This is a genomic window from Paraplanobispora siamensis (assembly GCF_016863175.1).
Taxonomy (GTDB): domain Bacteria; phylum Actinomycetota; class Actinomycetes; order Streptosporangiales; family Streptosporangiaceae; genus Planobispora; species Planobispora siamensis.
The window spans coordinates 1-54,907 of sequence record NZ_BOOJ01000079.1 but is presented as its reverse complement, the minus strand read 5'-3'; the positions used below and the strand labels follow the sequence as shown (position 1 = coordinate 54,907).

The following is a 54,907-nucleotide window of genomic DNA, read 5'->3' as shown; positions in this document are numbered from 1 at the left end:
GGGACGGCTGGGCGGTCAGGCCGACGTCAAGGGCGTCTCGGGCACCTGGAAGGCGCTGACCGAGTCGGTGAACGTCATGGCCGACAACCTGACGGCGCAGGTGCGTTCCATAGCCGAGGTGACGACCGCGGTCGCCAAGGGCGACCTGTCGCAGAAGATCCGGGTGGACGCCCGCGGCGAGATCATGGAGCTGAAGGAGACCATCAACACGATGGTCGACCAGCTGTCGGCCTTCGCCGACGAGGTCACCCGGGTGGCCCGCGAGGTGGGCACGGAGGGCAACCTGGGCGGTCAGGCCACGGTGCGCGGGGTCTCGGGCACCTGGAAGGACCTGACCGACAACGTCAACGTCATGGCCTCGAACCTGACCAGCCAGGTGCGCTCCATCGCCCAGGTGGCCACCGCGGTGGCCAGGGGCGACCTGTCGCAGAAGATCACGGTCGAGGCCAAGGGCGAGGTGGCCGCGCTCGCGCAGACCATCAACACGATGGTCGACACGCTGAGCGCGTTCGCCGACGAGGTCACCCGCGTGGCCCGCGAGGTGGGTACCGAGGGCCAGCTGGGCGGCCAGGCCCGCGTGCCCAACGTGGCCGGCACGTGGAAGGACCTCACCGACAACGTCAACTCGATGGCCGACAACCTGACCAGCCAGGTGCGCTCCATCGCGCAGGTCACCACCGCGGTGGCCCAGGGAGACCTGACCAGGAAGATCGACGTCGACGCCCGGGGCGAGATCCTGGAGCTGAAGACCACCATCAACACCATGGTCGACCAGCTGTCGTCGTTCGCCGCCGAGGTCACCCGCGTGGCCCGCGAGGTGGGCAGCGAGGGACGGCTGGGCGGTCAGGCCGAGGTGGAGGGCGTCTCCGGGACCTGGAAGCGGCTGACGGAGAACGTCAACGAGCTGGCGGGCAACCTGACCCGCCAGGTCCGCGCGATCGCCGAGGTGACCAGCGCCGTGACCTCGGGCGATTTGACCCGCTCGATCACCGTCGACGCCTCCGGCGAGGTGGCCGAGCTCAAGGACAACATCAACTCGATGGTGAAGTCGCTGCGCGAGACCACCCTGGCCAACCAGGAGCAGGACTGGCTCAAGTCCAACCTGGCCCGCATCTCCAGCCTCATGCAGGGCCACCGCGACCTCTCCGTCGTGGCCGAGCTGGTGATGAACGAGCTGGCCCCGCTGGTGCGCGCGCAGTACGGGACGTTCCTGCTGGCCGAGGAGGGCGCCGGCGGGCCGGAGCTGCGGGTGGTCGGCTGCTACGGCCACCAGGAGAACGACCGCCGCCACCGCTTCGGCGACTCCCTGGTCGGGCAGGCCGCCGTGGCCAAGCAGCTCATCCTGGTCGAGGACATCCCCGCCGGGTACATCACCGTCGCCTCCAGCCTGGGGGCCGCCGCCCCGGTCAGCCTGATCGTGCTGCCGATCATCGTCGAGGACCAGGTGCTCGGCGTGATCGAGCTGGCCAGCCTCAACCGGTTCACCGCGGTGCACCGGGCCTTCCTGGAGCAGCTGGTGGAGACCATCGGCGTCAACGTCAACACCATCGTCGCCAACGCCCGCACCGACGCCCTGCTGGTGGAGTCGCAGCGGCTGGCGACCGAGCTCCAGATGGGCCAGGAGGAGCTGCAGCGCTCCAACGCCGAACTGGAGGAGAAGGCGGAGCTGCTCGCCCGGCAGAACCGCGACATCGAGACGAAGAACCGCGAGATCGAGCAGGCGCGTCAGGAGCTCGAGGACCGCGCCCAGCAGCTCTCGCTGGCCTCGAAGTACAAGAGCGAGTTCCTGGCCAACATGAGCCACGAGCTGCGCACCCCGCTCAACTCCCTGCTCATCCTCGCCCAGTTGCTCGCCCAGAACCCGGCCCGCAACCTGACCGCCAAGCAGGTCGAGTACGCCAACGTCATCCACTCGGCGGGCACCGACCTGCTCCAGCTCATCAACGACATCCTCGACCTGTCCAAGATCGAGGCGGGCAAGATGAACCTCAGCCTGGAGCCGCTGCCGCTGCGCCAGCTCCTGGACTACGTCGAGGCGACCTTCCGCCCGCTGACCACGGAGAAGGGCCTGCGCTTCGACATCACCGTCGACTCCGACGTCCCCGCGCAGCTGCTGGTGGACGAGCAGCGGCTGCGGCAGGTGTTGCGCAACCTGCTGTCCAACTCGGTGAAGTTCACCGAGAAGGGCTCGGTGGGACTGCGCGTCGAGCGGATCGCGAACACCGACCTGCCCGGGGCGCGGGGGCAGGAGGCCATCGCCTTCCACGTCGTGGACACCGGCATCGGCATCGCGCCGGAGAACCTGTCGCAGATCTTCGACGCCTTCCAGCAGGCCGACGGCACCACCAGCCGCAAGTACGGCGGGACCGGCCTGGGCCTGTCGATCAGCCGGGAGATCGCCGCCCTGTTCGACGGTGAGATCCGGGCGGTCAGCGCGGTGGGCAAGGGCAGCACGTTCAGCCTCTACCTGCCGATCATCGACGCCGGCTCCGGCCCGTCCAGGACGATGGGCGACGAGGTGGCCGAGAAGGACGGCCGGAAACCCGCGGCGGTCGTGGCGCAGCCCGCCGCGCCGGAAACGGACGCCTCCTCCGACGGGGAGGGCCGCCGCCTGCTGGTGCTGGAGTCCCGTCCCAACGGGCTGCTCTCGCAGCTGGCCGAGAGCGTGGTCGCCGACCTGAGCGAGACCCACGGGCCGGTGCGGGTGGCCACCGCCAACGACCCGGCCACCGCGATGAAGGCGCTGACCCTCGACGACTACCACTGCATCGTCCTGGACCTGGGCATGCGGCAGGACGCGGCGGCCGAGTTCCTGCGCATGCTCGACGAGAACCCGGCGCTGCGGACCCTGCCGGTGCTGGCCCACCACACCCGCACGCTCACCCGCCCGCAGGAGAACCTCCTGCAGGGCCGTTCCACCACCCAGCCGCTGGAGCGCCTGCCCAGCCTCGACGAGCTGCGCGAGCGCATCACCCTGCACCTGTCGGCGCAGCAGCCCGGCGACGTGCTCCCGCTGGTCCAGGCCAGCCCCGACGAGCGCCCGCGGGTGGAGGAGGCGCCGGACACCGGCCTGACGGGGCGCAAGGTGCTGGTCGTCGACGACGACGTGCGCAACGTCTTCGCGCTGACCAACATCCTGGAGCTGCACGGCATGCAGGTGCTGTACGCCGAGAACGGCCGCAAGGGCATCGAGGCGCTGTCGCACAACGACGACATCGATCTCGTGCTGATGGACATCATGATGCCGGAGATGGACGGCTACGCGGCCACCGCGGCCATCCGCAAGATGCCGCGCTTCGCCGACCTGCCGATCATCGCGGTGACGGCCAAGGCCATGCGGGGCGACCGGGAGAAGGCCCTGTCGGCCGGGGCGAGCGACTACGTCACCAAGCCGGTCGACGCCGAGGAGCTGATCTCGCGCATGCAGCGGTGGCTGGACCTGTGAGAGGTCATCCGGCGTTCCCGTGGCGTGCACCGTACGTCCACCGGGACGCCGGATGATTCCGAGCCGGAGGCCCGCGCGCGAAGGAGATGGATGAACGGCTCGGACGGCGTTCCGGACGGAGGTGACAGGCTCCCCGGAGACGGCGGGCCCGGCCGGGGCGTGCGGCGGGGCCGGGCGCTGGGCGAGGTGGCCGCGGTCTTCCTGAAGCTGGGCGTGATCGGGTTCGGCGGTCCGGCCGCGCACATCGCGATGATGCGCGAGGAGCTGGTACGGCGGCGCGGCTGGGTCAGCGACGAGCGCTTCCTCGACCTGATGGGCGCGACCAACCTCATCCCGGGGCCGAACTCCACCGAGCTGGCCATCCACCTCGGCCACGAGCGGGCCCGGTGGAAGGGGCTCGTCCTGGCCGGGGTGTGCTTCATCCTGCCGGCCTTCGCCATCGTGCTCGCCCTGGCCTGGGCCTACGTGCGCTACGGGCAGCTGCCCGCGGCCGAGGGGCTGCTGTACGGGATCAAGCCCGTGGTGGTGGCGATCGTGGTGTGGGCGCTGGCCGGGCTGCTGAAGACCGCGGTGAAGGACCGGACGACGGCCGTGCTCGCCGTGGCCGCGCTGGCGGCCTACCTGCTCGGGGTCAACGAGCTGGCCGTGCTGGCGGCCGGCGGGCTGGGGCTCATGGCCGTGCGCACCTGGGCGGGCCGGTCGGGGGAGGGCGGGATGCACGCCCTGACGGCACCGCTGCTGGGGGCGCTGCCGGGATGGCTGCCGGGAACGGCGTACGGGCCGCGCTTCCCCGACCCCACGGGCGGCCAGCTGGCCCAGCTCTTCCTGATCTTCCTGAAGATCGGTTCGGTGCTGTACGGCAGCGGCTACGTCCTGCTCGCCTTCCTGGAGGGCGACCTGACCGAGCGGCTGGGGTGGGTCACCCGCACGCAGCTGCTGGACGCGGTCTCCATCGGGCAGGTCACCCCGGGACCGGTGTTCACCACCGCCACCTTCCTCGGCTACGTGATCGCCGGACTGCCCGGCGCGGTCCTGGCGACGATCGGGATCTTCGCCCCCTCCTTCGCCTTCGTCGCCCTGCTGACCCGGATCGTCGACCGGATCCGCGGCAGGGTGTGGTCGGCGGCGTTCCTGGACGGCGTCAACGCCACCGCGCTCGCGCTGATGGCCGGGGTCACGATCGAGCTGGCGGGCGAGGCCTTCGTGGACCCGCTCACCGTCGCCCTGGCCGTGGCGGCCCTGCTGCTGCAGTGGCGCACCCGGCTCAACACCGCCTGGTTCATCGCGGCCGCCGCGCTGATCGGCCTGGGGCGGGTGCTGCTGTTCTCCTGACACGGCGTCCCCGGACCGGGAGACCCTGACACGGGGCCCGGACCCGGAGACGGGGTGGTGTGTCCGGCAGGTGATCTCCCCATCCCCGCCGAGTCTGTATACGATCTTCATCCGGGCGCCGTCGGAGGAGATCCCTCCGTGACCGAGCTGCCGCGCGTCCCCACCGGGGTCGACCCCACAGCGCCCAGCAACGAGGTGATGTTCGCCGGTGAGGAGGGCGTGGCCAGCGTGCGGGGGGACGTCCGCGACCCGCAGGCCGTACTGGCGCACCCGCTGATCACCGGCCTCCTCGGCTTCTCCCGTCCGGCTGGTCCGTCCGGCCCGCTCTCAGTCCTTTCCGACCGGCCGCGGGTCCGGCATGGCCGCGGCGATCCGCTGCCGCATCGGACGCCGGCGCAGGGCCCGCAGGGTCTCGTCCACGATCAGGCTCAGCGGGGCCGACAGCTCCGCCTCCAGTTCGGCGGCCGCGGCGGCGGTGGCCTCCCACTCCACCTCCAGCGCCGGCAGGAGCCGCTCGGCCCGCGGCGTCAGCCGGACGATCCGCCGGCGCGCGTCCTCACCCGGGACGACGGTGACCAGTCCGTGCTTGGCCATCTGGGCCACCGTCTGGCTCGCGGCCGAGTGGGTCACCCCGGTCGCGGTCGCCAGGTCGCGGATGGAGCGGGGCCCGTGGGCCGCCAGCACCCTGACCACCGGGGTGAACCGCGGGCGGTACCCCTGCAGGCCGAGGTCGTCGTAGATCGAGGCGACGCCCGCCTCCAGCAGGTCGAGCAGGTGGCGGAGCCGGGTTCCGAGCAGTTCGGGCCCGGGCGCGGGGGAATCCATGCCCATAATGTAACAGCACTGTTGCACTTACGGCAGGCAGCTTCAGGCGGGTGACTTCAGGCAGGCGGGCTCACGGGCCGGGCCACAGGCGGCTCTCCCCGGCCAGCGGGTCGTGGGTGAGGTGCCCGGGCGTGTCGAATATCCAGGTGGGGCGGCTCCGCAGGTCGTACGGCGGCCAGCCGGGATCGCCGGTGGCGACGAAGCGCACCCAGGCGGCGTGCATGTCGTCGGCCAAGGCCTGCGGAGGGGTCGGGCCGCACATCCGGCCCACCCCGCCGGCGTCCAGGTTGTCGAACACGAACGGCAGGTCCACGCAGTGCCCCGCGCCGACCGCCCCGCCGCGCGCGGGCGAGCGCCAGCGGAACTCGTAGGCGTGCACCGTACGGCCCGCCTCGGCGCCCGCCTCGGTGAGACGCAGGGTCGGCATCCGGAAGATCTTGTCGGTCAGGATCTGGCCCAGGACCTCGAGCCCGGCGGGCAGCCGTTCCTCGTAGAAGCACCGGGCCTCCGGAGCGGCCCCGAGGCCGCGCAGGGCGCCCAGGTAGGCCTCCTCCTCCACGGGACCGGGCTGCGAGCGGACACTCTCGTTGAACTCCTCCAGGGTGGCCCCCATGAGCAGCCCGGCCGGGTGCGCCGAGCCGTCCCGGATCATGTCGTACGGGCTGCGGGCCACCACCTCGCCGTCGTTGACCGGGTTGAACCCCTTGGGGCCCGGCCGGAAGATCTCGCCGAGCGGGCCGGGACCCGGCTCGTCCGAACCCAGCGAGGCGTAGGCCGCGACCAGTTCCTGCGGCGCGAAGGCCGAGAACGCCTCGCGCGTGGGCGGCACCCCCAGGCGCCCGGCGAGCGCGCGGGCGGCCTGGCAGGCGGGCTCGACCGGTTCCCAGGCCACCGCCCCGCCGCTCATGTCGATCACGCGGTGCAGCAGTCCCGCGGCCCCGGGCACCGCGAGCAGGGTCAGGCTCGCCTGCCCGCCCGCGGACTGCCCGCCGACGGTCACCGCTCCGGGGTCCCCGCCGAAGGCGGCGATGTTGTCGTGGACCCAGGTCAGCGCCCGGACCCAGTCCAGGACGCCGAGGTTGACCGGTGCCCCGTCGAGCGGGAGGAACCCCTCCACGCCCAGGCGGTAGTTGACGGCGACGAACACCACGCCGTCGCGGGCGAAGGTGGTCCCCCGGTACCACGGGCTGGCGTTGCTGCCCCCGTTGAAGGCGCCGCCGTGGATCCACACCAGCACCGGCAGCCCGGCCGCCCCCGGGTCGGGGGTGAAGACGTTGAGGTTGAGGTAGTCGTCGCCCGCGATGAGCGGCTCGGGCACGCCCTCGGTGTAGTCGCTCGGCGGCTGGGGGGCGGTCGGGCCGTAGGCGTGGCAGTAGCGGACCCCCTCCCATGACGGCGCGGGGACCGGGGCGGCGAAGCGCCGCTCCCCGACGGGAGCCGCGGCGTAGGGGATGCCGAGGAACTCGGCCACCCCTCCGGCCCAGTGTCCGCGCACCCGTCCGCCGGTGGTCCTGACATGGGGGTCCATGCCCTGTCTGTACCCGGGGCCGGGCCTTCTCGATCCACATCCCGGCGGGAGCGCCGGTCTCAGGCCGCGCACCCGGCGTACTCGTGGCGGCGCCGGAGCATGGCGGCCAGCATGAGCGGGAACATCGCCACGTGCGCCAGGGTCATCAGGCCGCTGCCGTCGATGACGCCCAGCCACAGCAGCGGGAAGAGCGGCACGACGGGCACGAACATGGCCGCGCACATCTCCAGCGTGCTCGCCCAGCCGTGGCCGCGATAGCGCATCCAGACGGCCATGCCGACGGACATGTTGAACGCCATCACCAGGTAGGCGAACTCGGGGTCCTCCGTGTGGGACAGGCCGAGCCCGACGGCGCTCAGGAGGAATCCGAGCGCGGCCATGCCGACGAACATCGCGATGACCATCTCGACGTAGTGCCAGGCGAACCGGCCCCACCGCATCCGGCCGCCGGTCGCCGCCGGAGCCGTCTCCCGCGCCGTCACGGCCGCCCCTCCCGCCGTCACGGCCGCCTCTCCCGTCGTCACGGCCGCCTCTCCCGTCGTCATGGCCGCCTCCCGCGCCGTCGTCCGAGGTGCTGTGTGAGTCATGGCCCAACTGTCGCCGCCCCGCTTGCGGGGCGGCGAGGCCGGAAGACCCTCAGGTCCGAAAACTTGGGTTCCCTGTCTTTCTGACGTAGGGTTCGGGACATGGCAGAACCCCGCCGCGTCACCGTCGTCGGCTACGACGCCGCGGAGCTGCTCGACATCGCCTGCGTGACCTCCGCCCTGGAGAGCGCCAACTGGCAGGGCGCCTCACCCCCCTACGAGGTGCGCCTGGCCACCCCGGGCGGCAACCCCATCACCTGCGGCACCGGCCTGACCCTGCAGGCCCAGACGACCCTGGAGCGGGTCACCGGCCCGCTCGACACGCTGGTCGTGGCGGGCGGGATCGGGCACGAGGACGCGGCGCGCAACCCGGTGATCGTGGCGCACGTCCGCCGGCTGGCGCGCGAGAGCCGCCGCATCTCGTCGGTGTGCACGGGAGCGAGCATCCTGGCCGCCGCGGGCCTGCTCGACGGGCGCCGCGCCACCACGCACTGGCAGTGGGCGCGCAGGCTCGCCGCCCGCCATCCGGAGGTCGTCGTCGACCCCAGCCCGATCTTCATCCGCGACGGGAACACCTCGACCGCGGCCGGCGTCACCAGCGCCCTGGACCTCACCCTGGCCTTCATCGAGGAGGACAACGGCGCCGACGTGGCGCGGCGGGTGGCCCGGCAGCTGGTGACCTACCTGCAGCGGCCCGGCAACCAGGCGCAGATGAGCATGTTCACCGCCACGAGGCCGTCGGAGAACACTCTGGTCAAGCAGGTCGTCGACCGCATCACGGGCGACCTGTCCGGCGACCTGGGCACGGCCGCGCTGGCGGCCGGGGCGGGCGTGAGCGAGCGGCACCTGACCCGGCTGTTCCTCAAGCACCTCGGTCAGACCCCGGGCCGCTTCGTACGGCGCGCCCGCACCGAGGCCGCAGCCCACCTGCTGCTGTCCACCTCCCTGCCCATGGCCGGAGTGGCGGCCCGCTGCGGGTTCGGCACGGCGGAGACCCTGCGCCAGGCGTTCGTGGACCGGTACGGGGTCTCCCCTTCGCACTACCGGTCGACCCAGGCCTCCGCGTAGCCGATCCCGGAAAAGTCGTGATCGCCCCACTCCGGCGCTCCTCCGCCGCCGGACGGGTGAGCCCTAAGGCTGAGAGTCGGTACGGCCGATGCCGGCCGGACGTCCGCGGACCGACCGGTGGCGGTCCAATCTGGCCAGCCCGTGCAGCATGGCGGCCTCTCCCGCGCTGTTGGCCGCGTGGCGGCAGGCCGCCAGGGCGGCCCGGTGGGTCTGTTCCAGGACGCTCCAGTCCTCTCGCAGCATGGCGAAGGCCCTGATCGAGCGGGCCAGTTCCCAGGCCAGCTCGTCGAGACCGGCGGCGGACGCCTGCAGCACCGCGGCGACCAGACCGGCCCGCTCGCTCTCGAACCAGGACAGGGGGTCGGCGAGAAGTCTCTCGCGGACCCGCGCCGGAGGCGGCCAGCGTGGCGCCCTGCCGCGGACCGGCCCGTCCCCGTAGGACGGCAGACGGTCGCCGGCCTCCTCCGCCAGGGCGAGCAGCGCGGCGAGGGTCCTGGTGAGCACGGCGCCGACGGTGGCGGCGTGCTCCTCCGCGACGGCGCGCTCGCGGGCGTGCAGCCGTACGAGCCGGTGGAACCGGTAGCGGTTGTGACCCGTCGCGTCCGGGCCCGCGGCCTCCAGAAGACGCGCGTCGGCGAGGACGTCGAGGAGTTCCTCCGCCGATTCCACGGCCGTCTCCAGTGCCGCGGCGGCCGTCCACGCCGCGAACGACGGAACCTCCAGCAGCCCGAGCAGGCGGAAGGCCCGCTGCGCCGCCCCGTCGATCCGCCGATACCCGGCAGCCACACCGGCCCGCACGTCCAGGTCGTCGAGGACGAGCTCGTCCAGGCCGCCGGAGCCGAGCCGTTCGGCGAAACGGCCGAGTGTCCAGTGCGGGCGGGAGACGATCCGGGCCGCGGCGACGCGCAGCGCCAGCGGCAGCCGGTCGCACAGCCGGACGAGTTCGGCGGCGGCTTCGGGTTCCGCTTCGAGGCGCCCGGGGCCGAGGATCGCCGCCAGCAGGCTCCGCGCCTCCCCGGGCTCCATCAGGCCGACGTCGACGGAGCAGGTCCTCGCGAAGCCGGACAGCCGCGATCGGCTGGTCACGATGACCGCGCAGGTCGGCGAGCCCGGCAGCAGCGGTTCCACCTGTGACCGGCCGCCGGCGTCGTCGAGCACCACCAGCACTCTGCGCCCGGTGAGCCGGGTGCGATACAGATCCACCTGCTCCTGCGGATCCTGCGGGATCGCCGGAGGGGGGACGCCGAGGGCGCGCAGGAAGCGGGTGAGCACCCATCCGGGGTCGGCCGGCCGCGTTCCGGTGCCGAGCAGGTCGGCGTAGAGCCGGCCGTCCGGGAAGTCGTCGCTCAGCCGGTGTGCCACGTGGACGGCCAGGGTCGTCTTGCCGGCACCGCCCTGCCCGGTGATGAGCGCCACCGGGACGGGCCCCGGCCCGTGACCGGCCAGCGTGCCGCACAGACGGTCGACCAGTTCCCCGCGCCCGGTGAAGTCGGCGATGCCGGCCGGCAGGAGAGAAGGCCACGGGGCGGTCTCCGCGGGAGGCGGCGGCTCGTAGAGGGGCGCGGGCGCCGTCTCCTGTCTCAGGACCTGCAGATGCGCCGCGCGGAGCTGCGGACCGGGGTCGATGCCGAGCTCGTCCAGCAGCCTGCCGCGTATCGAATCGTACTCGGCCAGCGCCTCGACCTGGGATCCGGACGCGGCCAGGGCGAGCACGAGCCAGGAGCGCACGACCTCGTTCAGCGGTTCGGCCGCGGCGACGGCGTACAGATGCGGTGTGACCTCATCCGCCCGCCCGAGCTGGAGTGCGATCTTCGTGGCCTCCAGCAGGCTGCCGATGCGCTCGTGGTCGACCGCGCGGACCCACGGATGCCCCTTCAGGAGATGGTCGAGGTCGGACAGGCACGGCCCCTGCCACAACCGCAGCGCCCGCAGCAGCAGCTCAAGGGTCTCCCCGGCGGACATCGCCCGCCGGGCCTCGGCCGTCGTCGCCCGGAAGCGGATCAGGTCCACCTCGCACCGGTCGAGCCGGACCTCGTATGCGGATCCCAGCCCGGCCAGCCAGGAGGAGCCGGAGCGGGCGACGTGGTCCGGGTCGATGCCGCGCCGCAGCCGCCCGACGTACGTCTGGACCAGATTGATCACGGAGTCCGGCTCGTCACCGCCCCAGACCGCGTCGATGATCTCCTGGCGCCGGACGGGCGTGCCCGCTTTGAGGAGCAACATCCCGAGTACGGCGCGCTGCTTTTCCGAACCGAGTTTTATTTCGGTTTCTCCGCGCCATATCCGCAACGGTCCCAGCAGGTGAAACCGCATCTCCGCCATATCTCTCCTGGAAGAGCCGCATAAATATAGAAACTCTAGTAATCATGACTTTGACATGATGTAAGAAATTAATGTCAAACACCAGGACGTCCCATGGCCGATAGTGGCCATCTCCACCTCCCCGTCGACGCGCCGCCCGGCCCATCTGGCTCATGCGGCGCCGCATCGTCATTCGGCTGAACGCCCCGTCCGGACGTTCCCGGTCGGCGTCCAGTACGGCGCCGGCCCCGCTCCAGCGCCGCTCCAGCACCGGCCGTCACCGTGAACGAATGCCCCGTACGACTGGAAGGAGGTGCGAGATGAAGAAGATCAAGATCCGTAAGGCCGGCCCGGTCCGTCTGACCGCCGCGGCGTGCTCCATCTACAAGAAGCCGAGCTGACCCGGCCGCCGGTGGATGCGCCGGGGCGGGACACGCCCGCGCCCGGCGCATCCGCCGGCTCCATCTCCGTCCGCACGCTCCCCATCCACACGACCACGCCGCGGGAGGGCTGTTCCTTGACCGACACGGAGGCCGTGAACGACGGCCCGGAGACCCGCCACGACCCGGACCGGCCGCTCCCGCTGCACCCGCTGGTCTATCTGGCGGACGGCGAGGAGGTGACGGTGGGCAGGCGGGACACGGACTCCTACGGCATCTTCCCGCCCGACGGCGCCGAGCTGGTGCGCAGGCTGGAGCAGGGTGTCCCGCCGCGCGAGGCGGCCGTCTGGTACGCCGGGACGTACCACGAGAGCGTCGACATCGACGACCTGATCGCGGCCCTGGACGAGCTCGGCTTCATCCGCTCGCCCGACGAGGCGCGTGCGGCCGGCGCCCCCGTCCGCTGGCGGCGGCTCGGCTCGGCGGTCTTCTCCCTGCCCGCCTGGGTCTGCTACGCGACTCTCGTCGGATGGGCCCTGATCGCGATGGCGCGACGGCCCGACCTCGTGCCGGACTACCACAACGTCTTCTTCACCGACTACTACACCGTCATCCAGGCGACCCTGTTCGTGGTGGCCATCCCCCAGCTGCTCCTGCACGAGGGCTTCCACGCCCTCGCCGGCCGGCGGCTGGGCCTGCGGTCCCGCCTGCGGGTGGGGCGCCGGTTCTACTTCATCGTGCTGGAGACGTCGCTGGACGGCCTGGTCGCCGTGGACCGGCGCAAGAGGTATCTGCCGATCATGGCCGGCATGCTGGCGGACGTGGTCGTCATGGCCGTGCTCACGATCGCGGCCGACCTCAGCCGTGGGCCCGGCGGCGCGCTCTCCTTCGCGGGCCGGTTCTGCCTCGCCTTCGCCTTCGCCGTCCTGCTCCGGATCGTCTGGCAGTTCTCCTTCTATCTCCGCACCGATCTCTACGTCCTCATCTCCACCGCCCTCGGCTGCGTCGACCTTCACACCACGGCCGCCCGCCTGCTGCGCAACCGCCTGAACCGGCTGCTCGGCCGCTCCGGGCGGCTGATCGACGAGTCGGACTGGCACCCCGTCGACCGGCGGGTGGCGCGTTGGTACTCCTGGCTGATCGTCATCGGCTACGCGGTGAGTCTCGCCGCGTTCCTCCTCGCGGTCGTCCCGATCCTCTACCGGATGGCCACCGGGGTGCTCAGCCGGTTCACGCAGGACGGGGCCGCCTGGCCGCAGGTGCTGGACTCCGCCGTCTTCTGCGGATTCGTTCTGCTGCAACTCGCCGTTCTCGCCTGGTTGGCGGCCCGGGACCGATACCGCGACCGGGAGCGGCGGTTCGACCACGTCATCACCTGAAGGGACGCACCATGGGTAACCACCGCTGGATCCGGGCCGCCCGGCGCCGTGACCGCGACCTCCTGAGGGACCGGCTCGACCTGCCGCCGGTCCTGGCCGTGCTCGACGCCCACCGGCGGTTGCGCGGGCCGTACACCGCCGCGGGCACGCTGATGCGGCTGATCACGGAGGACGCCCTGAAGCTCCGCCCGGAGCTGGGGCCCCAGCACAACATCGAGATCCTGACCAGCACCCCGGAGCTCGCCCACCTCGTTCCCCCCGCCTGGACGACGCTCGAATGGGCCGCGGGCAAGGGGGAGCGGACCCGTTTCTACTCCCGGCTGCACACGCTGAACATCGCCAACGGGCTGGCCGAGTTCCTCCGCGACTACCTGCGGGCGCTCGGCGGCGGACAGTGGACGCTCGTCGTGGAGAACCTGCACGAAGCCGATCCGACCGACCAGGAGTTCGCCGCCGTCCTGCTCCGCCGTCGGGACCTCGGCGGGCTGACCGTCGTGGCGTGCACCGGGACGGCCCCGATCGCCGACCCTCCGGGCGAGCTCTCGATCTCCCTGGCCCGGGTCCTGGAGACCTGCGCCGAGCGGGTGGACGCCCCGGCGGCCCAGGTCCCGGACGGGCCCGCGCCGGACGCGCGCGCCTACGTGGACAGCGACGGGACCGGCGACGACCCCCGGCTGCTGGAAGCCTACGAGCGGCTCGCTCCCGGGGAACGCGCGCGACTGCACGACGAGCGGGCGGCGGCGCTGGCCGGGCGGGGACAGTTCTCCCTGTTGCTGGGCGCGATCCCCTACCACGCCGAGCGCGGCGGCGACCCCTCCGGCGCCGGCCTCGCCGCCCTCCGGACGGCGATGGACCACTGCCAGGGCATCGGTCTCTACCAGGCGGCGGCCGACCTCGGGCTGCGGGGCAGGGCGATCGTGGACCGCTCCTCCCAGGAGGAGCTCTGGTGGCACTTCACCAACGCGACGAGCACCGTCCTGGCCTCCCTCGGGCGGGCCGACGAGGCGCTGGCCGTCTACGACGAGGCGCGCGCCGCCACCGACGACCCCGGCATCCAGATGGAGCTGGCCTACGGCACCGCGATGCTGTACGCCCGCCACTACCCCGAACCGCGCCGGGACTACCAGCGGGCACGGGCCTGGATGAACATGTCCATCGCCATCGGGTCCCTGCTGCCCGACCCCAAGAAACGCGCCTTCCACTCGGTCTTCGGGCACAACGGGCTCGCGCTGGTGGAGGTACGGCAGAAGCGCGCGGAGGAGGCGCTGCGGCTCCTGGAGGACGGCATCGCCCGGCTGAACCGGGAACTCGCCCCGCACGAGCACGTCCTGCACCGTGCCGTGCTGCGTTACAACCGGGCCCAGGTCCTGGGCGCGATGGGCAGGCTGGAGGAGTCCCTCGACGACTACACCGCGGTCGTCGCCCTCGATCCCGACTTCCCCGAGCACCACTTCAACGTCGGCAACATCCTGCGCCGGCTGCACCGCGAGGAGGAGGCGATCGCCGCCTACGAGCGCGCGCTGCGCCTGTCGCCGCCCTTCCCCGAGGCGTACTACAACCTCGGTGACGCCCGGCTCGAACTCGGCGACGTACGGGGGGCGCTGGCGGACTTCGGCTACACCATCGAGCTGGATCCCGCTCACGTGGACGCCCGGGTGAACCGGGCCGGGCTCCTGTACGAGCTGGGCGAGACCGACGCCGCCTGGCAGGACGTCACGGCGGGGCTCGACCTCGCCCCGGCCAATGTCCACCTGCTGTGCCTGAAGGGACAGCTGCTCGCCGAGCGGGGCGAGGTCGGGGAGGCGCTCCGGGCCCTGTCGGCCGCGCTCCGCCACGACGGGCGCCTCGCCGAGGCCTGGGCGTTGCGAGGCGTCCTCGCCTACCGGAGCGGCGACCTGGCCGGAGCCCTGCGGGACCTGGATCGGGCGGCCGAACTGAGCGACGCGCCCGAGATCCGGTTCAACCGCGCCGTCGTCCACCAGGATTGCGGCCGCTACGCCGAAGCCGCCGCGGACTACGAAACCGTGCTGGCCGCGACCGGCGACGAGGAGAGCCGGGAGCGGCTGGGCGCCTGCCTGGCCGCCCTCCGGCAGGGACCCGCCGATCTACCGGCCTGAGATCCACTGAGGAATCCGTGATGCCCGATCTGTTCGAACCCGTCCGCCTGGGACGCCTGCGGCTCCCCAACCGGCTGGTGATGTCACCGATGACCCGCAGCCGCGCCGACCGCCGGGGAGTCCCCCCGGCGGAGGCGGCCCTCTACTACGCGCAGCGGGCGACCGCGGGCCTGATCATCACCGAGGGCGTCCAGCCGAGCCTGGCCGGTCAGGGCTATCCCGGCACCCCGGGCCTGCACACGGACGAGCAGGTCGACGGCTGGCGGGCGGTGACGGAGGCGGTGCACGCGGCGGGCGGGAGGATCTTCACCCAGCTCATGCACACCGGCCGCATCGGCCATCCGAGCCTCCACGGCCTGCGGCCGGTGGCGCCGTCGCCGGTCAGGGCCGCCGGGCAGATCTTCACCTCCGCCGGGCGGCGGGACCTGCCCGTCCCGCGGCAGCTCACCGCCGCCGAGGTCCTGGCGACCGTGGACGACTTCGCGCACGCCGCCCGGCGGGCGCTCGACGCCGGTTTCGACGGCGTCGAACTGCACGGCGGCAACGGCTATCTCATCCACCAGTTCCTCGCCTCCCGGACCAATCTCAGGGACGACGGTTACGGGCGTGACCGCATCCGCTTCGCCGTCGAGGTCGCCTCGGCCGTGGCCGGGGCGATCGGCGGCGACCGGGTGGGCCTGCGGATCACTCCGGGCAACCCGTACAACGACATGGCCGAGGACGGCATCGACGAGGTCTACCCGGCGCTGATCGACGCCCTCGCCCCGCTCGGCCTCGTCTACCTCCACCTGGCCGGCAGCGCGGCGGGCACGCCGCTCGGCGGGAAGATCCGCGCGAGCTGGCCCGGCTGTCTCGTGGCGGCTCCCGGATCGGGAGGCGAGCCGTCCCCCGACGGCGGCAGGGCCGAGGGTGAGCGGTGGCTGGCGCACGGCGCCGATCTCATCGCGTTCGGCCGGGCGTTCCTGGCCAACCCCGACTTCGTCGAGCGGCTGCGGACCGGCGCGCCGCTGAACCACCCCGATCCCGCGACCTACTACGGAGGAGGCGCGCGCGGCTACACCGACTACTCCCCCGCCTCCGCCGGATGAGCCGGCTCAGGTGGAGGCCGCCAGGGGTTCCTCTCCCGCGGAGGTCACCATGATCTCCTCGATCTCCTCCTCCATCTCCTCTTCGGAGGCGGCGCCCTGGAGCGCCAGCGGGACGTTCTCGGCGACCTTGCGCTCGATCAGGTCCAGGAGGGGTACGCGCAGGTCGACGTGGTCGAACCCGCCGAACGCGGGGAAGGAGTTGGTCTCCAGGATGACCGGGCCGTCCTCGCCGCGCAGCAGGTCGGCGCTCATCAGGTCGAGGTCCGACGCGCGGGCCGCGCGCTCGACGACGGAGATCTCCTCCTCGGTGAGGGTGACCGGGCGGCAGACGTCGCCGGGCCCGTTGGAGCGGAAGTCCCCGGGCCGGCCCGTCTGCTCGACCGCCGCGACGAACTTCCCGCCGATGACGACCACGCGGTGGTTGCGCCCGGCCGCCTCGGCCACGAAGCGCTGCACCAGCAGCGGCGTGCCGCGGCCCCGGATCGAGGCCGCCTTGGCGAACAGCTCTTCCTCGCTCGCGGCCAGGGTGACCTCCGCTCCCCGCGCGCCGTCGGGCTGCTTCAGCACGACCGGGTACCCGTAGTCGCGGGCGAACAGCCGCAGCTCGTGGTCGTTGGGGCAGAAGGCCGTGGGCGGGGTGGGCACGCCGTGGGCCACCAGCCGGACGTGCGTGGCGAACTTGTCGGCCGAGCGCAGGACGGCGTCGACGGAGTTGAGGTGCGGGACGTCCTCCTCCACCGCACCGAGGATGATGAGCCCGTCCAGGGCGTCGGTGGACATCTGGTGGATGATCCCGTCCACCTCCAGCGGGGCCCCGTCGGCGCACAGCCGCGGTCCCCGGCTGTCGAGCGCCACGCTCAGCTGGGTCCAGGGGACGACCCGGGGCAGGTGCCCGCGCTGCCGCGCGCCCTTCTCCAGGTACTTGATGTCATCGTTCGCGGGGCCTTCGCCAGTTATGATCAACAAGCGAAGGCCGGGTCTTCCCGTGTCACTTTCCATACTTTCTGTATTTCCTCGATTACATAAAGTCACCGTCCGGCGGGAGCAACGGTTCTCCACCGCCACGGGGCCCGGCCCCTTTCTCCGGCTTCCCGCAGGCCTCCGCCGTACCGGAAAACCGGTTGACGGGCCCTTTAGCCTTAACGGGCCCTGCACCGGGAATGGTGATGGGCGCCGCCAACTGAACACCGTGAGGAGCGTGCTGCCTGCCGATGCCCCCTGATGCCACCGCCACCAGCGACCCAGCCTCCGACACCCGACAGCCGCACCAGCACAGGCCCCGCCACCCGCATCTGGCCAGGATGCGCTCGCTGTGGCGGATGAAGTCCTACCTGCGTCCCTTCGCCACCCGCATGACCGTCATCTGGGTGACCTCCTTCGCCGGGATCGGGATCGCCATCGCCATCCCCCTGGTCAGCGGAGCGATCGTGGACGGTCCCGTCGCCCGCGGCGACACCGGCGCCCTGCTCCCCCTGGCACTGCTCGCCCTGGCCCTGGGCGTGGTCGAGGCGCTGCTCGTCCTGATACGCCGCTGGCTGCTGGCCGACGCCGTGCTGGGGGTGGAGACCGCCATCCGCGATGATCTCTACCGGCACCTGCAACGGCTGCCGATGAGCTTCCACGGCGCCTGGCAGTCCGGCCAGCTGCTGTCTCGCGTGACCACCGACCTGTCGGTGATCCGCCGGTTCCTCGGGTTCGGCATGCTCTTCCTGGTGCTGATCACCGTCCAGATCACCGTGGTGACCGTGCTGCTGTTCCAGCTGTACTGGCCGCTCGGCCTGCTGGTCACCGCCTCCGCGGTGCCCATCGTGATCACCTCGCTGCGCTTCGAGCGCGGCTACATCGCCATCTCCCGCCAGGTCCAGGACGAGCAGGGCGACCTGGCCACCGTCGTCGAGGAGTCCGCGGGAGGCATCCGCACGATCAAGGCCTTCGGCCGCGGCGGGCACGTCTTCGGGGCCTTCGACGACGGGGCGCGCAAGGTCTACCGGAGCTCCATGGAGAAGGTGGGGCTCTCGGCCCGGTTCTTCACCTTCCTGGAGGTCGTCCCGAACATCACCCTCGCCATCGTGCTGCTGCTGGGCGCCCTCGCGGTCGGCTCGCAGTCGTTGTCGCTGGGCGACCTGGTGGCCTTCACCACGCTGATGCTGCAGCTGGTGTGGCCCATCTCCTCCCTCGGCTACATCCTGGCCATGGGCCAGGAGGCGATGACCGCGGCGGACCGGGTGGCGGAGGTGCTCGGCACCGAGCCGGACATCGTCGGCGGCCCGGGCACGGTCGAGCGCCCGCGCGGCCACCTGCGCTTCGAGGGCGTGGAGTTCCGCTTCCCCGGCGCCGCCGAGCCGGTGCTGCGCGACGTCTGGCTGGAGGTGCGGCCGGGCGAGACGGTCGCGGTCGTGGGCGCGACGGGGTCGGGCAAGACCACGCTGACCTCCCTGGTCCCCCGGCTGCACGACGTCACCGCCGGGCGGGTCACGATCGACGGGCACGACGTGCGCGAACTTTCGCTGCCCGTGCTCCGCTCGATGGTCGCCACGGCCTTCGAGGAGCCGACGCTGTTCTCGATGAGCGTCCGGGAGAACCTCACGCTGGGCCGGCCCGAGGCCACCGACGAGGAGATCGAGGCGGCGATCGAGGTCGCCCAGGCCGGGTTCGTCCACCGGTTGCCGTGGGGGCTGCAGACGCGGATCGGCGAGCAGGGCATGTCCCTGTCCGGCGGTCAGCGCCAGCGCCTGGCCCTGGCCCGCGCGGTCCTGTCCCGGCCGAACGTCCTGGTCCTGGACGACACCCTGTCGGCGCTGGACGTCGAGACCGAGGCCCTGGTGGAGGAGGCGCTGCGGCACGTGCTGCGCGAGGCCACCGGGATCGTCGTGGCCCACCGGGCCTCGACCGTGCTCCTGGCCGACCGGGTCGCCCTGCTGCTGGACGGCACGATCGCGCACGTCGGCCGGCACCACGAGCTGATGGCGACCGTGCCGGAGTACCGCGCGCTGCTGTCGGCCGACCTGGACGACGGCCCCGGCGGCCCGCACGGCGGATTCGGCGGGGACCTCGGCGGGGACCTCGGCGGGGACCTCGACGACGGGCTGGACGACCTGGACAGCGAGGGGGTGCTGCGATGAGCGGGCAGACGACCACGCGGGACTGGCGCGGCGTGGCCGCCGAGGATCGCGAGGAGGTCCCGGAGCAGGCCTCGCTGGTCCTGCGCACCCGTTCCCGGCGGCTCCTGGCCGACCTGCTGCGGCCGTACCGCTCCCGGATCATCCTGCTCATCGCGATCATCGTGCTCTCCAACGCCGCCTCCCTCTCGATCCCCTTCCTCGTCAAGGTGGGCATCGACACCGGCATCCCGCCGATGCAGGCGGGTGAGGGATCGGGCACGCTGCTGGTGACCGTCGCGGCGATCCTGGCGGCGGCGATCATCCAGGCGGTGACCCGGCAGGCGTTCCTCGGAATGGCCGGCCGGATCGGCCAGGGCATCATCCTGGAGCTGCGCCGGCGGGTCTTCCGCCACTTCCAGCGGCTGTCGCTGTCCTTCCACGAGGACTACACCTCGGGGCGGGTGGTGTCCCGGCTCACCTCCGACATCGACGCCATCTCCGAGATGCTCCAGTCGGGCTTCGACAGCCTCGTCACCGCCGTGCTGACGCTGACCGGGACCGCCGTCCTGCTGCTGGTGCTGGACGTGCACCTCGGTCTCGTCGCGCTGCTGCCGCTGCCGGTCCTGCTGCTGTTCACCCGCTGGTTCCGGCGGCAGTCGAGCATCGCCTACCGCAGGACCCGGGAGACCGTGGCGCTGATGATCGTCCACTTCGTGGAGTCGATGACCGGCGTGCGCGCGGTGCAGGCCTTCCGTGCCGAGCCGCGCAACCAGGAGATCTTCTCCCGGCTCAACGCCGACTACCGCGACGCCAACCTGCGCAGCATGCGCCTGGTCGCGATCTTCATGCCCGGCGTCAAGCTGATCGGCAACGTCACGATCGCCGCCGTCCTGTTCTACGGCGGGTGGCTGGCCATCGGCGGGGAGGTCACGGTCGGCGTGCTGGCCGCGTTCCTGCTCTACCTGCGCCAGTTCTACGAGCCGATGCAGGAGATCAGCCAGTTCTACAACACCTTCCAGTCGGCCGGGGCGGCGCTGGAGAAGCTCTCCGGCGTGCTGGAGGAGCGGCCGGCGGTGGCCGAGCCGCGCGACCCGGTGCCCCTGGAGCGGCCCCGGGGGCGGCTGCGCTTCGAGGAGGTGGAGTTCTCCTACCTCGACGGCACCCCGGTGCTGCCCCGCATGGACCTGACGATCCCCGCGGGGCAGGTCGTGGCCCTGGTCGGCGCCACCGGCGCGGGCAAGACGACGCTGGCCAAGCTCGTCGCCAGGTTCTACGACCCGGTGGCCGGCCGCGTGCTGCTGGACGGGGTCGACCTGCGCGACCTCGCCGAGGACACCCTGCGGCAGGCCGTGGTCCTGGTGACGCAGGAGAACTTCCTGTTCACCGGCTCGGTCGCGGACAACATCAGGTTCGGCCGCCCCGGCGCGACCATGGACGAGGTCGCCGAGGCGGCCGGGGCCGTGGGCGCGCACGGGTTCGTCTCGGCGCTGCCCGAGGGGTACGACACCCAGGTCGGCAAGCAGGGCGGGCGGCTGTCGGCCGGGCAGCGCCAGTTGGTGGCCTTCGCCCGGGCCTTCCTCGCCGACCCCGCCGTGCTGATCCTCGACGAGGCGACCTCCAGCCTGGACGTCCCCGGCGAGCGGCTGGTGCAGCGGGCCATGCGGACGATCCTCGCGGGCCGCACCGCCCTGATCATCGCCCACCGGCTGTCGACCGTCGAGGTCGCCGACCGGGTGCTGGTGATGGAGGGCGGGCGCGTCGTGGAGGACGGCCCGCCGGAGCAGCTCATCGCGCGGGCGGGCCGCTTCGCCGGGCTGCACCGGGCGTGGCTGGACAGCATCTCGGACCACGGCCCCGGCGGCGTGCCCGACGAGGTCCCCGGCGACCGGGGAACCCGCGGATAGACCGCGAGAACCCACGGACGGCCCCGAGCGCACGAACAGGCTCCGGGGCCGTCCTCAGGGTCCGGGCGGTCGTACGGCCTCCGCCTCCTGCACCGGCCGGTCCTCCCGTGCCTCCAGGGCGTCCATGAACGCGGCGGCGGCCGGTGAGGGGCGCAGGCGGCTCCAGACCAGGTGCTCCACCCGGGTGGGCGGATCCCTGAGCTCGACGACGCGCACATCGCGCAGTTCGGGCACGAAGGCCGCGGGCATCATGGCGACGCCCAGGCCCAGCCGGACCATCCGCGCCATGAGGTCGGCGTTCGTTATCTCGAAGGCGACCTCACGGCTGACTCCGGCGGCGGCGAACGCCTCGTCCGACTGCACGCGCGCGGCCGTGCCGACGGGGAAGTCGACGAACACCTCCTGCGCCAGCCGGTGCAGGTCCACCCCGGTCGCGTCGGCCAGCGGGTGGCCGGGCGCCACCACCGCGACCAGCTCGCCCCGCGCCAGGGCGCGACCCTGAACGCCCTTCGGCCGCACGCTCGGCGGCAGGCCGAGGAACGCGATGTCCAGCGTGCCCTGCCGCACCTGTTCGGCCAGCTCGTCGCTCGCCCCCACGCGCAGCGTGACGCGCACCTGCGGATGGCGCACGTGGAAGCTCTTCAGCGCGCTCGGCAGGTCGACCGCCGTGACGGTGGGGATGGCGCCGATGGCGAGCCGGCCGCGCAGCTCCCCGGAGGCCGCCGCCACCTCGGCCCGCGCCCGCTCGGCGGCTTCGAGGGCCTGCCGGGCGGCGGGCAGGAAGGCCTCGCCCGCGGGGGTCAGCTCGACCCGGCGGCTGGTGCGCTCGAAGAGCCGGGCGCCCAGCTCCCGTTCCAGCCGGGCGATCTGGTGGCTCAGCGCGGACTGGACGACCCGGCAGCGCTCGGCGGCCCGGGTGAAGTTCGCCGTCTCGGCCACCGCGACCACATAACGCATCTGCTGCAGCTCCACGGATCAATCGTGGATCACGATCGATCAGTTGACAAATATGCGTTGGACTCATTGATCGTCGGTACCCGAGCCTTGAGGGCATGACGAACACGGCCACGCCGGGCGCTGCGCGCCGTACGGCGCACCACGAGGCCGCCGGGACGCCGGGCGGCGCCGCGCCGCTGAGCCGCGGGCTGCTGCTCCTGATGTCCGCGGCCACCGGACTGGCGGTCGCCAGCAACTACTTCGCCCAGCCGCTGCTGGACCTGCTCGGCCGGGAGCTGCGGCTCGGCACCACGATGGCCGCAATGATCGCGACGGCCGCGCAGGTCGGTTACGGGCTGGGCCTGATCCTGCTCGTGCCGCTCGGCGACCTGGTGGAACGCCGCAGGCTCGCCGTCGTGCTGTACGCGGCCACCGCGGGGTTCCTGCTGGTCTCGGCGACCGCGCCCAACGGAACCCTGCTGCTGACCGGCACCCTGCTCACCGCGCTGACCTCGGTGGCCGCCCAGGTCGTGGTGCCGTACGCCGCCACGCTGGCGGATCCGGCGCAGCGCGGCCGGGTGGTCGGCACGGTGATGAGCGGGCTGATGCTGGGCGCGCTGCTGTCCCGTACGGTCGCCGGAGGCCTGGCCGGACTCGGCGGCTGGCGGACGGTCTACTGGGTGAGCGCGGTCCTCGTCGCCGGGGTGGCGGTGCTGCTGTGGCGCTTCCTGCCGCCCCTGCACACCCCGAGCGGACTGCCGTACCCGGCGCTGCTGCGCTCGACGGTCGCGCTGTTCCGCCACGAGCCCGTGCTGCGGTGGCGGGCCGGCATCGCCGCTCTGTCCCTCGCGTCGTTCAGCGTGCTGTGGACGGCGGTGACCTTCCTGCTCGCCGGCCCGCGGTACGGCTGGTCCGAGGCGGCCATCGGGACGCTCGGGCTGGTGGGCGCGGTGGGCGCGGTGGCCACGACGGTGGCCGGCCGGCTGGCCGACCGCGGTCACGTGCAGTGGGTCACCGGGATCGGCAGCGCCGCGCTGGCCGCCTCCTGGCTGCCGATCGGCGCGGGCGGCGCGGGCGGCGCTTCGATCTGGTGGCTCCTCGGCGGGGTAGTCGTCCTCAACGTGGCGCACCAGGCGGTGCTCAACAGCAACCAGAGCGTCATCTACGCGCTGCGCCCGGAGATCCGCAACCGGCTCAACTCCGCGCTGATGACGGCCTTCTTCGCCGGCGGCGCCGCGGGCTCGGCGCTGGCCGCGGTGGCGTGGGCGCGCGGCGGCTGGACGGCGGTGAGCGTCCTGGGCGGAGTGACGGGCTGCGGGATGTTCGTGCTGTGGGTGCTGGAACGCCGGGCCGCGCGACCGACCTCATCATGACTCATCGGAAGGATCTCGCAGTGTCGGACACCAAGACCATCCTGGTCACAGGCGCGACCGGCGGCCAGGGCGGCGCCGTCGCCCGCAGCCTGCTCGACGGCGGCTGGGCGGTGCGCGCCCTCGTCCGCGACCCGTACGGGCGGGGGGCCATGGACCTCAGGGCGCTCGGCGCGCGACCGGTCGCCGGCGACCTCGACGACCCGCGGTCGCTGCGCGCGGCGGCGCGGGGCGCGCACGGCGTCTTCAGCGTGCAGCCCGCCGACCTGGCCGACCCGCGTCCCGAGGTCGAGGTGCGGCGGGGCAGGAACGTCGCCGACGCGGCCGAAGCCGCGGGCGTCGCGCACCTGGTCTACAGCTCCGTCGGCGCCGTCGGGCGCGGGTCCGGCGTCGCGCACTTCGAGACCAAGGCGGAGATCGAGGCGTACATCGACGGCCTCGGCGTGCCCGCGACGGTGCTGCGGCCGGTGTTCTTCATGGAGAACTGGCTGTCCATGATGCCGCGGGCGCGCGACGGCGAACGGGTCGCCTCGATCGCGCTGGACCCCGGCACCTCACTGCAGATGATCGCGCTGGCCGACATCGGCCGGATCGCCGCGGACGCTTTCGGCAGGCCGCACGAGTCCGTCGGCAGGAAGATCGAGATCGCCGGCGACGAGCTGACCGTGCGGCAGATCGCCGAGGCCTTCACCAGGGCCGACGGCGTTCCGACCCGCTTCGAGCGGCAGCCGATCGGGGAACTGCGGGCCGTGGCCGGGGAGGTGGCGAACATGTTCGCCTGGTTCGACGAGAAGGGGTACGGGGCCGACATCGCCGCGCTCCGTGAGCGCTACCCGCGGCTGCTGACCTTCGAGGCGTGGCTGCGCGGGAACCGGTAGGAGATCGAAGGTCCTTCCCGTACGGCTCGCGGATCGCAGGCCGTTCCCCGGACGGCTCGCGGATCGCAGGTCGTTCCCCGGACGGCTCGCGGATCGCCGCCCGTCACGCACGCGTGGCGGGCGGCCGGCTCGGGTCGCCCGGCGGGGGCGGCCGACCCGGGTCCCGCCCGGACGCGAGGTCCGCGCCCGTGATCCGCCGGAGCGCGGAGGTGTAGTCCTGGAAGGCCGCGCGCCCGCTGTCGGTCAGCGGCAGCCACGTCCGCGAGCGTTTGCCGACGAAGCCCTTCTCCACCCGCACGTGGCCCGCCTTCTCCAGGGTGTCGATGTGCCTGGACAGCAGGGAGCCGCCGATCTCGACCGTGTCTCTCAGGAACCGGGACTCGGCCGTCTCGGCCGCCGCGAGCAGCGCCATGACGGACAGCCGCACCGGGGCGTGGATGAGGCCGTCCAGCGCATGGCGCGGATGGGTCACCGCTCGCCGGCCGTGAACCGGAGCATGCGCACGGCGCCGTACAGGAGCGGGGCGCCCGATCGATAGAACGCGTCCTGCGCGGGCAGGGGCCCGGTGCTCTGTTCCCGAATGACAGGAGGTGGCGGGCATGGTGGACGAGACGCCGGCCGGTCCGGCGGATGACGGGCCGATCGTGGTGATCGGCCTGATGGGCGCGGGCAAGACCAGCGTGTCGCGGCTGCTGGGCAAGGCCCTCGACCGGCCGGTGCGCGACAGCGACGAGTGGCTCGAGGAGCGGTACGGCGTGACGGCCGCCGAGATCTCCGAGACCGAGGGTGTCACGGTGCTCCACGAGCGCGAGGCCCGGCACCTGCTGGACTCGCTGGCCGAGCGGCCCGCGCCGGTGATCGCCGCGGCGGCCAGTGTGCTCGACGACCCCGAGTGCCGCGCCGCGATGAAGCAGGCCCTGGTCGTCTGGCTGGACGCCTCCCCCGCGTTCGTCGCCGAGAAGATCGCGGCCAAGCCGCACCGGCCCCGGTTCGGCAAGGAGCCCCTGGACCTGGCGATCGAGCTGCGCGAACGCCGGGCGGCGGCGTTCGCCGAGGTGGCCGACCTGCGCTTCGAGCGGCCCGCCATGTCCAAGCGGGACGTGGCGCAGGCCGTACTCGACCATCTGCCCGGCGGGCACGAGGTCTCCCCGCACTGAGCGTCTCCGCGCGCTGGGCCGCACGCGGAACCTCGCTCAGCGGATCACAGCAGCCCGTGGTCGCGGGCGTAGATCGCCGCCTGGGTGCGGTCGCGCAGCCCGAGCCTGCCGAGGATCCGGGAGATGTGGTTCTTCACCGTCCCCTCGCTGAGATAGAGGTGCCCGGCGATCTCCCGGTTGGTCGAGCCGCGGGCCACCAGGCGCAGGACCTCTATCTCGCGGGCGGTCAGTGCCGGATCGACCCCGTCACCGGCCGGAGCGGCGGCACCGTGCCCCGCGGCCCCGTACCCGGCGGGCCCGGGCTCCGCGGGCGCGGGGCCGTGTGCCGAGGGACGGGCCGCCACCGGGTCGCCCGCGGCCGGGGGCCGGGTGAGCGCGGCGGCCAGGCGCGCGGCCGCCGCCGGGTCGAACTGCACGACTCCGGCGTGCGCGAGCCGTACGGCCGCGGCCAGCTCGCGCGCCGGCAGGTCCTTGAGCAGATAGCCGGTCGCGCCCGCGTGCAGCGCCTGGACGACGTACTCCTCGTCGTCGAACGTGGTCAGCATGACCGCGCGGCAGGCCGGGGCGCGGCGCCGCAGCTCGGCGACGGCCCGGACCCCGTCCATCCCGGGCATGCGGACGTCCATGAGGACGACGTCCGGCTCCAGCTCCACCGCCTTCTCGACGGCCTCCCGTCCGTCGGCGGCGGTCCCCACGACGGTGATCCCGGGCTGGATGCCCAGCAGGGAGGCGATGCTCTCCCGGATGAGCCCCTGGTCGTCGACGACCAGGACGCTCACCACCTCGTCGCCGCTCACGACCGGCCTCCCCGGGGGATGGTGACCGTCAGCCGGGTACCGGCGCCCGGCTCGCTGTCGAGGTCGAGCCTGCCGCCCGCCAGCTCCGCCCGCTCCCGCATGCCGAGCAGGCCGAAACCGCCGTGCCCGGACGACGGGCCACCCTCGCCCACGGACGGCGCCTCACCGCGACGCCCGGACGGCGGGCCGGATCCGTTCCCGCGTGACGGGCCGCGACCGCCGGGCGGCAGGCCGGGGCCGGGCTCGCCGGGCAGGACGCCGGGTGGCAGGCCGCTGCCGTCGTCGGCGACCGTCAGCCGCGCGCCGGACTCGTCGAGGGCGACGGCGACCGCGATCGTGGTGGGGTCCGCGTGCCGCCGGGCGTTGGTGATGCCCTCCTGCGCGGCGCGGTAGAGCGCCACGAGCGTCGGCTCGTCGTATCCGCTCTCGTCGCCGGTGAACTCCAGCGTGACCGTCACCCTCCCGTCGTCGGCCTGGCCGTCCACCAGACCGGCGAGCGCGGCCGACAGGCGGAACGGCGCGGTCTCGGTGCGCAGCGCGCGGACCGACTGCCGCACGCCGTCCAGCGCCCGCCTGGCCGAACCGTGCGCGTCGTCGATCGCGCGCTGGGCGAGCGCGGGGTCACGCTCGCGGAAGGCCGTGGCCTTCTCCAGCAGCACGACGATCGCCGTCAGGTGGTGGCCCAGGTCGTCGTGGATGTCGCGGGCGAGCCGGTTGCGTTCGGCGGCGGCCGACAGCTCGGCGATCCGGGCCGAGGAGGCGGCCAGCCGCCGGTGGGACTCCTCCAGGCGCGCCCTCCCCCGCCGCTCCTCGGCCGCGGTGGCCGCCATCGCGACGGCCAGGACCAGGCCGACGCAGAGCATCAGCAGGTCGGAGACCTGTTCGAGGTCGGTGTACCAGCGGGGGGTGCCCAGCTCGTATCCGATCACGACCAGCCCCGCGCAGGCGACGGCGAGCACGACGGCGGCCGTGCGGCCGAAGGCGAAGTAGGCGGTGAACGGCACCAGGACGAACAGCACCCGCGACAGCCCCGAGCCGTCGGCCGCGGCGACGACCATGAACAGGAGCACCCGCGCGCCCAGCAGCGCGGCCGCCGGCAGGGGCGGGGTGCCCTGTGGATAGCGCCGGCGCTCGACCATGTCGACGGCGAGCAGGGCGGCCAGGCCGCCGGCGAACTGCGCGATGCGGGTCGCGCCCAGCCCCGTCAGGCCGGCGTACAGGCCGGCGGCCAGTACGGTGCCGTAGAGCACGGGGGACACCCAGGGCACGAGCCGCGTGGAGGACACGCCGTAAGCCTACGGCCGGCCGGCGCGCAGCCCGCCGGCCCCCGGGACGCCCGACCGGACCGCGCCCGCCGTACCGGCCGCGCCCGCCGACCACACCGAGGCCGACATCCAGACCAGCACCCCGCACGCGACCACGTGGACGGCGCTGGTGAGCGGGGTGTCGGGCAGCTGCGCCAGCGCGGTCAGGGCCACGAGCGAGAGCATGTAGATCCACGCGGCCGGGCGCGGGAACACCCGCGCGCGGACCATGGAGATCCCGAACAGTACGGTGCCGACGGCGAAGACCGCCACACCGGTGAGCAGCGCGAACCTGGTGGGCCCGGCGAGCAGCCCGGCGACGACCGGCGCGTCCAGGAAGAAGATCACCAGGTTCAGCGCGAACGCCACCCCGGAGAACAGGCACAGGCCGATGAGGTTCACGGCGTAGGCCACGGCGCCGAACCGGCCGGCGGACTCGCTCTGGTGCAGGTAGAAGGCCGTCAGGGCGGGGGCGCCGAAGGCGGCTCCGAGACCGATGACGAGGCTCGTCAGGGCGGTCTCGCCGGTGAAGGCCTCGATGAGCCCGGGGACTCCGATGGACAGCCCGAGCACGACCCCGCAGGCCGCGCCGAAGCGCGAGATCCATGATGGGAACATCCGGTGACACTCCTTGTCCGTGACAGGGTGGGGAAGACGCTCCGACCCTAGAAATCGCGGATGTGCTCCCGGGAGTGCCGGACGGCCACACCCGGAGCCGGCCCGGAGCCGGAGGTCATGGGTGACGCCCCGGACCGCCCTGCCGATCGGCACGTGCCCTTCCGCCCTCCCCCGCCGGCCCCCGCCGCCGAGAAGGACATCCTGACTTGACCGCCGTCGCCTCGCCGGTCAACGTGGATTCACTGCTACCGGACCCTCAGAGGTGGCCCCATGCCTGGTGGACCGGAGCCGTTCTTCGTCGGCCGCGAACGTGAGCTGGCCGCGCTGGACGAGGCCCTGGAGCAGGCACGACGGGGGGAGCCCCACGTCGTGCTCCTCGACGGTCCCGCGGGGATCGGGAAGACCGCGCTGATCCGTGTCTTCCTCGGCGCCGCGCCGGGGACGCGGGTGCTGCAGGCCAGCGGGGACGAGGGGGAGGCGGCGCTGCCGTACGGCGTGCTGGACCAGCTGACGGCCACGCCCGCCGGCGACGTCGAGCCGCTCGCGGCCGGGTCCGCCCTCCTGGACCATCTGGGCCAGCTCCAGGACACCGGACCCGTCGTCCTGATCGTCGACGACGCGCACTGGGCCGACCGGCCGTCGTTGCAGGCGCTCACGTTCGTCTTCAGGCGGCTGCGCCTGGACCGGGTGCTCGCGATCATGGTGACCAGGGACGGCGGCGACCCCCGTCTCCCCGAGGGTCTGCGGCGCGTGCTGGCCGGTCCGGCCGCGCTGCGGCTCAGTCTCGGCGGGCTCGACGCGGGCGAGCTGCGCCGCCTGGGCGACCTGCTGGGCCTGGCGCCCCTGCGCCCGCAGGCGCTCGAACGGCTGCGCGAGCACACCGGCGGCAACCCCCTGCACGCCCGGGCGCTGCTGGAGGAGGTGCCGGGCGACCTGCTGGACAACACCGACGCCCCGCTGCCGGCGCCCCGGTCCTACGCGCTGCTCGTCCTCGGCCAGCTCGCCCGGTGCGGCCCGCGGACCCGGCAGCTGGTCGAGGCCGCCAGCGTCCTTGGCATGTCCTGCCCCAGCCACACGGCCGCCGCCCTCGCCGGTCTCGCCGACCCGCTGGACCCCCTCGAGGAGGCGGTCACGCTGGGGCTGCTCACCGAACGGCACGACGCCGGAAGGCTGATAATCTCCTTTCCCCATCCCCTCGTCCGCGCCTCCGTCTACCAGAACCTGGGACCGGCCAGGCGGGTGGGACTGCACCGGCGCGTCGCGGACCTCACGGAGGACGGCTTCCACCGCCTGCGGCACCGCGTCCGCGCCGCCGACCGGCCCGATCCCCCGCTGGCCGCCGAGCTGGCCGAGCACGCGCGGGCCCAGGCCTCGGCCGGACACTGGGCCGGCGCCGCAGACCACCTGCTCGACGCCGCGCATCTGAGCAGCAGCCCGGCGGCCCGCGGCCGGTTCATGGCCGAGGCGGTGAGCGTGCTGCTGCTCGACGGGCGGATCGAGGAGGCCAGGCGGCTGATCGACGAGCTGCCCGCCGACACCGAACCGGCGGTGCGCGCCTGCGCGGGCGGCCACCTGGCGATCGTCACCGGCCACACCGGCGAGGGCCACTCCCTGCTGGCCAGCGCGTGGGCGGAGCTGGAGCCCACCGGCGCGCCGGACCTCGCCAGGCGCACCGCGCAGCAGATGGCGCTGCTGTCGGTGCTGCGCGGCCGGGGCGAGGAGGCCGTCATGTGGGCGGACCGGGCCGTCCGGCTGGGTCCCGGGCAGGGCGTCACGGACTTCACCATGTACACCCGCCTGACCGGCCTGTGCATCTCCGGCCGGACCGCCGAGGGGCTGGCGCTGGTCCGCGATCTCGCCGACCCCGCCCTGGCCTCGTCCCAGCACGAGCTCGACGCCCTGCTCGGCCGCGGGCTGCTGCGCACCTGCTGCGACGACCTGCCCGGAGCGGTGGCCGACCTCCACGGCATCCTCGTCGCCTGCCGCGACCGGTCCGTCCCGTTCCGGATCCTGGCCACGGCCATGCTCGGCCAGGCCGAGCACCGCACCGGGCAGTGGGACGACGCCCTCATCCACACCGAGATCGCCGCCTCCCTGGCCGACGACGCCGAGCAGGTCTGGGTGGCGCCCATCTGCCACGCCCTGGCCGCCCTCGTCCCCGCCGCCCGGGGCGAGCGGGAGCGCGCCACGGCCCACATCCGCGCGGCCGAGGAGCGGATGGCCCACGGCGGGAACCTGGCCTCGCAGGTCCACACCGCCCACGCGCGCGCCCAGCTGTCGGCCGCCGGCGGCGACCACGCCGGCACCGTCGCCGCCCTCGAACCGCTCCTCGATCTGGGGACGCACGACATCGTGCACGAGCCGGGCGTCGTCCCCTGGCACGACCTCCTGGTCGACGCGCTCATCGCGCTGGGCAGGACGGAGCAGGCGCAGGTCGTGCTCGACCGCGCCTGCAAGCTCGCCGCCGAGCGCGAGCGCCACTCCGTGCTGGCCGCCCTCGCCCGCGCCCGGGGCAACCTGCACGCCTTCCGGCACGAGCCAGAACCGGCGGAGCGGGCCTTCCACGAGGGCCTGGACGAGGCGTCCCTGTGCGGCTCGCCGTTCCTGCAGGCCCGCCTCCACCTCCACTTCGGCGCCTTCCTGCGCCGGACGGGCCGTCGTTCCGCGGCCGCCGAACAGCTCCGCTCCGCCCGTGACCTCCTGGTACGGCTCGGCGCCTCGCCCTACCTGGCCCGCTGCGACCAGGAGCTGGCCGCGTGCGGCCACCCGGCCGCCGACCGGCAGGGCGGCGACCCCTTCGGACTGACCCCCCAGGAGGACGCCGTCACCCGGCTGGTCGTCCGCGGCATGACGAACCGGCAGGTGGCCGGTGAGCTGGTGCTGAGCGTCAAAACGGTCGAGTACCACCTCGGGAACGTCTACGCCAAGCTCGGCGTCTCCTCCCGGACCGCGCTGGCCGCGAAGCTGACCTCGGTGACGTGACCGCGCCGCCGCCCGGTGACGTGACCGCGCCGCCGCCCGGTGACGTGACTGCGCCGCCGCCCGGTGACGTGACTGCGCCGCCGCCCGGTGGCGTGACCCCGGCGGCGTGACCCCGGCGGCGTGACCTGACCGCGCCGGTGCCTCCGGACGCGGCGTGACCGGACCCGCCGGCTTTGCTCGCCCGTCCCTCCCCCCGCGCGACACATGTTTGCAACCCATCTGCACCCGAACATCGCCTCAGCGGCGGCCCGCGCCCGCCGAATGGTCGGCCGACAGCAGGATGGGCGCGGACCGCTCTGCCCGCGGGTGCGCGCCCGACCCCGGCCGGTGACACCGGCCTGGCTGAGGCCTCCCCTTTTGGCGTGTCACGGGGCCTCTCCTTCCCCGCGGGCAGCCGGAAGGAGACGTGTCCTTGTCCGTTCTGTCGCGCACCTGGTACCGCGGAAGCCTGACCACCGGTCTGATCGTCGCCGGTACCTTCGGCTTCGCCGCCCTGCCCGCGGAGGCTGCCGTCACCGCCGACATCCCCGGGATCGACAACGGTCAGTCGAGCCAGATCCCCTTCGAGCAGATGCGCGCCAGGATCGCCGAGATCGAGGGCGACATCCAGAGCTTCGAGAACCGGATCTCCACCTCGGAGTCGTCCATCACCGAGCCCGAGCTGCCGGGCCAGGACACGGCCGCGGAGATCCCGTCACCCGGCTCCGCCCAGGACACGGGCACCGCCGGGCTGAATCCGTCCCAGGGCACCGGCATCCCCGCGGTCGACCAGTTCCTGTCGGCGGCCACCCAGACCCAGACGCAGCCTCAGACGCAGGTCCAGGGCACCGCCACCGGTGTCGGCACCGTGCAGGGCGTCATCGCCACCGCGCTCAGCAAGGTCGGCGAGGGCGAGGCCGCGGACGGCACGACCGTCTACGGCAAGTGGTACGAGAAGTACACCGGCCAGCAGGGACAGGGCTTCGCCTCCGCCCCCTGGTGCGACATGTTCCTGGCGTGGGTGGCCGTCCAGCACGGCCTGCAGGACCAGATGGGCATCTTCGCCTACACCCCCTCGCACGCCGCGTGGTTCGAGAAGAACAACCGCTTCAGCCGCACCCCGCACCCCGGTGACATCGTCTTCTTCGACTGGGGCGGCTCCAAGAGCATCTCCGCCATCGACCACGTCGGGATGGTCACCGCCGTCAACGCCGACGGCACCGTCACCACGGTCGAGGGCAACACCAGCGACAAGGTCATGACCCGCAAGCGGAGCATGGGCACCATCGTCGGCTTCGGCCACCCGGCCTACGCGGGCTGAGCGGCCCTGCGGCCCCTCACCGCGCCGCCCTAGGGAATTCCCTAGGGCGGCCACCGGGGCGTGCGCGACGGCGGGTGCGTATCTTCCCCCGTAGTGGCCCGATTCGCTCGGTCGCGCAGGTGAACAGGAATGCCCGTCGAAGAACCGCCCGGTGGTTGCGCCCCGACCCGCGCGCGGGTCACGGAGCTGCGAATCCACGGTGTGGCCGGGGCCACGCCCGGGTCCGTCCTGTACCCCGGCTGTGCCGACCAGGTGGAGTTCCTCGGTGACAGGGCGCGTGACGCGGTGGGCATCTACCGGCCCGCCGAGCGCGGTCCCGACATCGCCTGGCAGCGCGAGGCCTACGTGTGGGGCGACCTCACCTCCGGCTCCCGGTCGCGGGCGTTCTGGCTGCTGCTGCTCCCCTTCGCCCTGGCCAACATCGCGTTCTACATGACGCCGCGGCGGACGGCCGGCGGCCTCGAACACCTGGCGGGGCTGCGGCGGACCGTCGGCGCCGGGCACCGGCTGTTCGCGCTGTCGCTGACGGGAACCCTGATCGCGGCCCTGGCCGGGACCTCGATGGACGTCGTCGGCTGGCAGGCGTCCGGACCCGGGCAGGACTCCACCCTCCTCGGCTGGCCGGGCACGGCGGTCGCGGACGACGCCGTGCGGCGGCTGACCCTGGCCTCCCTGCCGCCCGCGCTGCTGCTGGGCCTCATCTGGTGGCTCGGCAGCGTCTCCTGGGCCCGCTACGACATGCGGACGGTGGACGGGAACCGGCCGGAGCCCCCGGTCGCGGACGTCCTGCCGGCCGACCGCCGGATGTGGAACGGCGGCGCCCCGGTGGGCCGCCTCCGCTCGCTCCACGTCGCCTTCGGCTTCGCGCTGATCGCCCTGTTCCTGACCCTGCCGTTCACGCCGGCGCAGCCGTACGGCGCGCTGTACCCGGCCGCGCTGGCGGTGCTCGCCGTGTCGGCGGTGCTGGTGGCCCTGCCCCACGCGGCCTCCCGGCCACGGCCGGGGCGGGAGCCGGCCTGGTCGTCGCTGCTGGGGAAGATCTGCGCGGGCCTGCGCTCGCTCGCCCTGGTCCTGTACGGCACCGCCTTCGCCGCCGGGATGTTCGCCGGAGGCCGGGAGATCTCGCTCGGGAGCCGGGCCCTGCCCGGTTTCCACGGCGTCCTGGAGACGCTCTTCTGGCTGCAGGCCGCCGTGCTGGCGGCCGTGACGACGGGAACCCTCGTCCTGGCCCTGGGCCCGGGCGACCCCCCGGAGGCCGGCACGCTCTATCCCCGGGCCCTGCGAGGCCTGGCCGCCCCGGTGGCACTACTGATGGCCTGGACCCTCGCGGCGGTCTTCGCCATCGGGCTGGCCTTCACCGTGGCGCGGATCGTGGGCACGCCGTCCTTCGCCGGCGACTCGGCGGGCGGGATCGTCCTGCCCGGTCCCTACTGGTGGACGACGCTGGCCACGCTCACGGCCGTCCTGACGGTCGTGCTGCTGTCCCTGTGGCTGCTGGCGGATTGGCGGCGGGAGCGGGCGCGACTGCTCCCCGAGGTCCGCCGGAGGTATCCCGACCACGCCGAATACGTGAGCGGGAACTGGGCGACGGCCGGGCTGACGGACCGGACCGGCCGGGTCGCGGCGGTGATCGCGACGGTCGCGGCCGCCTCGGTCGCGGCCGGCGTGATCCTGCTCACCGTACGTCCCGGCGGCGTGCCGACGGGCCCGGCCGTGGTGCTGGGCATCGTGATCACGGCGGGCGTGGCGGTGGGGCTGATCGTCGTCGGCTGGCGGGCGTACGAGCATCCGGCGCTGCGCTCGACGGTCGGCGTGCTGTGGGACATCACCACGTTCTGGCCCCGCGCCACGCACCCGCTCGCCCCGCCGTGCTACGCCGAGCGGGTCATCCCGGACCTGATGGACAGGGTCAGGACGCTCGTGCGGGACGAGCGGCGCACCGTCGTGGTCTCCGGCCACAGCCAGGGCAGCGTGATCGCGGCGGCCCTCGTCCTGCAACTGGATCCCGGGGACCGGCGGCACACGCGCCTGCTGACCCACGGCTCGCCGCTGCGCAGGCTCTACGCGCGGTACTTCCCCGCCTACTTCGGGTTCGGGACGCTCCAGGCCGTCAAGGAGCTGTTCGCCGTACCCTCGTGGCCGGGCTCCGGGGAGCGCCCCTGCCTGTGGTCCAACCTCCACCGGAGCTCCGATCCCGTCGGAGGCCCGGTCTTCGCCTTCAGCCACCCCTGGGCACCCTCCGGCGGAGTGGACGAACCTCTCTGGGACCCGGCCGCCCCCGGCGCGGAACGGCCGGCTCCCCCGCGCCGCCCGCGGGACGGTCCGGAGACGCCCCCGCGGATCTTCGGCCACATCGACTACTACCTCGACCCCGCGTATGACGACGCTTTCCACCGACTGATCACCTGAGACGCACCACGGAGGCGTCGTGCGGTTCATCCTCGACCTTCACTACACATCCGACGGGGACGTGTACGGCCGGCTGACCCCCCAGGGCGCCGGCACGGCCCAGCCCTTCACCGGCTGGCTGGACCTGCTGCGTCTGCTCGAACCGGCCGGCCCGGCGGACCCGGCGGACCTGACGGCCGGGCCGTCCGTCGACGGGGGCTCGGCGCCCGGTTGACCTCAACCAACCTTGAGGTTGAAGACTGGCCGGGACGCTGTCCCCCATGAAAGGTGCTTCTCATGCGCGCGATCCAGGTGGCCTCGTTCGGCGGTCCCGAGGTGCTGTCCCCGGTGGAGCTGCCCGACCCGGTGCCCGGTCCCGGTCAGGTCGTCGTCGGCATGGCCGCGGCGGACGTCATCTTCCTCGACACCCTGCTGCGCGGCGGCTGGGGCCAGGACTTCTTCCCCCGGCAGCCGCCGTACGTGCCGGGCGGCGGCGGGGCGGGCGTGGTGCTGGAGACCGGCGAGGGGGTGGACCCGGCGTGGACCGGCAGGCGCGTGACCGTACGGACCTCCACCGGCTACGCCGAACGGGTCGTCGCCGGCGTCGGGGAGATCATGCCGGTGCCCGACGGGCTGGACACCGACGCGGCGGCGGCGCTGGTGCACGACGGCGTGACCGCGCTCAGCATGGACCGGCTGGGCGCGCCGGAGAAGGGCGAGTGGGTGCTGGTCTCGGCGGCGGCCGGCGGGGCGGGGTCGCTGCTGGTGCAGCTGGCCGTCGACGCCGGCGCCCGGGTGGTGGCCGCCGCCTCCAGCGACGCCAAGCTGACGCTGGCCCGCGAGCTGGGCGCGGAGGTCACCGTCGACTACACGCGGCCGGACTGGGTCGAGCGCGTGCGCGAGGCGACCGGCGGCGGCGTCGCCCTGGTCTACGACGGCGCGGGCGGCGCGCTCGGCACGGCCGCCGTGGGCGCGGTGGCCGACGGCGGCCGGTTCGTCACCTACGGCACCGCCGACGGCTTCGCCGCCCCCGACCCCGAGCTGACCGCCCGCCGCGGTGTGCGGGTGCTCACCCCGCTGATGGACGGCCCGCCGGACGAGGAGACCGTACGCGACCTGCTGGGCCTGGCCCTGGAGCGGGCCGCGCAGGGACGCCTGCGCCCGGTGATCGGCGCCGCCTACCCGCTGGAGCGGGCCGCCGACGCCCACCGTGCCCTGGCCGCGCGGGCCACGGTGGGCAAGTCACTGCTGCTGATCACCAACGGCTAGCGGTGCTCGGGGTTCTCGTAGTCGAAACGGCAACCGGCGTCCCATTCGGAACGCTGGTTGCCGTGCGCGGGGATCCCGCCCGCGTCCTTGAGCATGCGCGCCAGGTGCAGCAGGTTCCAGGTCATGAACGTGGTGTTGCGGTTGGTGAAGTCGTTGCCCGGACCGCCCGATCCGGGATCCAGGTAGGACGGCCCCGGTCCCGCCTCGCCGATCCAGCCGGCGTCGGCCTGCGGAGGGATCACGAAGCCGAGGTGCTGGAGGCTGTAGAGCAGGTTCATCGCGCAGTGCTTGATCCCGTCCTCGTTGCCGGTGATCAGGCAGCCGCCCACCCTGCCGTAGTAGGCGTACTGCCCCGCCTCGTTGAGGAGGCTGGAACAGGCGTACAGCCGCTCGACGACCCGCTTGGCGACCGAGCTGTTGTCGCCCAGCCAGATGGGCCCGGCGAGCACCAGGATGTCGGCGGCCATCACCTTGCCGTAGATCGACGGCCAGGCGTCGCTCTCCCAGCCGTGCTCGGTCATGTCCGGCCACACGCCGGTGGCGATGTCGTGGTCGACCGCCCTGAGCTGTTCCACCCGCACACCCTGTTTCTCCATGATGTGCGCGCTGAGATCGATCAGCCCCTGGGTGTGGCTGCGATCGGGGCTCCTTTTCAGGGTGCAGTTGACGAACAGCGCCCAAAGGTCGTCGTAGTGACGCGGTGGGGACATCCTCCACCTCCTGGTCTCCGTACGGTCACCGGAGTGCGCCGGCCGTCGCCGCGACCGATCCCGGGAACCGGCGGCAGCGGATTCCCCGGCGGGTCCGAACCTCTCGTCCTCATGGACCGTCTCACAGAAGGGCGTCTGCCGGGAGGGCTGCCATGAACGGATCCGGACGGCGAGGGAACGCACACCCGGCGACCGGCCGCGTGGCCGCCGGAACGGCCGCCATCGCCGTGGTCGCCTCCTGCACCTCGGGGACGGCGGCCCCGCCGGGAGAGACCGCCCGCACTCCCCCGGCGGCCTCCGCGGTGAGTACGGCGCCGGTCCCGGCCGGACTCGGAGGGCTGGTCGACCGCGCGCGGGTCACCGTGATCGCACGCCGGCTGCCAGGCGACTCCCTGCTGCGCGTCATGGCTCTCGGTCCGGACGGCACCGTTCTGGGCCAGGCCGATCCTCCCGAGACCGGAGGGCCGGGCCGGCCGCGCGGCAGCGTGTGGCAGGTCCCGCCGGACGGGCGGACGGCCCGGCTGCTGGTGCGCGACGCCGGGGACCCCGCCTATATGTGGAGGATGGCCGCCGGAGGGACGGGCCGTCTGTGGCCGGCGGGAGAACATCTGCGGTGCCTGGACCCCCGGGGGGCGGGGCCGGTGCGCACGCTGCCCGGCTGGACCGGCCGGGAGCTCTTCTTCGCCGACCGAGACCTGATCGCCTGGGAGGCGCGGGGGCGCCGCCCGGCGGTCTCCCGGGGATGCGCGGAGCGCGCCGTACCGCTGCCGGTACGCGGGTCCCTGGTCGCCTTCTCCCAGCCCCACGCGTTCGTCCGCGACGGCGACGGCCTGACCCGGGTGGACGCGCGCACCGGCGAGAGCACCGCGATCAGGGACGTCCCGGCCTCCGCCGAGGTCTTCGCCGCCGCTCCCGGCACCCTCGCCTTCGCCGACCGCACGGCCCTGCACATCGTCGATCTCCGGACCGGCGAGCGGCGCCCGGTCGCCCTCGGCCTGCCGCACCGGAACGACCCCCTCTTCACGGCCCGGCTCACCGCGGGGACGCGGCTGGTGGTCCACTCCCTGCACCACCAGGACCTGGACCTCGCCGAATCCCTGGTCCACGACCCGCGTACGGGCACAAGCACCCTCCTGCCCGCCGAGGCGTGGGCCGCGGGCGACCGGCTGCTCTGGCGCGACGGCGAGGTCTACCTGCTCGCCCGCGTGCACCCGTGAGGCGGCCCCGCGGCGGGGTGTGGGATCGTCCTGCGGAGGGACCGCTCAGGCGGGACGTACCAGGACGGCACGGAGGTGACCGGCGATGGCGGACGGATCCCCGGCCGGACGACGCATCGGCACGGCTGACGGATCCCCGCCCGGTACGGCGGGCGGCCCGGAGAGCGAGCAGGTGACCGGCTTCTGGCGGGGTCTCGGGCTGCCGGGGCTGGTCGACGTGCACACCCACTTCATGCCCGAGCGGGTGATGGTCAAGGTCTGGGCCTACTTCGACTCCGTCGGGCCGCTGACCGGCAGGTCGTGGCCCATCACCTACCGCACCGAGGAGCGGCAGCGGGTGGAGACGCTGCGCGGTTTCGGCGTGCGCCGGTTCACCTCCATGCTCTATCCGCACAAGCCCGCGATGGCCGCCTGGCTGAACTCCTGGTCGGCCGACTTCGCCTCCCGGACGCCGGACTGCCTGCACACCGCGACGTTCTTCCCCGAGCCCGACGCGGTGGACTACGTCACCCGCGCCGTCGAGGGCGGGGCCCGCGTGTTCAAGGCCCACCTGCAGGTCGGCGGCTACCACCCGGGCGACGAGCTGCTCGACGGGGTGTGGGGGCTGCTGGCCGAGGCGGGCGTCCCCGTGGTGGCCCACTGCGGCTCCGCGCCGGTCCCCGGCAGGCACACCGGGCCCGGTCCCATCGCCGGGGTGCTGGCCAGGCACCCGTGTCTTCGCCTGATCGTGGCGCACATGGGGATGCCGGAGTACGGCGACTTCATGGACCTCGCCGACCGCCATCCCGGCGTACTCCTGGACACCACGATGGCCTTCACCGCCTTCAGCGAGGCCCTGTCGCCCTTCCCCCGCGAGCACCTGCCCCGCCTGGCGGACCTGGGAGACCGGATCCTGTTCGGCACCGACTTCCCGAACATCCCCCACCCCTACCTGGAGGCCCTGCGCGGGCTGGAGAGCCTCGGCCTGGGCGACGACTGGCTGCGCGCGGTCTGCCACGACAACGCGGCCCGCCTGTTCGGCCTGCCTCCGGGGGACTGAGACCGCGGGACTGAGACCGCGGGGGTGAGACCGCGCTCCGCCTCTCCGGGGCCGGCCACGGGGAGTCGCCGGGGTCAGCGGCGGGCGGCGCCGGAATCGGGGGCGACCATCAGCGAGCCGGTGTCCACCGCCTCGAAGTCCGAGCCGCGCAGGGTGCCCAGCCTGCGGAGCTGGTCGTTGTCCCAGCGGCTGTCGGGCGTCCCGCTGATGTACCAGGCGGAGCCGTTGTCGGCCACGATGAGGCCGTGCTTCTTCATCGCCTCGGCGATCACCCGGGCCTGGGGCGGCAATGCGCCGGTGTTCACCCCGGCCTTCAGGCGCAGGCGCAGGCCCATGGGGGGCAGCGCGGCGTCGCCGGAGTTCGAGGCGAAGTGGCGGGCGGGCCAGAGGTACTTGCGCTGGCTGCGCGGCACGGTGACGCGGATGGCGTGGTCGATCCGCCCGGCCGCCACCTCCTCGTAGCGCACCAGGCCGGGGGCGACCGGCAGTCCCGCCGCGTCGGCGGAGGTCCATCCCGCCGGGCGCAGCTTGTTGGACCTCAGATCGAACACCGCTCCGGACCCGGCCTTCCAGCCCTTGCCGGAGGGATAGGCGGAGTACAGCTCATACAGCTTGCACGCGCCGGTATCGACGACCAGCACGTGACGGTCGCCGTCACTGGAAGGGCCGCCCTCGATGGCGGCGCCGCGCGGCACGGGGTAGGGCCCGGGGTCGCTCTCGGAGCGGTACTCGAACGAGACGGGCACCTTGGCCTGGCCCGTCCTGACGTAGGTGACGGGGATGCCGATGGGCGCCCCCTCCCACAGGCCGGAGCCGAAGTCGGCCTTGACCTTCTTGGACGCGCCGATGCTCGAGACGTAGGCCCGGCTGGAGGGATGCGCGGGCAGCCGGGAGACGTCGGAGTGCCAGACGTTGTCGGCGGGCAGGTTGGGGCATCCGCCCAGCGAGCCGGGGGCGGGAGCCGTACGGTGCGTCCCCGCGGCGGGCGACGCCGCCAGCACGGGCGCGGCGGCCAGGGGCAGGACGGCGAGCAGGACCGGTACGCGACGACCTGATGATCTGCTTCTCATGGCGGCCGAGCCTGCCCAGATCTACAGAAAACGTCAACCTGCAACATCTCATTTATTGCGTTCCAATTCACCATAAAGACGGTATTGACCCAGCTCATTGGATAATGAAAAGATCTTGATGGCTCAGTGGATGAGCCACTGATCCAGCCCTGGAGGCTCTCGTGGTGATCGTCCGGGACACTCTCGTAGACGCGCTCGTCGCGCGCCTGCGCGACGGCGTGCTGAGCGGGCGCTATCCGCCCGGCGCCTACCTGCCCTCGGAGCGGGAGCTCGCTGCGGAGTACGGCGTGACGCGCACCAGCCTCAAGCACGCCCTCTCCCGCCTCGCCCAGCTCGGGCTGGTCGAGACCAAGCACGGCGTAGGCACCAGAGTCCTCGACTATCTGAGCTCCGGAGGCCCGGAGCTGCTGCCCATGCTCGTCGTCGCGGACGGTCCGGGATGGCTGGAGGAGACCTTCCAGGCGCGGCGCGAGATCGGCGCCCTGGTCTACGCCCGCGCCGCCGAACGGCGGGGTGCCGGGCACTGCGCCGACCTGCGGGCGCTGCACGAGGCGGTGGCCGCCGCGCAGACGGCCGACGACGCGCAGCTCGCGGAGTGCGAGATCCACCGGGTCCTGGCCGCCGCCTCGGGCAACCGCGTCTACGGCTTCCTGGTCAACTCACTCCTCAACGCCTATCTGCCGGTGCGGCAGCTCCTGATCGCCCCGTTCCGCGACCCCGGGCGGGCTGCGGGCAGGCTCACCCCGCTGGTCGAGGCGGTCTGCGCCGGAGAGGCCGGGGAGGCCCACACGGCGGCGGTCCGCTATCTGGCGGAGACCGAGCGCCTCATGCTGAGCGGAGAGGACCGCTGATGCGCCTTCGCGTCCGCGGCGGCCTTGATCGCCTTGCCCCGCCCTCCCCAGGCGTCCACCGTCCGCTGGTAGCGCCGTCCGATGAAGAACACCACCGTCGCGACCACGATGAGGATCAGGACCCGGCCGTCCGAGGAGTCCATCGACACCTCCCGCCGTGGGCAGAAATCTGTTCCCAGGATTATGACGGCCCGGACGCCCCCCGGCCAGAGCACGAATGTCGTACGGTCCTGGCATGTGCCGAAGCATCAAGACCCTTCGCGAGCCCTTGGCTCGCATCTCTCGTCTCCATGGACCGTCTCACACGGGGGCGCTTTCAGGGAGGCGCCCCTGCCGCCGGCGGAGCCGGAGGACGGTGAGCAATCGGGCGTAAGAAAACGGCCGGGTGCCGACTTAGGCTCGGCGCATGCCGGATGACTACCCCCTCGAGCCCGACGGTCGGCAGATGCGCGCCATGGGCGCCGCCGCGGTCGAGCTCGCCGCCGAGTTCATCAGCGACATCCCCGAGGCGGGGAACGACCTGGAGGGGGCGCTCGAAGCCGCGGCCGGCCTCCGGGAACCCGCTCCCGAAGACGGCACGACGATGGAGGCCGTGCTCGACGTCGTACGGCTCGGCGCTCAGAAGTCGTACAACAACAGCGGGCCGGGCATGTTCGGCTACGTCCCGGGCAGCGGGCTGTACGCCTCGGCCGTCGCCGCGTTTCTGGCGGCGGCGACGAACAAGTACGTGGCGCTGTGGTCCGCGGTGCCGATGTACGCCCAGATCGAGACGACCGCGGTCCGCTGGCTGGCCGACATGGTCGGGTATCCGGAGTCGGCCCGCGGGGTGCTGACCTCGGGCGGCACGACATCGGTGTTCTCCGGCCTGGTCACCGCGCGTGCCAGCAAACTGGGCGAGGACCTCACCGGCGCGGTGCTGTACGTGACCGAGGAGACGCACCACGCCGCGCTCAAGTCCGCCATGCTGGCGGGTCTGCCGCGGCGCGCCGTCCGGACGGTGCCGACCACCGACGCTCTGACCATGGACACCGCCGCCCTCGACCGCATGGTCGCCGAGGACAGGGCGGCCGGGCTCCGGCCGTTCTGCGTGGTGGCCAGCGCGGGCACCATCAACACCGGCGAGGTCGACCCGCTTCCCGACATCGCCGAGATCTGCCGCCGGCACGAGCTGTGGCTGCACGTGGACGGCGCGTACGGCGGCGCCTTCCTGCTCACCGAGCGCGGCCGTACGGCCATGCGCGGCATCGAGCTGGCCGACTCCGTCACCCTCGACCCGCACAAGGGCTTCTTCCTGCCCTACGGCACCGGTGCTCTGCTGGTCCGCGACGGCAGGCGCCTTCGCGAGGCCCACCACTTCGACGCCGCGTACCTGCAGGACGTCGCGGAGGAGTCGGAGATCCCGAACCTCTCGGAGTACTCGGCCGAGCTGAGCCGCGACTTCCGCGGTCTGCGGTTGTGGCTGCCCATCAAGCTGCACGGCCTGGCGGCCTTCCGCACCGCTCTGGACGAGAAGCTCGATCTGGCCCGGTACGCCTACGACGAGCTCAAGGCCGTTCCCGGGATCGAGGTGCCCTGGTCGCCGAAGCTCAGCATCGTGGCCTTCCGCTACGTCCCACCGAGCGGCGACGCCGACGCGGCCAACCAGGCCCTGCTGGAGAAGATCAACGAGTCCGGGCGGATCCACCTGTCCAGCACCATGATCCGGGGCTCCTTCTTCCTCCGGATCTGCGTGCTGTCCTTCCGCACCCACGCGGACAGGATGGCCGAGGCCGTCGAGATCATCCAGAAGGCCGTGGCGGAGCTGCAGTCGGACCTGTGATCGATACGTGATTCACAACTGATTCCGGCACCCGAATAGACACACGAAGACATCCCAGACGCGAACATCCGATCGGCCGCCGGGCGAGGCAACGCCCGGCGGCCGATCGGATTAAGCCGTCTAGCAGTGGATGATCGCGCCGTTCCAGTCCTCGTCCGGCCCGAAGAACCGGCGGGGCTTCAGCACGCTGCGCTGACCCGTCAGGACATCGCTCGGCACGAAGGTGCCGGTCTCGACGGGCTCGACCTCGCACGGGACGTCGAACTCCCGCGCCAGCAGGTCGCGCAGTCCCTCGCGGGCGGCCGCGGCGTGCTCGGGCTCGACCTCGATCTGCACGACCAGGCGGTCGGGGTGCGCCTGGCCACGCCAGAAGATCACTCCGTACTCCGCGGGCAGCCGGAAGACCGCCTCCTCGACCTGCGCCGCGGAGAGCTGCCTGCCGGCGACGTCGTAGTCGTGGGAGATGCGGCCGAACACCTTGATCGTGGGAAGCTTCCAGCCGCACTCGCAGGGCTCGTAGCGCAACTCGACGTGGTCTTCGAGGTCATATCTGATCAGCGGCATGGCCTCCTGGTAGAGGGTGGTCACGACCAGTTGCCCGGTGCCCTCCCGCGCGAAGGTGCCCGACGCCGGGTCGTAGATCTCGGGCAGCAGCCTGTCGGCCCAGAAGTGCATGACCCCCGCCGGGCAGGTGCCGGAGACCGAGCCGATCTCGGTCGAGCCGTAGACGTCGAGGACGGGGACACCGCCCCAGATCTCGGAGATCCTGGCGCGACGGGCCGGGCCGAGCGGCTCACCGGCGGTGTAGAACGCGCGCAGCGCCGGGAAGTCCCTGTCCGGCCGGTGACCGGCGACTCGCGCCGCCGCGGACCAGACCAGGCATTCGAAGGGCGTGGACCAGGTGAGGCTCACCCCGACGTCGCGCAGGATACGGACCAGCGCCGGGTACGGGGAGGCCAGGGTGCGCGCGTCGGCGGCGATCACCGTCGCGCCGGCGGTGAGGCCCGCCTGGTGGGCCAGGTGCGCGGCCATGACCAGCGCGTAGGAGATGCGCACCAGCAGGGTGTCGTCGCTGGTCATCGGGATCGGATTGCGCAGGAAGCGGTCGACCATCTCGGCCCAGTCCGCCGCGGTGTAGAACGTGGGCGTGGGCACCGGCGCCCCGCCGGTGCCGCTGGTCTCGTGATAGGTGACCAGCTCCGACTTGGGTACGGCGAGCATGCCGAACGGATAGGTCGAGCGCAGATCGGGCTTGCTGGTGATCGGAACGTCGTCCAGCTTCCAGATGCCGTCGGCGCCTGCCCGCTGCCGGTAGAACGGCGATCTGGCCGCCCGCTGCAGTGCCGCGCTCAGCAGCTTCTCCTGAGCCTCACGGAGTTGTTCGAAGCTGCGCCAGTGAGTGACTGGATGTAGTGCCTCTTTCATGGCTTCCCGTCCTGCTCTAGTTGACCGTCTCGACATCCGGCCGGGAGATCGAGGCGAAGCCCTCGATCTCCACGAGGAGGTCGTCTCTGCAGATATCGGCGATGACGTATCCGACCTCGCTCTTCGAGCCCAGAGACGCCGTACAGATCTGACGCACGATTTCGGCGTCCTGCGGGCGTTTCACGTACACCTTCACGCAGTCGAGATCGCGCAGAGTGAGTTCCGCGTCGATGCCGTGACTGCGCAGATTCTTTCCGGACACCAGTGCCGCGATGTTCTCGAGGGTGGTGCGGGTCTGCCGTTCGACGTCTCCCTCGTGCACCGTCAAATGACCCAGAATGCTCGCCGTTCCGGAAATGAACAGATCGCCGGAGCGGCTGCCGGTCTCGGCTGCGACATAGGTCGCCCGCGCGAAACACGGCGCTTCGGGGCCGTAACGCTCGGGATACTCATACGCCGGGACCTGCAGGGGGTTTTCGATTCTGATGATGTCGCGGGAGCGCGTGGCCAGGAAATAGATGGTGGTGTGGTCGTCGTGCCCTCCGATGCCGGTCGCCGCGGGGATGTCCTTGACAGTCAGGCCGCGCTGCCTGAAGACCTGCGCCCGCGCCTGGCAGAACTCGCCGTACCTGTCGGCCGGGCTCTCCGTCGCGACCTGTCCGGTGATCCCGCCGACGATGTTCCACACTCGTGCGACCTCCGGGTAGCCCAGGCGATCGAGGAGCTTGAAAGCGCGCACATATGCGTTCCGTGTGGCGGCGGCGTAGTCGGCGGTGTGGCGGATCCGGCCGCTGCAGAACAAATAGCGCCCGTCATATGCGTAGGCCAGCCCGTCGTGGAAACCGGATTCGACCCTCCGGCTGGTACGCCATACCTCCACCGGTCTCGTCGCCGTCGTGCTGGGAACCGCGATGGAAAGCTCGGGAAATCCGTTGCGCGAGGACGGCGGTCCGCTTCTGTACGCATGCGTGACGACGCCGAGCACACCGTTCGAAATGGAAGGTGGTTCATCCTGGAAACTACATATGAGATCAGGGAGGACATCGGTGACGGGCACTTCGACTCCTTCCGGGCGCACGATTCCGGGCGCCGATGAAGAGTTACGGCCAAAATTCTTCACGCCTCGGGCGGTGCGAGGCATCTCTGGAACTGCTGTCCGGCGTGCCGCGGCTGTCACCAGCGGTCGTGGTGCAGCACCCCCTGCAACGGGGGCCGGGCCGCCGGGCGGAAGGTGTCGCCGAGGTAGTAGGCCGTCGGTATGAGCGCCCCCTGGTGGACCCCGGGCGGGATCCCCAGCAGCCCGGCGATCTCCCGTTCGTACGCCAGGTGGGCGGTGGTCCACGCGGTGCCGAGGCCGCGCGCCCGGGCGGCGAGCATGTAGCTCCACACCGACGGCATCAGGGTCCCCCACAGCCCGGCCTGGCTGCCGCCGGGCAACGGGCCGCCGGAATCCAGGCAGGCCATGACCAGGACGGGGACCTCGCCGAGGTGCCGGGCGAGATGACCGGCACTGTCGAGCGAGCGCCGCCGGCTCGCCGCCCAGGGGTTCTCTCCACCGGCCCGCCCCGGTCCGGGGCCGGCCGCCTCCCCGGCCGGCCCCGGGGAGGCCGGGGAGGACACGTAGCGGTCGAACGCCTTCCGGTACAGCTCGCCGATCGCCGCCCTGATCGCGGGATCGGTGACGACGATCCAGTGCCCGGCGTTGCGGCCCGAGCCGCAGGGCGCCTGGCGGGCGATCCGCAGGCATTCCTCGACCAGCGCCACGGGTACGGGCCGGCCCAGGTCGAGCCGTCTGCGCACCGAGCGGGTGGTCGTCAGCAGCCGGTCGGGCGTCAGCCCGTCCTCCGCCGGGCCGTGCGGGGCGTTCACGCCGGTCATGCGTAACCTCCGTCCTCCCCCGGTCACCAGGTGACCGGGAGTTCCCACAGTCCGCGGACGAACATGTCCGTCCGCCAGCGAAGCTCCTGCTCGGGGACGGCCAGGCGCAGCGTCGGGAAGGCGCCGAACACGGCCGTCAGGCCGAGGCGCATCTCCAGCCGGGCCAGCTCCGCCCCGAGGCAGTAGTGCGCCCCGAATCCGAAGGTCAGGTGCGAGCTCTCCGCCCGGTCGCCCCGCAGGCACCCGGGCTCCTCGAAGACGCCGGGGTCGTGGTTGGCGGCGTCCGGGATCGGGACCACGACCTCGCCGGCCGGTACCACGACCCCGCCGGCGAGAGTGACGTCGGCGGTCGCCACGTGCGGCACGCCACCGCTGCCGTTCGCGCACAGGTACCGCAGTATCTCCTCGACCACCGGCCCGCTCTCGTCCGGACGGTCGCGCACGCGCCGCACCAGTTCGGGATGGCGCAGCATCTCGTACACCGCCGCCGCCAGTTCGTTGCTGGTGGTCTCGTATCCGGCGATGAGGATCCCGGCGGACATCGTGATCACTTCGGCCAGGCTGAGCCGGCGCTCCTCCTTGCGAGGGGTGAGCATCTCGGCGATGAGGCCGGGCACCGTACGGCCCGCGTCGAGCGCCGCCCGCACGTCCTCCACGAGCGCGGTGAAATAGCCGTTCATCTCCTGATGGCACCGGGCCACGGTGTCGGCGGGGAAACGGCCCACCGACATCATGGGATCCACCCACGGCTTGAACCGCCCGATGTCCTCCTCCGGCACGCCGAGGATCCGGCACATGACCCGCAGCGCGAACGGCACGGTGAACCGGTCGACCAGATCGACCGGGCGGGGACCGGCCGCGACCTCGGCGATCTGCTCCTCGACCACCCGTTCGACCATCGGCCGCATCCGCCGTACCTGCCGTGTGGTGAAGGCGTGCGCGACGGCTCCCCGCCGGCGGCCGTGCTCGGGCGCGTCGGCCGTGTTCAACGCGAGCGACTCGGTCGTGCGCGCGAACAGCGGGGTGCTGGTGAACGCCGAACGGCTGAACCTGCTGTCCGACAGCACGAGCCTGACGTCGTGGTATCGCGTGACGACCAGCGCCTCGCGACCGTTGCTGAGCCGTACCCGGGGCAGACCGGGTTCCTGCCGGATCCGGGCGTACTCGGCCGGCGGCTCGCCCCTGATCCCGGCGGGGAAGGGGAAGGCCTGGAGGTCGGTCATGGTGCCGTCGCCCTCTCCACGAGGTTGATGATCTGATAGCCGACGAAGCTGACGAGCATGAACAGCGCCGCCTGCCCGTACGGCCAGCGGGCGAGGCCCTCACGCCAGAACCGCAGCGCGCCGAGCGCCGCGAAGGTCAGCGGTGCCGCCGCCGACCACACCGCCCATGCGCCCGTGCGCTCACCGCCTCCGGCGGTGACCGAGGCGACCAGGACCGCGACCGAGGCCAGCGCGCAGGCCACGGCCAGTGCGGCGGTTCCCGTCGGGCCGAACAGGGTGACGTAGGTGCGCTCGCCCGGACGGGGCCGCCGGGTCGTCTTGCGGGCGAACTCCACGTGCAGGAACGCCAGTGCGGCCACGGCGATCCCGATCGCGCCCGGCCAGACCGGGGCGAGCCCGGCCGAGTACAGCAGCCCGGCGTACAGGAAAGCGTTGATCATGAGCTGGACGGGGAGGTTCACCAGGAAGCCCGCCACGAGCGCGTCGCCGCGCGGCCATCCGAGCCGGCGGTCGGCCCACAGCACCAAGTACGCATACGCAAGCTGACCTGCCAGCACGCACATGACCGGCCAGCGCCACGCGTTGATCGCGAGCACGAACACGGTCCCGGCGGCGACCATGACGGTCAGGTCGCGGACGCTGACGACGCCTCTGGCCAGCGGCCGGTCGGGGTTGTGCTCCCGGTCGTAGTCCAGGTCGCGGATGTCGTCCAGGGCACGCATCATCAGCAGGACGACGACAAGGGTCACGGCGCTCACCGCGGTCCCCGCGTCCGGCAGCCATCCGGAGATCCGGGGGTCGGTCAGCGCGCAGGCCGCCGGCGCACCGACCGCCCACGCCAGCGCGTACGGAACATACGCTTTGGGCGGGTAACTGCCGGCGACGTAGCGGAGCAGGCGGGTCGTCAGGAGGGCTCCGCGGCGGTCGTCAGGACGCGCACCCTCCCCTCGGCCCCGTCGACCTCGACGAGGGCCCCGTCCTTGATCAGCGTGGTCGCCCCGGGGACGGAGACGACGGTCGGGATGCCGAGCAGCCGTCCGGTGATCGCGGTGTGGGACAGCAACGTGCCCCGCTCCACCACCATTCCACGCGCCGCCATCATGAGGAACAGCCATCCGGGGTCGGTCTCCTTCGCCACGATAATCCGGTCACGGCATGATTCGGGTGATATGGAGGGGTCGAGGACGACGCGGGCCTCACCGCGCACCACGCCGTTGCTGGACGGCAGCCCCTGAAGGTCGCCGGCCATCGTGGCCGGCTCCGGCGCGGGCGGGCCGGGACGCGCACCGGCCGGGCCGTCGGCGTACGGCGGGCCGCCCGGCATGGGCCGGTTGAGCGGCGTGGTCAGCTCGACGCCGGGATCCGGACGCTCCGCCGCCGCGCTCCGCTCCTCCCGGCGAGCGCGGACGAGGAACCGAAGGTCGGCGTCGACCAGCGTGCCGTCGTAGGCGCCGAGCACCTCCTCGACGGTGAGGTCCACGACATCCCGGCCGCGGTCGAGCCTGCCCGCCTCGGCGAGCAGGTCGCCGAGCCGCCACATCACCTGGCGGGTCAGCCCGAACAGCTGGCTGCGGCAGTACCGGGTGTCCTCGCGGGTCTTGACCGCCCGGCGCAGCCCGGCGACGAGGGCACGGACCACCAGGAGGCGAACGGTGCCCGGGCAGCGCTCGCGCAGTTCCCGCTCCGCCTCGGCACGGGCGGCGAGCTCCTTGGCGCGGCTGCCGGCCACGGTCAGGCCGCCGTGGACCATGGGTTTGATCATTTCGATGATCATGCTTGGCCGCTGGCGGGGTGAGGGTTCCTCCAGCTTCAGGTCGTGCAGGGCCCGGTCGCCGTACCGGTGCAGGTGGGTGGCGGCAGCCCGGGCGATCTCCGCTCCGTAGCGGCCGGAGACGACGTCGGCCCAGATCCTCTCGGCGGAGTCGCCCTCCCCGTCACAGCTCCGGATCCGTCCGGCCAGCTCAGGGCGCCCGCAGACCAGCTCGGCGAACGCGATGGCGGACCGCACCCCGAGCAGCGAGCGGTTCTCCCGCCCGCCCGTCAGCAGGCCGCCGAGCAGCCGCTGCTCGTCGTCGGTGACCCAGCGGCGCAGCGCCGCCGAGGTCAGCGTGGTCCACACCAGCAGGAAGAAGCTGTTGACGAGGGTGACGCCCCATCGCCGGCCCACCTCGGCCCACAGCCGCCGGTAGAAGGCGATGAGGCGCTCGGGTGTCCACTCGTCCATCCCCGCGCTCTGATCGACCAGCCGGTCCCACCAGCGCAGGAAGTCCCGGGCCTCCCCGGGCTGCCGGAGCGCGCGCGCCACCAGACCCGGCACGGAGAAGAGCGCGCGGATCTTGTCCGGTGCGGAGGGACGATGGTCGCCGCCGATTCCCATCGAGCGCTCCCACCACCGGCGTACCAGCGGGAAGCCGGGGATCTGCCCGTGCAGGGCGAGCCAGGCGTCCAGCCGGTAGTAGACGCGGCCGTCGACCAGCCCCACCATGCGGTTGAGGTGGTGCTCCAGCGCCCGGAGCCGGCGGTCGGGCACTCCCATCCGCCGGTAGAGGTCGCGGAAGATCAGCCGATAGAAGACGCGCGCCTGCGAGTACGTCAGCGCGCCCGAAAGACCCGGGAAGCTCTCGGTGATGTTGTGGTTGCTCCAGCGCACCGCCGGTTCCTCCGGGCGGCCGGCGAACACCACGGGGCGGGCCTGCACCAAGTGGACGGCGCCGTCGGGCGTGATCGTGCCCTCGATGTCCTGCGGCAGCCCGAAGAAGGCCTCGACCTTCGCGGCGAGATCGCTCACCCGGCGCACCTCGCCGTCGGTGAGCACGGGCTGCTCGGCCTGCCCGGCGGGCACCGGACGCGGCACCGGCCCCTCGTCCCCGTCGCCCCCGGTCATCATCACCCGTTTGACGACCACCTCGGACCTGATCCGGCCGGAGGCCGTGTCCACGAAGAAGTGGTCGACGTCGGCACGTTCCTGGACGACGCCCTCACCGATGCCGTGTGCCGCGGCGATCACACAGGCGGCCTCGCCGGTGCGGGGATCGCGGCTGAACGCCACGAATGACCGCACCCCGGGGACCATCGCCTGGACTCCGACCGCCACCCGGACCGAGTCGACCGGCAGTCCTCTGCGTACCCGGTACAGGATCGACTGCGGGGTGAATCCCGAGGCCCAGCACTGGACGACCCGCCCGGGCACGTCCTCGGGACGCACGTACAGGTAGGACTCGGTCATCCCGGCGAACGCGTCGGAGACGCCGTCCTCGCCGACTCCGTCCGCGTCGGCCACCACGCAGGCCCGTACCGCGAGCAGGCCGTGGTCACCGGCGAGGGCGGTGGCCGCCTCGCGCAGTTCGGCCGCGAGCGGGCCCGGCGGCACGGCGGACGACAGCCGGGCCGCCGCGTCCGCCGCCCAGGCCGCCAGCTCGGCCTCGCGTCCGGGGTCCGGGGCTGGGGGCAGCAGGTCGCGGGCCACGGCGTCGAACGCGGCAACCGGCACGCAGAAGAACTCGGGCACCCGGAAACCGGCCCGGCGCAGCAGCTCCTGGCGGGCGAACTTGTGCCCGGTCACGGTCGCGTCGGTGAGCCGGGCGTCACCGGATCGGACGAGCGCGGTCATCACCACACCCCCATCAGCAGGCGCGCGCGCCCGGCGGCGAACTTCGGGTATCCGGGAACCGACCACAGCACCCGCTCCTCGGTGCGGATCCGCCAGACCAGGACTCCGGCCAGCAGCAGCAGCGCCGCGACGCCGAACGCCTGGTGGAAGTAGAGGACGAAGCCGATGTTGGCCAGGAGCATGCCGGCGTAGGCCGGGTGCCTCAGGAACCGGTACGGGCCGGTGGTGACCAGCGGGTGCTCGTCGCGGCGCAGGACGTGATGGGTGTAGAGCGCGCCCAGCGCCCGGATCGCTACCGTGCGCAGCACGATGCCGGCCAGGAACAGGGCGATCGGCGGCGCCATCAGATAGGAGACGTCGTCCCAGGGAGCCGGCGGCACCACGGCGGCGAGCACCAGCAGCATGCGCGAGGAGGCGTACGCGGCCAGGGTGCGGCTCTCGGCGACGGGCTGCGACGGTTTACGGAAGGTGACCGGGATCTCGATGCTCACCCAGGCCAGGTAGCCGGCGACGAGGAGTCCGGAGACGAGGTTCGCGCCCTCGGCGGCGTGGGTCAGGTACCCGGCGGCGCGCACCGCCATCGCGGTGACGGCGGCGACGAACAGCACCCGGGTCAGCAGGGTCACCAGGCTCCCGGATCCCCCGGTGCTCATGCCGTCCTTCCCGCGTGGCGCAGCCTGCGGTAGATCGCCGGCGAGGCGGCGTAGTAGTCGAGCGTGACGGCGCCGCACGGCTCGGCGTCCGCGTCACCGGCGAGGACCTCGATTCGCATGCGGGAACGTCCGCGTCGCGGGGCGGTCCGCGTCCACCCGAGCCGCAAGTCCCAGGGGAGCTCGCACGGCAGGTCGGCCTCGACGGCCAGCAGGATCAGCCGGGCGTCCTCCGGTACGGCATGCTCGACGTGGCAGATCATGGTGCCGAACTGCCGGGCCGCGTCGATGATCAATTCCGCGCGGGGCGGCGCGCCCGGTGCCGGGGCGAGCGGATGGCCCTCCGGCGGGCGGCGTACCTCTGCGATCCGCGTCGCACCGTGCGGCGCCATGCCGCCGATCAGGACGTTCTCCGGGCGGTGCCGGTGGACCAGTTCCGGGCGGGCCGGTTCGGAGCGGCGGGCCGATGCGGAGTGGCGGGCCCAGACAGGGGCGCCGGGCGTGTCGAGGAGCGTCGCCGGGCGGAAGGCGGCCTCCGCCCCGCAGACGATCTGGCCGCCCTGGCGGGCACGCATGACCACCCGCGTCGTGCCGGAAAGCCCGGTGGTGTCGTCGGAAGGGAGCCGGCTCGCTTCGAGGTGGACCGGCGTCTCCAGCTCGCAGAACGCCGGAAGGTCCAGCGACATGCGCATCCGGTGTCCCGGCCGCTCGGGGTGCCCGGTGCCGGTGGCGCGCAGCAGGTCCAGCAGGCCGCAGACGAGGGCCATACCGGGCAGGTGATCAAGGGGATGGTCGAAGAAGTAGGGATCGTCGGAGTCCACGGCGAGCGTGGCGGACCAGGTCCCGGTCAGCAGATCGACGTCCCGGAGCAGACCGTCGGCCGGTCGCGCCTGCGGCAGGACTCCGTAGTGAGCCTCGGATGCGGTCAGAAGTGTCACAGGTTCCAACCCCCATTTCGGAAAGGTTCATGAATCCTGTTACCGACGTGATCTCCAGACATCTTCTGCATTGCTCTCCGCCCATATTTCGGTGCTATGGATCGATCCCGAAACGGCTGTCGGAACATCCGCCCGTGGACGACGTCCCCTCTGATCAGGCTCTATGCGGAAGGCAATGCGGGCGGAAAAAAGCCGGCATTTTCAGTCCTCTGTCAACCACGGATACGGCCGTGCATCAACGGACCCGAAGGCGGTCACGGGCCCGGCGTTCACCGGGGACGCCGGCGCCGCATTCCAGAAGATGTGCGACCGGCGTCCGAGGGGCCAGGATTCGGGCCGCGGCGGGCCGCCGTCGCGGGGGATCCCACCGCGGGGACGTCCGGTTCCGACAGCCGACCACCGGACACCGCTCGTTAAGCGAGGTCGAAGATGAAGGTGGACGGCGTCCACATCGCCGGAATCGGCACCTACATCCCCGAGTCGTTCAGCGCGGCGAGGGCCGTGGAACTCGGCATGTACGACCGTGAGGAGCACATGCGCGCCGGATGGTCCGGCGCCGCGGTGGCCGGCCGGACGCCGGCACCGGACATGGCCGTGCGCGCCGGCAGGCAGGCGCTGGCCCGCTCGGGCCACGACGCGTCCGAGGTCGGCCTGCTCCTGCACGCGACCTTCTACCACCAGGGCCCCGACGGCTGGTCGCCGCACCACTACGTGCAGCGTCACACCATCGGCGGCCATGTCCCCGCCTTCGAGATCCGTCAGACCTGCAACGGGATGCTCGGCGCGATGGAGCTGGCCGCGTGCTACCTCACCGCGGGCGGCGGGGACCATACCGCCGCCCTCATCACCGGGGCGGACAACTTCGGCGCGCCGCTCGTCGATCGCTGGCGCTACGCCGAGGGGGCGGTCACCAACCGCGGCACGATCTTCGGCGACGCCGGCACGGCCGTCGTGCTGTCGCGACGCGGCGGGTTCGCCCGGCTGCGGGCGGTCGTCTCCGCCTCACTCCCGGACATGGAGGAGATGTACCGGGGGGACATGCCGCTGTTCCCGCCCGGATGCACGGTGGGCCGCCCCATGGCGATCGGGGCGCGGATCGCCGAGTTCGCCGCCCGCCGCCCCGCGGAGTTCGACCGGGCCAAGGAGCGGCTGACGCTGGCGCGCGCCGAGGTGGCGCGGCGCGCTCTGGCCGAAGCCGGGATCGGCCCGCAGGATGTGGCTCGTGCCACGCACGTCTTCTCCGGCGGAGAGGCCTATGTCAGGAGCGTTCTGGAGCCGCTGGGCATCGACCCCGCGCGGGGGGTGCTGGAGTTCGGGCGCGGCGTCGGTCACCTCGGGGTCAACGACCAGATCGCGGGACTCGCCCACCTCCTCGAGACAGGAGCCGTCGGGCCGGGGGACCACGTGCTGCTGCTCGGCAACGGGGTGGGCGTCGCCCTGTCCTGCGTGGTCGTGGAGATCGTCGAGCCCGTCGGCTGGGCCCCGGCCGGCTGAGCCGTTCCGCCGCCGGGCCCTCATGACCCGGCGCCCACGCCCCGGTGCGGCGAGGGGCTCAGCCGTACCGGATGGCGTTGGCGACGATGGCGAACAGGATCAGCGCCACCAGCCCGGCCCCGACCATGCCGCGGATCGCCGCCCACGCCGCGGCCTTGGCCGCGGGGATCTTGTCCTTCGCGTCCGCGGCGGCCTTGATCGCTTTGCCCCGCCCTCCCCAGGCGTCCACCGTCCGCTGATAGCGCCGTCCGATGAAGAACACCACCGTCGCGACCACGATGAGAATCAGAACCCGGCCGTCCGAGGAGTCCATCAACACCTCCCGCCATGGGCAGAGAACTGCTCCCAGAATTATGACGGCATGGACGGCCCCCGGCCAGAGAACGGATGTCGTACGGTCCTGGCATGTGCCGAAGCATCAAGACCCTTCGCGAGCCCTACTCCAGTGACGTGACCGAGCAGGACGTGCGGGCCGCCGCGCTGCAGTACGTCCGCAAGATCTCCGGCTTCCGCGCCCCGTCGGCGCGCAACGCCGCGGCCTTCGAGCGGGCCGTGGAGGCCGTGGCCGCCGCGACCCAGGACCTCCTCGACGAGCTGCAGATCGGCCGCACCGCCCGGGAGCGGCCCCCGGCCTGAGGCCCGGCGCCACCCGGCCACCGGGGTCCGGCCGGGAATAGGATCGGCTGCCGCGATTGCTTAGATAGTTGAATTTTAAACGGCAGTGGGACGGTGAGCACGATGCAGTTCGGGATCTTCTCCGTGGGCGACGTCACCATGGACCCCACCACGGGGAGGACGCCGACCGAGCACGAGCGGATCAAGGCGATGGTCGCCATCGCGCTCAAGGCCGAGGAGGTCGGGCTCGACGTCTTCGCGACCGGTGAGCACCACAACCCGCCCTTCGTGCCGTCGTCCCCGACCACCATGCTCGG

45 protein-coding genes are annotated in these 54,907 nt (G+C 72.7%); 23 read left to right on the top strand and 22 right to left on the bottom strand.

Going from position 1 to position 54,907, the window contains the following annotated elements; genetic code table 11:
• Together Psi01_RS39205 and chrA are read left to right on the top strand one after the other, a co-directional pair.
• Positions 1 to 3,445: HAMP domain-containing protein (locus tag Psi01_RS39205; protein WP_204069255.1), on the top strand; the 3,445-nt coding region annotated here is incomplete at its 5' end.
• Positions 3,446 to 3,535: 90 nt separating this feature from the next.
• Positions 3,536 to 4,777, top strand: a complete 1,242-nt coding sequence (gene chrA, locus Psi01_RS39200; protein ID WP_204069254.1) for a chromate efflux transporter — start codon at positions 3,536 to 3,538, stop codon at positions 4,775 to 4,777.
• Between the two features lie 327 nt (positions 4,778 to 5,104).
• Here the strand turns inward: chrA and Psi01_RS39195 are convergent, their stop codons facing one another.
• From Psi01_RS39195 to Psi01_RS39185, 3 genes are all read right to left on the bottom strand, one after another.
• On the bottom strand, positions 5,105 to 5,602 hold the full coding sequence (locus Psi01_RS39195) for a MarR family winged helix-turn-helix transcriptional regulator (RefSeq protein WP_204069253.1): 498 nt from the start codon (positions 5,600 to 5,602) through the stop codon (positions 5,105 to 5,107).
• A gap of 70 nt (positions 5,603 to 5,672) precedes the next feature.
• Positions 5,673 to 7,130: a carboxylesterase/lipase family protein gene (locus Psi01_RS39190; protein ID WP_204069252.1), complete on the bottom strand. Its 1,458-nt coding sequence runs from the start codon at positions 7,128 to 7,130 to the stop codon at positions 5,673 to 5,675.
• 59 nt (positions 7,131 to 7,189) lie between these two features.
• Positions 7,190 to 7,675: a hypothetical protein gene (locus tag Psi01_RS39185; protein ID WP_239128376.1), complete on the bottom strand. Its 486-nt coding sequence runs from the start codon at positions 7,673 to 7,675 to the stop codon at positions 7,190 to 7,192.
• A 141-nt stretch (positions 7,676 to 7,816) separates the two neighbouring features.
• On the opposite strand from Psi01_RS39185, the gene Psi01_RS39180 reads away from it, so the two are divergent.
• The gene (locus tag Psi01_RS39180; protein ID WP_204069251.1) at positions 7,817 to 8,782 is read left to right on the top strand and encodes a GlxA family transcriptional regulator; all 966 of its coding nucleotides are present in this window, start codon (positions 7,817 to 7,819) and stop codon (positions 8,780 to 8,782) included.
• 63 nt (positions 8,783 to 8,845) lie between these two features.
• Here the strand turns inward: Psi01_RS39180 and Psi01_RS39175 are convergent, their stop codons facing one another.
• Positions 8,846 to 11,095 (bottom strand): AfsR/SARP family transcriptional regulator, encoded by a 2,250-nt coding sequence (locus Psi01_RS39175; protein ID WP_275424653.1) that lies wholly within the window; start codon positions 11,093 to 11,095, stop codon positions 8,846 to 8,848.
• 505 nt (positions 11,096 to 11,600) lie between these two features.
• Here Psi01_RS39175 and Psi01_RS39170 point away from each other — a divergent pair.
• Genes Psi01_RS39170 through Psi01_RS39160 form a run of 3 tightly spaced genes read left to right on the top strand, consistent with a single transcriptional unit; the run spans position 11,601 to position 16,047 of the window.
• Entirely contained in the window at positions 11,601 to 12,842 is a 1,242-nt protein-coding gene (locus Psi01_RS39170; RefSeq protein ID WP_239128375.1) for a hypothetical protein, read from the top strand.
• 11 nt (positions 12,843 to 12,853) lie between these two features.
• Entirely contained in the window at positions 12,854 to 14,959 is a 2,106-nt protein-coding gene (locus tag Psi01_RS39165) for a tetratricopeptide repeat protein (RefSeq protein ID WP_204069249.1), read from the top strand.
• Between the two features lie 20 nt (positions 14,960 to 14,979).
• Positions 14,980 to 16,047 carry an alkene reductase gene (locus Psi01_RS39160; RefSeq protein WP_204069248.1) on the top strand — a complete coding sequence of 356 codons (1,068 nt, stop codon included), beginning with the start codon at positions 14,980 to 14,982 and terminating at the stop codon, positions 16,045 to 16,047.
• Between the two features lie 6 nt (positions 16,048 to 16,053).
• Here Psi01_RS39160 and Psi01_RS39155 read toward each other — a convergent pair whose 3' ends face one another.
• A complete protein-coding gene (locus Psi01_RS39155) occupies positions 16,054 to 17,013 on the bottom strand; it encodes an ATP-grasp domain-containing protein (protein ID WP_204069247.1) in 960 nt (319 codons plus the stop codon).
• 245 nt (positions 17,014 to 17,258) lie between these two features.
• Here Psi01_RS39155 and Psi01_RS39150 point away from each other — a divergent pair, with 245 nt between their 5' ends.
• Positions 17,259 to 19,169, top strand: a complete 1,911-nt coding sequence (locus Psi01_RS39150) for an ABC transporter ATP-binding protein (RefSeq protein WP_239128374.1) — start codon at positions 17,259 to 17,261, stop codon at positions 19,167 to 19,169.
• A complete protein-coding gene (locus Psi01_RS39145) occupies positions 19,166 to 21,052 on the top strand; it encodes an ABC transporter ATP-binding protein (RefSeq protein WP_204069246.1) in 1,887 nt (628 codons plus the stop codon). Before Psi01_RS39150 ends, Psi01_RS39145 begins: the two co-directional genes overlap by 4 nt.
• 54 nt (positions 21,053 to 21,106) lie before the next feature.
• Here the strand turns inward: Psi01_RS39145 and Psi01_RS39140 are convergent, their stop codons facing one another.
• The gene (locus tag Psi01_RS39140) at positions 21,107 to 22,024 is read right to left on the bottom strand and encodes a LysR family transcriptional regulator (protein ID WP_204069245.1); all 918 of its coding nucleotides are present in this window, start codon (positions 22,022 to 22,024) and stop codon (positions 21,107 to 21,109) included.
• 80 nt (positions 22,025 to 22,104) lie between these two features.
• Between Psi01_RS39140 and Psi01_RS39135 the strand changes: the two genes are divergently transcribed.
• Together Psi01_RS39135 and Psi01_RS39130 are read left to right on the top strand one after the other, a co-directional pair.
• Entirely contained in the window at positions 22,105 to 23,361 is a 1,257-nt protein-coding gene (locus tag Psi01_RS39135; RefSeq protein ID WP_204069244.1) for an MFS transporter, read from the top strand.
• 20 nt (positions 23,362 to 23,381) lie between these two features.
• The gene (locus Psi01_RS39130) at positions 23,382 to 24,236 is read left to right on the top strand and encodes an NmrA/HSCARG family protein (RefSeq protein WP_239128373.1); all 855 of its coding nucleotides are present in this window, start codon (positions 23,382 to 23,384) and stop codon (positions 24,234 to 24,236) included.
• A 103-nt stretch (positions 24,237 to 24,339) separates the two neighbouring features.
• Here the strand turns inward: Psi01_RS39130 and Psi01_RS39125 are convergent, their stop codons facing one another.
• Positions 24,340 to 24,708, bottom strand: a complete 369-nt coding sequence (locus tag Psi01_RS39125; RefSeq protein ID WP_204069242.1) for a transcriptional regulator — start codon at positions 24,706 to 24,708, stop codon at positions 24,340 to 24,342.
• 127 nt (positions 24,709 to 24,835) lie between these two features.
• Between Psi01_RS39125 and Psi01_RS39120 the strand changes: the two genes are divergently transcribed.
• The gene (locus Psi01_RS39120; protein WP_204069241.1) at positions 24,836 to 25,393 is read left to right on the top strand and encodes a shikimate kinase; all 558 of its coding nucleotides are present in this window, start codon (positions 24,836 to 24,838) and stop codon (positions 25,391 to 25,393) included.
• Positions 25,394 to 25,437: 44 nt separating this feature from the next.
• Here Psi01_RS39120 and Psi01_RS39115 read toward each other — a convergent pair whose 3' ends face one another.
• Genes Psi01_RS39115 through Psi01_RS39105 form a run of 3 tightly spaced genes read right to left on the bottom strand, consistent with a single transcriptional unit; the run spans position 25,438 to position 28,112 of the window.
• A complete protein-coding gene (locus tag Psi01_RS39115; protein ID WP_239128372.1) occupies positions 25,438 to 26,190 on the bottom strand; it encodes a response regulator in 753 nt (250 codons plus the stop codon).
• The gene (locus Psi01_RS39110) at positions 26,187 to 27,476 is read right to left on the bottom strand and encodes a sensor histidine kinase (RefSeq protein ID WP_204069240.1); all 1,290 of its coding nucleotides are present in this window, start codon (positions 27,474 to 27,476) and stop codon (positions 26,187 to 26,189) included. The genes Psi01_RS39115 and Psi01_RS39110 overlap by 4 nt, the downstream gene beginning before the upstream one ends.
• A gap of 9 nt (positions 27,477 to 27,485) precedes the next feature.
• Positions 27,486 to 28,112 (bottom strand): hypothetical protein, encoded by a 627-nt coding sequence (locus Psi01_RS39105; RefSeq protein WP_204069239.1) that lies wholly within the window; start codon positions 28,110 to 28,112, stop codon positions 27,486 to 27,488.
• A gap of 270 nt (positions 28,113 to 28,382) precedes the next feature.
• Between Psi01_RS39105 and Psi01_RS39100 the strand changes: the two genes are divergently transcribed.
• The 5 genes from Psi01_RS39100 (at position 28,383) to Psi01_RS39080 (ending at position 36,051) form a co-directional block, all read left to right on the top strand.
• On the top strand, positions 28,383 to 31,094 hold the full coding sequence (locus Psi01_RS39100; protein ID WP_204069238.1) for a helix-turn-helix transcriptional regulator: 2,712 nt from the start codon (positions 28,383 to 28,385) through the stop codon (positions 31,092 to 31,094).
• Between the two features lie 412 nt (positions 31,095 to 31,506).
• Positions 31,507 to 32,394: a CHAP domain-containing protein gene (locus Psi01_RS39095; RefSeq protein ID WP_204069237.1), complete on the top strand. Its 888-nt coding sequence runs from the start codon at positions 31,507 to 31,509 to the stop codon at positions 32,392 to 32,394.
• Positions 32,395 to 32,523: 129 nt separating this feature from the next.
• Entirely contained in the window at positions 32,524 to 34,803 is a 2,280-nt protein-coding gene (locus Psi01_RS39090) for a hypothetical protein (RefSeq protein ID WP_204069236.1), read from the top strand.
• Between the two features lie 19 nt (positions 34,804 to 34,822).
• Positions 34,823 to 35,017 carry a hypothetical protein gene (locus Psi01_RS39085; RefSeq protein WP_204069235.1) on the top strand — a complete coding sequence of 65 codons (195 nt, stop codon included), beginning with the start codon at positions 34,823 to 34,825 and terminating at the stop codon, positions 35,015 to 35,017.
• Positions 35,018 to 35,079: 62 nt separating this feature from the next.
• Positions 35,080 to 36,051 (top strand): zinc-binding dehydrogenase, encoded by a 972-nt coding sequence (locus Psi01_RS39080; protein ID WP_204069234.1) that lies wholly within the window; start codon positions 35,080 to 35,082, stop codon positions 36,049 to 36,051.
• Here the strand turns inward: Psi01_RS39080 and Psi01_RS39075 are convergent.
• The gene (locus Psi01_RS39075; protein WP_204069233.1) at positions 36,048 to 36,761 is read right to left on the bottom strand and encodes a flavodoxin family protein; all 714 of its coding nucleotides are present in this window, start codon (positions 36,759 to 36,761) and stop codon (positions 36,048 to 36,050) included. The genes Psi01_RS39080 and Psi01_RS39075 overlap by 4 nt on opposite strands.
• 152 nt (positions 36,762 to 36,913) lie before the next feature.
• Between Psi01_RS39075 and Psi01_RS39070 the strand changes: the two genes are divergently transcribed.
• Positions 36,914 to 37,978 carry a hypothetical protein gene (locus Psi01_RS39070; protein ID WP_204069232.1) on the top strand — a complete coding sequence of 355 codons (1,065 nt, stop codon included), beginning with the start codon at positions 36,914 to 36,916 and terminating at the stop codon, positions 37,976 to 37,978.
• Positions 37,979 to 38,063: 85 nt separating this feature from the next.
• A complete protein-coding gene (locus Psi01_RS39065) occupies positions 38,064 to 39,017 on the top strand; it encodes an amidohydrolase family protein (protein WP_204069231.1) in 954 nt (317 codons plus the stop codon).
• 74 nt (positions 39,018 to 39,091) lie between these two features.
• On the opposite strand, the gene Psi01_RS39060 is transcribed toward Psi01_RS39065, so the two are convergent.
• Positions 39,092 to 40,087 carry a hypothetical protein gene (locus Psi01_RS39060; protein ID WP_204069230.1) on the bottom strand — a complete coding sequence of 332 codons (996 nt, stop codon included), beginning with the start codon at positions 40,085 to 40,087 and terminating at the stop codon, positions 39,092 to 39,094.
• A 161-nt stretch (positions 40,088 to 40,248) separates the two neighbouring features.
• Between Psi01_RS39060 and Psi01_RS39055 the strand changes: the two genes are divergently transcribed.
• Positions 40,249 to 40,938: a FadR/GntR family transcriptional regulator gene (locus Psi01_RS39055; RefSeq protein WP_204069229.1), complete on the top strand. Its 690-nt coding sequence runs from the start codon at positions 40,249 to 40,251 to the stop codon at positions 40,936 to 40,938.
• On the opposite strand, the gene Psi01_RS39050 is transcribed toward Psi01_RS39055, so the two are convergent.
• On the bottom strand, positions 40,890 to 41,081 hold the full coding sequence (locus Psi01_RS39050) for a hypothetical protein (RefSeq protein WP_204069228.1): 192 nt from the start codon (positions 41,079 to 41,081) through the stop codon (positions 40,890 to 40,892). The genes Psi01_RS39055 and Psi01_RS39050 overlap by 49 nt on opposite strands.
• Positions 41,082 to 41,344: 263 nt before the next feature.
• Between Psi01_RS39050 and Psi01_RS39045 the strand changes: the two genes are divergently transcribed.
• The gene (locus Psi01_RS39045; protein ID WP_204069227.1) at positions 41,345 to 42,757 is read left to right on the top strand and encodes a pyridoxal phosphate-dependent decarboxylase family protein; all 1,413 of its coding nucleotides are present in this window, start codon (positions 41,345 to 41,347) and stop codon (positions 42,755 to 42,757) included.
• A gap of 120 nt (positions 42,758 to 42,877) precedes the next feature.
• Here Psi01_RS39045 and Psi01_RS39040 read toward each other — a convergent pair whose 3' ends face one another.
• The 8 genes from Psi01_RS39040 to Psi01_RS39005 form a co-directional block, all read right to left on the bottom strand.
• The gene (locus tag Psi01_RS39040; protein ID WP_204069226.1) at positions 42,878 to 44,182 is read right to left on the bottom strand and encodes a phenylacetate--CoA ligase family protein; all 1,305 of its coding nucleotides are present in this window, start codon (positions 44,180 to 44,182) and stop codon (positions 42,878 to 42,880) included.
• 16 nt (positions 44,183 to 44,198) lie between these two features.
• Positions 44,199 to 45,239: an FkbO/Hyg5 family chorismatase gene (locus Psi01_RS39035; RefSeq protein ID WP_204069225.1), complete on the bottom strand. Its 1,041-nt coding sequence runs from the start codon at positions 45,237 to 45,239 to the stop codon at positions 44,199 to 44,201.
• A gap of 116 nt (positions 45,240 to 45,355) precedes the next feature.
• On the bottom strand, positions 45,356 to 46,060 hold the full coding sequence (locus Psi01_RS39030; RefSeq protein WP_239128371.1) for a nitroreductase family protein: 705 nt from the start codon (positions 46,058 to 46,060) through the stop codon (positions 45,356 to 45,358).
• A gap of 23 nt (positions 46,061 to 46,083) precedes the next feature.
• On the bottom strand, positions 46,084 to 47,283 hold the full coding sequence (locus Psi01_RS39025; RefSeq protein WP_204069224.1) for a cytochrome P450: 1,200 nt from the start codon (positions 47,281 to 47,283) through the stop codon (positions 46,084 to 46,086).
• The gene (locus tag Psi01_RS39020) at positions 47,280 to 48,032 is read right to left on the bottom strand and encodes a UbiA prenyltransferase family protein (RefSeq protein ID WP_204069223.1); all 753 of its coding nucleotides are present in this window, start codon (positions 48,030 to 48,032) and stop codon (positions 47,280 to 47,282) included. The genes Psi01_RS39025 and Psi01_RS39020 overlap by 4 nt, the downstream gene beginning before the upstream one ends.
• 155 nt (positions 48,033 to 48,187) lie before the next feature.
• Complete coding sequence (locus Psi01_RS39015; protein ID WP_204069222.1) at positions 48,188 to 50,893, bottom strand: PEP/pyruvate-binding domain-containing protein; 2,706 nt, start codon at positions 50,891 to 50,893, stop codon at positions 48,188 to 48,190.
• Positions 50,893 to 51,546, bottom strand: a complete 654-nt coding sequence (locus tag Psi01_RS39010; protein ID WP_204069221.1) for a methyltransferase family protein — start codon at positions 51,544 to 51,546, stop codon at positions 50,893 to 50,895. Before Psi01_RS39010 ends, Psi01_RS39015 begins: the two co-directional genes overlap by 1 nt.
• On the bottom strand, positions 51,543 to 52,481 hold the full coding sequence (locus Psi01_RS39005) for an AfsA-related hotdog domain-containing protein (protein ID WP_204069220.1): 939 nt from the start codon (positions 52,479 to 52,481) through the stop codon (positions 51,543 to 51,545). Before Psi01_RS39005 ends, Psi01_RS39010 begins: the two co-directional genes overlap by 4 nt.
• A 429-nt stretch (positions 52,482 to 52,910) precedes the next feature.
• Between Psi01_RS39005 and Psi01_RS39000 the strand changes: the two genes are divergently transcribed.
• Entirely contained in the window at positions 52,911 to 53,975 is a 1,065-nt protein-coding gene (locus Psi01_RS39000) for a ketoacyl-ACP synthase III family protein (protein WP_204069219.1), read from the top strand.
• A gap of 58 nt (positions 53,976 to 54,033) precedes the next feature.
• Here the strand turns inward: Psi01_RS39000 and Psi01_RS38995 are convergent, their stop codons facing one another.
• Positions 54,034 to 54,288: a hypothetical protein gene (locus Psi01_RS38995; RefSeq protein ID WP_204069218.1), complete on the bottom strand. Its 255-nt coding sequence runs from the start codon at positions 54,286 to 54,288 to the stop codon at positions 54,034 to 54,036.
• Between the two features lie 92 nt (positions 54,289 to 54,380).
• On the opposite strand from Psi01_RS38995, the gene Psi01_RS38990 reads away from it, so the two are divergent.
• On the top strand, positions 54,381 to 54,611 hold the full coding sequence (locus tag Psi01_RS38990) for a DUF2277 domain-containing protein (protein WP_204069217.1): 231 nt from the start codon (positions 54,381 to 54,383) through the stop codon (positions 54,609 to 54,611).
• A 102-nt stretch (positions 54,612 to 54,713) separates the two neighbouring features.
• The coding region (locus Psi01_RS38985) for an LLM class flavin-dependent oxidoreductase (protein ID WP_204069216.1) at positions 54,714 to 54,907 on the top strand (194 nt) is incomplete at its 3' end.

Bases quoted from the DNA above. Each gene is read 5' to 3' on its own strand.
- Psi01_RS39075 (WP_204069233.1), bottom strand. From the start codon at position 36,761: ATGTCCCCACCGCGTCACTACGACGACCTTTGGGCGCTGTTCGTCAAC.
- Psi01_RS39150 (WP_239128374.1), top strand. From the start codon at position 17,259: ATGCCCCCTGATGCCACCGCCACCAGCGACCCAGCCTCCGACACCCGA.
- Psi01_RS38995 (WP_204069218.1), bottom strand. From the start codon at position 54,288: ATGGACTCCTCGGACGGCCGGGTTCTGATTCTCATCGTGGTCGCGACG.
- Psi01_RS39145 (WP_204069246.1), top strand. From the start codon at position 19,166: ATGAGCGGGCAGACGACCACGCGGGACTGGCGCGGCGTGGCCGCCGAG.
- Psi01_RS39190 (WP_204069252.1), bottom strand. From the start codon at position 7,130: ATGGACCCCCATGTCAGGACCACCGGCGGACGGGTGCGCGGACACTGG.
- Psi01_RS39060 (WP_204069230.1), bottom strand. From the start codon at position 40,087: ATGAGAAGCAGATCATCAGGTCGTCGCGTACCGGTCCTGCTCGCCGTC.
- chrA (WP_204069254.1), top strand. From the start codon at position 3,536: ATGAACGGCTCGGACGGCGTTCCGGACGGAGGTGACAGGCTCCCCGGA.
- Psi01_RS39105 (WP_204069239.1), bottom strand. From the start codon at position 28,112: ATGTTCCCATCATGGATCTCGCGCTTCGGCGCGGCCTGCGGGGTCGTG.
- Psi01_RS39010 (WP_204069221.1), bottom strand. From the start codon at position 51,546: ATGAGCACCGGGGGATCCGGGAGCCTGGTGACCCTGCTGACCCGGGTG.
- Psi01_RS39040 (WP_204069226.1), bottom strand. From the start codon at position 44,182: ATGAAAGAGGCACTACATCCAGTCACTCACTGGCGCAGCTTCGAACAA.
- Psi01_RS39045 (WP_204069227.1), top strand. From the start codon at position 41,345: ATGCCGGATGACTACCCCCTCGAGCCCGACGGTCGGCAGATGCGCGCC.
- Psi01_RS39000 (WP_204069219.1), top strand. From the start codon at position 52,911: ATGAAGGTGGACGGCGTCCACATCGCCGGAATCGGCACCTACATCCCC.
- Psi01_RS39195 (WP_204069253.1), bottom strand. From the start codon at position 5,602: ATGGATTCCCCCGCGCCCGGGCCCGAACTGCTCGGAACCCGGCTCCGC.
- Psi01_RS39090 (WP_204069236.1), top strand. From the start codon at position 32,524: ATGCCCGTCGAAGAACCGCCCGGTGGTTGCGCCCCGACCCGCGCGCGG.
- Psi01_RS39070 (WP_204069232.1), top strand. From the start codon at position 36,914: ATGAACGGATCCGGACGGCGAGGGAACGCACACCCGGCGACCGGCCGC.
- Psi01_RS39015 (WP_204069222.1), bottom strand. From the start codon at position 50,893: ATGACCGCGCTCGTCCGATCCGGTGACGCCCGGCTCACCGACGCGACC.
- Psi01_RS39100 (WP_204069238.1), top strand. From the start codon at position 28,383: ATGCCTGGTGGACCGGAGCCGTTCTTCGTCGGCCGCGAACGTGAGCTG.
- Psi01_RS39175 (WP_275424653.1), bottom strand. From the start codon at position 11,095: ATGCGGTTTCACCTGCTGGGACCGTTGCGGATATGGCGCGGAGAAACC.
- Psi01_RS39050 (WP_204069228.1), bottom strand. From the start codon at position 41,081: ATGGACTCCTCGGACGGCCGGGTCCTGATCCTCATCGTGGTCGCGACG.
- Psi01_RS39135 (WP_204069244.1), top strand. From the start codon at position 22,105: ATGACGAACACGGCCACGCCGGGCGCTGCGCGCCGTACGGCGCACCAC.
- Psi01_RS39165 (WP_204069249.1), top strand. From the start codon at position 12,854: ATGGGTAACCACCGCTGGATCCGGGCCGCCCGGCGCCGTGACCGCGAC.
- Psi01_RS39185 (WP_239128376.1), bottom strand. From the start codon at position 7,675: ATGACGACGGGAGAGGCGGCCGTGACGACGGGAGAGGCGGCCGTGACG.
- Psi01_RS39180 (WP_204069251.1), top strand. From the start codon at position 7,817: ATGGCAGAACCCCGCCGCGTCACCGTCGTCGGCTACGACGCCGCGGAG.
- Psi01_RS39065 (WP_204069231.1), top strand. From the start codon at position 38,064: ATGGCGGACGGATCCCCGGCCGGACGACGCATCGGCACGGCTGACGGA.
- Psi01_RS39025 (WP_204069224.1), bottom strand. From the start codon at position 47,283: ATGACCGACCTCCAGGCCTTCCCCTTCCCCGCCGGGATCAGGGGCGAG.
- Psi01_RS39160 (WP_204069248.1), top strand. From the start codon at position 14,980: ATGCCCGATCTGTTCGAACCCGTCCGCCTGGGACGCCTGCGGCTCCCC.
- Psi01_RS39080 (WP_204069234.1), top strand. From the start codon at position 35,080: ATGCGCGCGATCCAGGTGGCCTCGTTCGGCGGTCCCGAGGTGCTGTCC.
- Psi01_RS38990 (WP_204069217.1), top strand. From the start codon at position 54,381: ATGTGCCGAAGCATCAAGACCCTTCGCGAGCCCTACTCCAGTGACGTG.
- Psi01_RS39120 (WP_204069241.1), top strand. From the start codon at position 24,836: ATGGTGGACGAGACGCCGGCCGGTCCGGCGGATGACGGGCCGATCGTG.
- Psi01_RS39030 (WP_239128371.1), bottom strand. From the start codon at position 46,060: ATGACCGGCGTGAACGCCCCGCACGGCCCGGCGGAGGACGGGCTGACG.